The sequence below is a fragment of the Winogradskyella thalassocola genome (assembly GCF_900099995.1).
In the GTDB taxonomy this organism is placed as follows: Bacteria; Bacteroidota; Bacteroidia; order Flavobacteriales; family Flavobacteriaceae; genus Winogradskyella; species Winogradskyella thalassocola.
In genome coordinates this window covers 413202-470872 of record NZ_FNCZ01000003.1, presented here as the reverse complement: position 1 = coordinate 470872, position 57671 = coordinate 413202, and the positions used below count along the sequence as shown (strand labels likewise).

Genomic DNA, 57671 nt, shown 5'->3' with positions numbered 1-57671 from the left:
CCCATATATGAAAAACTAATTCCGAACAATATTTGAAAACTTAATAAACTAAACGAAAGTCCGTAAACTGCGCTGTAAGTTATCGCTGGAACATTCAGAAATATTACGGCTATATATTTCAGCCATTTTTTCTTTAGATTACTTTTCTTTATTTTTCTAATTATCCAAATATTAAAAATCGGAACGCATATTGCTAAAATTCCGAATAACCAAAACCAAATCATATTCGGGATTTTCTCTTTTATGTCGAGAGTTTTAATGTGTAATATTTTATTTGAATTATCGTCAAAAGTGATTTCAAATACTCCAAACTCGGTGTCGTTTGAAAATTCAATTTGTGCTAAAGTTGTATTTGGCGCAGTACTTTCTCCTTCTACTGTTGAAAAGGTTTTATTTGCAGTCATAAACTTATAGTCTAATTCTTTCCCAAAATTGTCAACAATTATTTTCCGAAAATTCCCTAAACCTAATTTCAGCGTATCAATGTTCGTGTTTTTATAAGCCTCGTTTTCGATTGCCATAAATGACACACTTTTTTCATAATCTTCTTCAATAAGCGACTCTACAAATCCTTGAGTTGTGTCTTTATAGGTTGATACATTTTTAATGAAATCACAACTTGTAAAAAGTGATATTGTGAATATTAGAAGCAAAGTTTGTTTTAGTCTATTCATTTTTTCAAATTGGTGGTAACGTTTACGTATATGGAAAGTTGCGTGTTTGTGTGCGAGGATTTTCCGAAGGAAAATCGGATGCAAGCAAACAAAGCAACTCACATTGGTTAAGCACTAAACTAGCAATTTTTTATATACATTGTTGTGTTTTCGTTGTTTTTTTTCTTACAATTTTAGGTCAGTCGTAAATCTTTTTTTTGCGTTTCGCTGATCAGTCCGACGCAACAGTTGCGCACTGCTTTGGTCAGTCGGATGTTTTTTGATTTTTTATTCCGCAAACAAGCTAAAAGTCAGATGCGTTTTTATTTTACATTTGAGTGAGAATCCAAAGTGATTTTTGAAATTCCGCAATATGATTTTTCGTTTTTTTCTTTCTTAAAATTCAAAAAAAATTTCGAAAATAAAACTGGGCTTTTTTTGGTTTCGAGTGCGTTCCGCCAATGAAACACAACTGGTTATATCAACACAATAATAGTGAATTATCATTAAAATTTGCGGGATAACAACGGTTTTTCGTGGTTATTATCCCTTTTTTTCATATTATCTACTGTAACGTCTAACGGACTTTTTATCTCCATTAAATTGTGCTGGGCAACGTGCGTATAAATCATTGTCGTTTCTGGCTTACTATGGCCTAAAAGCACCTGAATATACCGCAGATCCACACCGTTCTCTAGCATATGTGTGGCAAAACTATGCCTTAAAGTATGTGGTGATACACTTTTCTTAATATGAGCTAACTCACAAGATTTCTTTAAAAAACTACGTATAGAACTCGCACTGTAGGTATGTCCTTGCTGTCCTTCTACGAAATAGATTTTTGGCTGATAGGTATTGATATAATTAAAAAGTAGAGGTTTTAGTACCTGACTCAAAACAACGGTTCGGTCCTTACGACCCTTGCTTTGTTTTATATACAATTGGTTACGATCTAAATCGATATCTCTTAGTTGTAAATTCAATAATTCCCCAATTCTTAAGCCGCTCGAATAAATAAGACCAATTATAGCACGATGTTTTAAGTTTTTAGTCACTTGTAAAAGATCGATGACTTCTTCTTTAGATAAAACTACTGGTAAATATTTACTTTTCTTAGGTCGTTCTATATTTTGAGAATCAAAGTCTTCAACATTACAGAATGCCGTAAAATATTTTAGTGCACTGATGCATTGCCTATGACTGCTAATGCTGTAATTTTCATAGGCTATAACTTTCTCTAAAAACAATTCGAGGGTTCTTATATTCCATTCGGTTTTAGGAATATCTTTAGTAAAGTCAACAAAACGAAGTATAAAATGACCATATGTAGAAATGGTACTCTCGCTTAAACGTTTACTTTTTAGATAGCCAATACACTCCTTAATAAGCGTTCGTTTTTCTGAAGGTAAATTCTTAAAAAGTTCTAATTGAGAGCTTTTAATGATTTTCTTAGGTTGAATATTGGATTTAGTTACAGGCTGTTTTATGGCACTATAATCAATATAATGGCCTTTTTTTTTTAGAAAATTATAAATGCCTCGTCGATGAATCGCATTATCTGGCACATAAAAAGTACCAAGCGTCTTAGACCATTTAACAGCTTCGTATGTTTTTAATTGAGATTTAAACTCATAATTGAAAACAAATTTAATTCCAATTATATTAATGTTATTATGTTCTAAAGGTAGAAGTGTTATAGTCATAGTTAATTGCTATATCTAGTGCTAAAAAACAAACAACCCTTATAAACAAAAAAGATTGTTTGTTTTAGTACTCATTATTAAGCAATTAAGTTAAACTAAAAATATGAATATCTCAAAAAATGCTATTAATTGTAGCAAAATGGTTGTCACTTACAGAGACAAAATACACTTCAAATTACTCAGCACTTTCATCCATAGTATGATAAACGTTTTGTACATCATCATCTTCCTCTAATTTCTCTAAAAGCTTCTCAACATCTTCTACTTGTTCTGGTGTTAACTTTTTTGTCACTTGAGGAATGCGTTCAAATCCTGAAGAAATAATTTCTATATTATTTTCTTCTAAGTAAGCCTGAATTTTACCAAAGCTTTCAAAGGGTGCATAGACCATAACACTAGTATGTTCAACTCCGTTTTCGTCTTCGTCTGTGTCTTCAAAAATTTCGTCAACACCAGAGTCAATCAACTCTAATTCTAACTCTTCTAAGTCTAAATTATCTCCTTTAATTTTAAAATTACAAGTATGATCAAACATAAAAACGACAGAACCAGAAGTGCCTAAACTACCATCTGTTTTATTAAAACAAGACCGTACATTTGCTACCGTACGTGTATTATTATCGGTTGCAGTTTCAATAAGTACAGCAATGCCGTGTTGTGCATAACCTTCAAACAAAACTTCCTTATAATCACCTTGCGTTTTGTCACTCGCTTTTTTGATAGCACGTTCTACATTATCCTTCGGCATATTTACAGACTTAGCATTCTGTATTACAGCTCTTAGACGCGAGTTACTATCAGGATCAGGACCACCTTCCTTTACGGCCATTACAATATCTTTACCTATACGTGTAAAGGCTTTGCTCATGGCAGACCAACGTTTCATTTTCCTTGCTTTTCTAAATTCGAAAGCTCTTCCCATCTTAAATGTATTTTTAGTTCCTGTAAATCAGGAATCTGTTAACGATTCTATTTTAATGTAAGGTATATAATAACACTGAAATTATATGAAGTGACATTTTTACCATAGCAAATCTAAGAAAATATTGAAATTGTTTGAATAGGAATGAAGCTAAATGTAAAAAAATATAAAATTCGTCATCAAAACCGTCTAAAACAAAAGCTCTGACGTCCATTTATAAGGATGTCTATAAAAACTTCACGTTATATAATAAAGTTAGATTATAGTTGTTTAACCACTCCGATATTTTAAAATTTAACTATTAACCATCAACTATTCCTCAACTTCCACAATAGCCTCAATGGCTTCTGCTAATTTAAAATCTTTAAGCGTTACGCCATCCGCATCATGCGTAGACAATGTTATTTTTAGTACATTGTAAACATTACACCAATTGGGGTGATGGTTTTGCGCTTCGCACTCAAAAGCAATTCTGCTCATGGCACTAAAACAATCTTTAAAATTGTCGAATTCAAATTCAGAATGAATGGCATTTTCGTAATAATCCCAATCTGGAAACTGTAACAATTTCCGTTCTATAGTAGCGTCATCTAATTTCATAATGTGATTTTAATTGGTTTAAAATTGATAAAAATTATTATCCGTTTAAGGTAAATTTAGTTAGATTATTTAATTTACACACTGAACACTGAACACTGAACAATCACTTCCCAAGTTCTTCTAAAATTTCCTGACTCGTAATTTGAAGGTGTTTTGGTAGTTTATTAAACTTCGGAAGCACAGCTAAATACCGATCTTCATTTGTAGTATAAACTTGTTTTATGACTACTCTCTTTCTTGTAATATGTGTTAGTACTTCTTGTGTAAATTCATCATGATGCACTAAATCTGTACTTCCTAAGTGAAAAACACCGTACTTATTTCGATTAATAATATAATGAATTTGTTGTGTTAGCTTTTTATCGAGCATCACATTCATTATTAAATTCGGAAAAACTTCAACGGCATTCGTTTCAGAAATTGCGTCTTTCATTTCTAAAATTCTTGGCGAATTTGCACCAAAAACCATTGGAAGTCTTATAATAGCAACTTGTTTTTTAGATAAGCGTAAAAGTGAATTTTCAATTTTTATTTTAAAATGGCCATACACACTATGACTTAGGGTTTTATCTAACTCGTAACTTGGAAATTTACTATAAGCATCGAACACATTAGCCGAAGACAGAAAGAGTATTTTACAATTAGTTGCTACAACATATTCGATGATATGCTGGTGTGCAATAAACTGCGCGTTAAAATCACCTCGTAATGCAGAGATAATAATAGACGGTTTACAAGCCTCTAGGATCTCATAAACATCATCTTCTTCAACATTATATTGAAAGAATTGCTGATTGAGTTCGTATTCTTTTTTCGGAGTTCTATACGTTCCAAACGTTCTAAAATAAGGTCCTAATTCTTTATAAATAGCATTACCAATATAACCACTGGCACCAAGTATAAGTATGCGATGTTTTTGATTTTCAGTCTGTTTTTTCTTCATTCATCAAACTACATTCAAAAATTACCCTTTATAAAATGGCGGTTTCACAACCGTTGCAGGAATGGCTTTTTTACGCACCTGAATAAATATTTTACTATCCACTTTAGAAAATACTGTAGGTACATAACCCATACCAATACCAATGCCTAAACTAGGACTCATAGTACCAGAAGTAACAACACCAATCGTTTTTCCGCTGCTATCTACAATATCGTAACCATGACGCGGAATACCACGTTCATCGAGTTTAAAAGCGACTAATTTACGTTCTGGAGTGTGTTCTTTTTCGGCTTTTAAAGCTTCGCTATTAGTAAAGTCTTTGTTGAATTTACAAACCCAACCTAAACCAGCTTCAATTGGCGATGTGGTATCATCAATATCATTACCATATAAACAGTAACCCATTTCCAAACGCAACGTATCTCTTGCTGCTAAACCTATGGGTTTAATGCCGAAATCAGCTCCAGCTTCAAAAACTTTGTCCCAAACTTGTTTCACTTCGGTGTTTTTACAGTAAATCTCAAATCCGCCACTACCAGTATAACCTGTAGCCGAAATGATCACATTTTCAACACCTGCAAAATCACCAACTACAAAATTGTAGAATTTTATGGCAGATAAATCATGACTCGTTATAGACTGCATCGCTTCAACAGCCTTTGGACCTTGAATCGCTAATAACGAATAATCTTCGCTTAAATCGCGCATCTCAGCACCTACATCATTTTTAGACGATATCCAGTTCCAATCTTTTTCAATATTACTCGCATTAACGACTAATAAATACGTTTCTTCTTTTAATTTGTATATGATTAAATCATCTACAACACCACCATCATCATTTGGTAAACAGCTGTATTGTGCTTTTCCAATTTCTAATTTAGAAGCATCGTTACTCGATACTTTTTGAATCAATTCTAAAGCATGTGGACCTTCAATTAAAAATTCACCCATATGAGAGACATCAAAAACTCCAACCGAAGTCCTAACTGTTTCGTGTTCTATGTTTACACCTTCGTATTGAACCGGCATGTTATAGCCAGCAAAAGGAACCATTTTAGCACCAAGTGCTTCGTGAGTAGAGGATAAAGCAGTATCTTTCATTGTGAATTGTTTTAATTTTAGATGTGCAAAACTACATAAATTTTACGAAGAATTTCATAATTTGATGCTAAGGAAATTGAGGATTTTTCAAAGAAATCAGTCTCAAGTTTTAAGTCTGTAATTATATTGTAAATTCTAAAAATCCATAATCCAATCGTCAATGGCTTTGTCATCAGTACCGTGTAACACCGAAATATCACCAGTAGATTCAAAAACAACAGCCTTAACTTCTGATAGTTGAATTACATTCGCTTCACGTAATTTGGCCTTTACATCAGATTCAGTCACTTTACATTTCGTTAAATTATCTTTAAGTAGTTGACCGTTTTTCATCAATAAGGTCGGTTTATTGTCGACTAAATTTCTGATGGGTTTATAATGTCTTGCAGCAGCAACGATCATTTGTAAACTATAAATAAGCACTAAACCAATAATACCATATTGAAGCGAAACCGATTTAGAAACAATAACCGTTGCCAATATGGAACCAATAGAAACCGTCATGGCAAAATCGAAACTAGACATTTTAGAAAAACTGCGTTTGCCACTAATCCGTGTTAAAATCACTAAAGCGATGTAAATACCAATAGCGGTTAATACTATCGCAAAAAGTCCGTTTGAAGAAAATTTAAACCAGTCATTCATGTCCTTAATATTTTAGAATTTTATTAGCCTCAATATGCTATAAATTATAAAGATCTTTTAACTCAAACAATTATTAGATTACACTAATTGCATTTTCACTAAATGGGTTAATTCTTTTCCGAATCGCAATAATCGTTTTAGATGCAATATTGGATATTAGTGGAAATTAATTCTAAATACAATAATTATGAAAGCGACTTATAGAAATGCGATTGAAGCCTGTCAGAAATGTATAGTGGATTGTAGAATATGCCTAACCGAAATGGCAGGAAAAGAAAGTATGAACGATTGCCCAAAGTGTTGCATACAATGTGCAGATGCCTGTGATGCTTTACTTAAAATGATGACCTCAGATAGTGCATATGTTAAACAATACGCCTTGTTATGTGCCGAAATTTGTGAGTACTGTGCAGATCATTGCGAAGAACACAAACACGAACACTGCATAGAATGTGCTAAATCGTGTAGAGCATGTGCTGAAGCTTGTAGAAAAATTGCAGGATAATTATAGAATCAAAAATTGAAATTAAAAAATGGCCATACTAGGAAACATTATAAAAGGAGTGATTGAACTGAAGAATACGTTTACGTCTGAAGTGATTCATGAAGAAGCTCAAGAACAAGTGCTTAAAGAATTACTTGAAACAGCGAAAGCTACCCAATTCGGAAAGTTCTACGATTTTGAAAGTATTCTTGAAACTTCTAATTTACAACAAAGCTTTGCGAAGCATGTGCCATATTTTGATTACAAAAAAATAAACGAAAGATGGTGGCACAAGTATCACGAAGGCGAAAGTAACGTCACATGGCCAGGGAAGCCATCTTATTTTGCATTGAGTTCTGGTACCACAGGAAAAACAAGTAAACGCATTCCGGTAACAGATGCCATGATTGATGCCATAAGAAATGCAGGAATTAAACAGGTGTTTGCCTTAAAGAATTTTGATTTACCTGCAGATTTTTTCGAAAAGGAAATTATGATGCTCGGGAGTTCTACTGATTTGGAGGAAAATAACGATCACCTCGAAGGCGAAATTAGTGGTATTAGTGCGAGTAATATTCCGTCGTGGTTTAGAGGTTATTACAAACCAGGTGTAGAAATATCGCAAATTGAAGATTGGGACGAACGCGTGCAGCGTATTGCAGAACGTGCTAAAGATTGGGATATCGGTGCGTTAAGTGGTATTCCATCGTGGATAGAATTGATGCTTCAAAAAGTGATAGATTATCACAATCTTAATAATATTCATGAAATTTGGCCCAACCTACAAGTCTATACCTCTGGAGGAGTTGCTTTTGGTCCGTATAAGAAAAGTTTTAATGCCTTATTAGGAAAACCAATCACAGTTATCGATACCTATTTAGCGTCCGAAGGGTACATCGCAACCCAAGTACGACCAGAAACCGATGCTATGCAATTGAATACCGATAATGGCATTTATTTTGAATTTGTGCCATTTAAACCCGAATATATCAACGAAGATGGTTCGTTAACAGATGAAGCACCAGCTTTAACTTTAGATCAAGTAGAACTAAATCAAGATTACGTATTAATTATAAGTACCGTTAGTGGAGCGTGGAGATACCTTATTGGTGATACCATTGAATTTACCAATATTGAACGCGCCGAAATTAAAATTACAGGACGTACAAAATTCTTTTTAAACACTGTAGGTTCGCAATTATCCGTTAATAAAATGGATGCAGCCATGCGCGAATTAGAGGAGCAATTCGATACTACAATTCCTGAATACACCATCTGCGCTAAACGTGGAGACGATGATGAGTTCTATCACTATTGGTATTTAGGTTCGGACTTAGAAAGTGTTAATAATTCCACCATTGCAGAGGCTTTAGACAAAAGCTTAAAATCTGCCAATAAGAATTATAAAGTGGCTAGAAGTAAAGCTCTAAAAGGTGTGAAAGTAAAAGTGATTTCACCAAATCGTTTTTATGACTGGAACGAAAGAAACAAAAAGAAAGGTGGCCAAGTAAAAATGGAACGTGTTATGGGAGAAGAAAAGTTTAAAGACTGGGAAGCGTTTATTAAAGAGTCTTAGAAGATTTCAACTGAATTAAACATACAAAAAAGCTATTATTTTAATAATAGCTTTTTTGTATTTACCATTTTAAATTGCTGTGATTAATTATTAATCAATGTCTTTTTCTGCATCTCTATGCTCTACCAATTCCATAATCTCTTCAGGTGATAAATAATACTTCTTAATCCGATCTTTATACGATTGGGTGATATCCGCATTATTCAAAATAAAATCTTTGGTTTTTAAAATGTAATCTTCCATACCATGTGCAACAGCAAATGAATCTGCGGCACGCTCGGCTTCAACAATATGATTCTGTGAAAACAAATATTTTAGTCCAAACCAAATGAGATTGAGCTTGCTTCGATTTTGATAATCCATAATATGACCTAATTCATGACCAATCCAGCCGATAAAAATAGCATCTGGAATATGTCGCGTTAAAAATTCCTTATCCGCAATTTTAAATTTTTCACTAATCAGAATCACATAATTTCGATTTTTCCTGCTTTTAAAGAAACTTCCAAATGTAGGTCTAGCTTGCATGGTCGATTTCTTAATATTTTTCTTAAACCGAAATTCTATTTTGGTGTCCTTCAACTGCGGATAATACGCTAAAGCTTTAGTTACATTTATTTTTATATCGGCTGGTATCTTGTGCTGTGCACTCATAGTGTTGTTTAGGCTTAAAATAATGATGATTATGAAATGTTTCATATGCTAGAAAATTAAGGCTTAAATCCGACGCTGTTTAAATGATATCATCAAAATATTAACCCATTTGAATTCCTAATAATTAACATTTTGAAATAAGCATTAGTTTTTGGGTTACTACAAATGGAAGCAATCACAAGCTACTATATGTAGTATTTTTGTGGTTAAGATTTTAACTTAAGATTTAGGAGGAAAATATTTGTCTTTTCAACGTACCCAAGAAAAATTAAAAATACTAGCAGATGCTGCAAAGTATGACGTATCGTGTTCGTCTAGCGGAAGTAAACGCGCTAACACCAATAAAGGATTAGGAGATGCTACAGGCATGGGAATTTGTCATTCCTATACCGAAGATGGTCGCTGTGTATCTTTATTAAAAATTCTATTAACTAACCATTGCATTTTTGATTGTGCCTATTGTGTCACTAGAAAAAGTAATGATGTAAAACGTGCCGCTTTTAAAGTGCAAGAAGTGGTGGATTTAACCATTAATTTTTACCGCAGAAATTATATTGAAGGGCTTTTTCTAAGTTCTGGTATTTTTAAAAGTGCCGATTATACTATGGAACGTTTGGTTGCTGTAGCGAAGAAATTACGATTGGAAGAAAACTTTAACGGCTATATTCATCTAAAATCTATTCCTGGAGCGTCTGATGAATTGATGCGTGAAGCCGGACTCTACGCAGATCGGTTAAGTGTGAATATTGAAATTCCGACCGAAGCCGGACTAAAAAAATTAGCACCAGATAAGAAGCGTGAAGATTTTATAAAGCCGATGGTGAAGGTGAAAAATGAAATTATTCAATATAATGCCGAAAAGAAAATCATTAAAAGCACACCAAAATTTGCGCCTGCTGGTCAGAGTACACAAATGATTATTGGGGCGAGTGGTGAGAATGATTTTCAGATTATGCAAACCTCAAATCACTTTTACAAAAGCTATAATTTAAAACGTGTGTATTATTCAGGTTATGTACCTATTAGCTATGATGATCGTTTACCACAAATTGGCAGTGCTGTACCTATGCTTCGTGAAAATAGATTGTATCAAACTGATTGGCTCATGCGTTTTTACGGTTTTGATGTCAGTGAAATTTTAAACGAACAACATCAAAATTTAGATTTAGATGTAGATCCCAAATTGAGTTGGGCATTACGAAACCTTCATGAATTCCCTGTTGATGTAAATACAGCTGACCAGCGCATGTTAGCCAGAATTCCTGGTTTAGGAATGAAATCGGTGTTTAAAATTATAAATGCCAGACGCTTTAGAAAATTGAATTGGGAACATCTTAAAAAAATAGGAGTTGCGTTAAATAGAGCACAATACTTTATGGTGTGTGATAGCAATCAATTTGAAAAACGGGATTTAACCTCAGAAAAGATTAAAGGCTTAATCCTTCAGAATTCAACGAGTAAGTATCAGAAAATGTTGAGTAATCAATTAAGCTTATTCGGATAGATGCAAGCCAAAAATCTCATATACGACGGCACTTTTGATGGTTTTCTATCAACCATTTTTTATGTTTTTGAACATAAATTAAAAACGGTAACCATTCAAAATGAGTTTACCGTACAGCAAGGTTTGTTTTCAGAAAATGAATCAATTCCTACTGATGAAGTTAAGGCGAATCGTGTGTGGAAAGGTATCAAATCGAAGTTGTCATCTCACGGAAGTTACCAATTGTATTATGCTTTTTTAAGTGAAGACATAGGAGTAGAGGACTTACTTTTAGATTATATACAGTATGCGTTTTCGCAACAAAAGAAAGTGGATAAAGATTATTCTCATCCTTCCATTTTAAAAATTGCACAAATAGCAAAATCTGTAGGACGAGAAAAGCATCGTATGGAAGCTTTTGTGCGCTTTCGGTTAACTAAAGATGACATCTATTTCGCTAGTATAGAACCCGATTTTAATGTGCTGCCTTTAATTGAAAAGCATTTTAAGAGACGTTATGCCGATCAAAAATGGGTGATTTATGATATAAAACGTGGTTATGGATTATTCTACGATTTGGAAACAGTTGAACTTATAAATATGGATTTTCCTGAGAATTTCAACGTTACTAAAACCGACGATACCTTTTTTGCGACTCAAGAATTCGAATTTCAAAAACTATGGCAAGATTATTTTAAAGCTACCAATATTGCCTCTCGAAAAAACATGAAACTTCATATTAGACATGTGCCAAAACGGTATTGGAAGTATTTAAGTGAAAAGCAACCTAATTAGCGTTTAGTCGCTTCACGTAAGCTTTTGCCCAATCTTCAATACGTGGTCCAAAACATTCTAAAATAGCATCCACACCAATCACGCTACCTTTGGCCAAACGACCTAAAACGGCAATAGGCACATCGTCTTTAGCTTCAGGTGTAATGACATAACCATCAGCAGTTGTTTCGATACCTAATTTTGAATGGATAGGTTGTATCAAATCATTTTGAAGTAAATCTTTAATTAAAGGCGTGTTGACTTCAAGTAACTTTGGAGCGTCCAAAACACTATTAATCATCACAGAACAGGTGATGGATTCATTATTAGAATTTTTTAAAGTCCAGCCTTCCGCTGTTAAGTCTATGTCAGGATCAGTGACAAAGTCTAGTGTCAATATATCTGCATCAACCAAAGCTAAAACTTGCTGCATACTTTCAATCGGTGGTCCGTAAGAATAACGTTTACTACGTTCGTCTAAGGCAATCACTTTATCTATAATGTCATTATTTACTTTAGCATGCGAAAAAGCTTTGTATAAGGTCGGCTGACAATGACGCCAAACTTGTCCGATGCAATAATCGAGAGAAACAGGAATGGTACCTAAAGCCATTTCAATATAATTCTGAATCAACTTATATGTTGAACTATTAGAATCTTGAATTAATGGATGGTTATAATGGTCATCATTTAACCAATTTAAGATTATGACCTCTAATTCAGAAGAACTTAAGGCATGTGCTAGGCCTTTATCTTCTAAGTCTAAATAAACACGCGATGTAATTTTAGCAATAGGATGCGTTAAAAAATCTATGGTATCTGTTTCAGTGGTTTGTTGTGAAACGGCTTCGATTTCAGATTTAAAACTATCTAATTCTTCTTTCGTAGGTTGGTACCACGAATCAATCCTTTCGTTTAGAGGCTTCGGAACTAATGGTAAACCGTCTAATGAAAACGGAATTAGTTTTAAATCTTGTGACTTGCTCTTATAATAAATGGTTTTAAAAGTATCTTTATTTATCACTTTAAAATTTCCAAAATCATTAATGGTAAGATAACGCATTACGTCAATCATAGCTAAGCCAAAACCTCTAATGGCAATATTGATATTTGTGTTATTTTTTATAGTCTTTAATTGTGTAATCGGGTAAGTATTTTCAAAAAGCGTTAAAGAATTATGAGAAACCACATGCGATTGCCATTTTTGTAATTGGTCAGAAAGTGTTGTGGGTTGGTGACCTATAGTTAGTAGTAAATCATCATATTCCCTAGCATTGTCTTTAGTTGAAATTTCGAGTTTTTTATTTTTTAAATTGATGTTTCTAACTTCCGCTTTAATAAATTTAAAAGTATCTAATTTCTCTAAGATATTTTCAATGGATTTATAACGGGCATTAAGATAATTTCCGAGTTTATTTCGCGCCGGAAAAGTATCAGGGTCATCACTGTTTTGAGAAAATTGACACCACTCATGATAAGACGGGAATTCATCAATGGTAACATTACTGTAGTCAATTTGAGGTCGCTTTTCTATTCCTGTTAATGCACGTTCTGTTATATTAATCCAATTGGAATCTGGTTGCGATTTATCCCAAACATTTCCGGTGCCAGGACTGCTAGTCGCATCAAAAACATGAATGCCAATAAGTACATCAGCTTTACTAAGTTCAATGAGAAGGTTCTCTAAAGCGTATAGACCTCTTGGCCCCATTCCTATGATTGCAAGTTGTTTCATATGAATTAAAAATAATAAAAAAACCACCTCGTTAAAGGTGGTTTTAGATATATAATTTTAAAAAGTTTAAAATTGGTATCTAATACCTAAAGCGATATCAAAATCAAGATCATCATTAAAATCACCAAAACCAAGTTCTGGTCTAAAGTCTAAAGATAATAATAAAGGAAAATCAAAACTGTATTCTATACCAACATCACCAGCGATAAATGCAAAAGTTTCGTTATAATCTTTTTCATCATTATAGTTGTCAAAACTATAAGAACCAAGTCCACCACCAGCACCAGCATACCAGTTGAATCCTCCTTCTATATTCCAAACCCATTGGTAAATACCTGCTAATTTAAAACCATCATAGTTTTTACTATTTCTCCAACCTAAATCTACTTCTAATCTGTTGTTACCACCAAGTGCACGTTGATATGAAACCTCTGTTCCAAAGCCATCGCTATCACCTAATCGTAGTCCAATTGCATTTTCTGCAATGTCTTGTGCGTTAGATAAACTTGCAAATCCTATGGCGAATACACCTAATAAAAATAATTTCTTCATAATAATATTGAGTTTTAAATTCTTAGTTTTAGCAATTAGTTATGTGCTAATTTTCTATAACGTCAAAATTAGAACTTAATTGGATGATTTGCTTTGTTTTTAAGATAAAATTATAACTCATTACAATAGATTGTTAACCCTTATGCAAAACGAAATAGTTGAGGAATTAAAAGCCTTAAGAATAACATTAGAAGGTGATTTGCACAATGATAACTTAATGCAAAAACTTTACGCTACTGATGCATCCGTTTATAGAAAATTACCTTTAGCTGTAGCGTTGCCAAAAAGTAATCAAGATATTAAGCACCTTATACATTTTGCAAAAACACACAATACGTCGTTAATTCCAAGAACTGCAGGAACATCGTTAGCCGGACAATGCGTAGGCGAAGGTATTGTGGTAGATGTTTCTAAATATTTCACTCGAATTTTAAATATTAATGAATCTGAAAAAACGGTAACTGTTCAACCAGGAGTAGTACGTGATGAACTGAATAATTACTTAAAACCCTTTGGTTTATTTTTTGGACCAAATACATCAACATCTAATCGTTGTATGATAGGCGGTATGGTTGGAAACAACTCATCAGGAACCACGTCGATTCAATATGGGGTAACGCGTGATAAGGTTTTAAAGATGAAAACCATTTTAAGCGATGGCAGTGAGGCTGAATTTTCAAGTATTAATTCAGATGAATTTCAACAAAAATTAAAACTAAATTCGCTTGAAGGCTCTATTTACAACAGTATTTATAAGGAATTAAAACCTGAGTCGATTCAGAAACAAATTCAAGATCATTTTCCAAAACCTGAAATACACAGAAGAAACACAGGTTATGCGATTGATGAATTAATTAAATCTGATGTTTTTTCCACTTTGGATATTGATACTAACCGAAGTGTAAACTTGGTCGCTGAGCGTAGTCGAAGTGCCAATTTTAATATGTGCCAATTGTTAGCAGGAAGTGAAGGCACCTTAGCATTTACAACAGAAATCACCTTACAGTTAGATGTTTTACCACCCAATGAAAGTGCCATTATCGCTTTACATTTTGAAAGTGTTGCCAAATGCTTAAACGCTGTTGAAACAGTGATGCAGCACAATTTGCATACCTGTGAAATGATGGATGATACCATTTTAAATCTCACAAAATATAATAAAACCCAACAAGATAATAGACAGTTTATAGAAGGGAATCCTGCAGCTATTTTAATGTGTGAATTAAAAGCAGAAACTCCAGAGCTATTACAACTCGCTATTGACAGATTCATTACTGCAGTAAATACACTCAATTTATCGTATGCAGCTCCGATTTTAAGAGCTGAAGATATTGATAAAGCTGTAGAATTACGAAAAGCAGGTTTAGGTTTGTTAGGTAATATAATTGGCGATAAAAAAGCAGTTGCTTGTATTGAAGATACCGCTGTAGCCTTAGAGGATTTAGATGCTTATATTTCAGAGTTCACTACGTTAATGACATCGTATAATCAAAATGCGGTGTATTACGCACACGCTGGGGCAGGTGAATTGCACTTGCGTCCAATACTAGATTTAAAGCAATCTGAAGATGTGGTCTTATTTAGGAAAATTACCACTGATGTTGCTAAGCTAGTAAAGAAATACAACGGCTCAATGTCTGGTGAACACGGTGATGGTATTGTGCGTGCAGAATTTATTCCTATGATGATTGGCGAAGCGAATTATCAAATTATAAAACGAATTAAGTCGGCTTTTGATCCTCAAAATATTTTTAATCCAGGAAAGATTGTTGACGCTTATCCTATGGATAAAAGTTTTAGATATGAAGTTGATAGATCAGAACCTCAAATTGAAACCTTACTCGATTTTTCTGCGTCTGAAGGTATTTTACGTGAAGCTGAAAAATGTAATGGTTCTGGTGATTGTAGAAAATTACCCGAATTTGGCGGCACCATGTGTCCGAGTTATAGAGCCACTAGAAACGAAAAAGATACTACGAGAGGACGTGCAAATACACTTCGGGAATTTTTAACAAATTCTGAAAAAGCAAATCGATTTGATCATAAAGAATTGAAAGAGGTTTTTGATTTATGTCTAAGTTGTAAAGCATGTGCCAGTGAGTGTCCGAGTAGTGTTGATGTAGCGAGTTTAAAAGCTGAATTTCAGTACCAATATCAGAAGGTCAATGGTGTACCTTTTAGAACGAAACTATTCGCTTATAATAATAAAATAAATGGCTTTGCAAGTCATGTTCCGAAGCTAACCAATTTTATATTTTCGAATAGATTTACAAGTTCAATTATAAAATCGGTAGGAGGCATTGCAAAAGAACGCAGCTTACCTAAGGTGTCAAGTAAGAGTTTATATAAAGAGTTTCAAAATTATAAAAACAAGATAGTTAGAGATAATTATATTAAAGAAGTGATTTTGTTTAATGATGAATTTACAAATCATTTAGATACCGAAATAGGTGTCGATGCCATTGAGTTGTTGAGTCGTTTAAATTATAAAGTGACTATCATTTCGCATTCAGAATCAGGACGCTCAATGCTTTCAAAAGGGTTACTTGAAGACGCGAAAAAAGTAGCGAATGAAAACGTATCTAAATTCAAAAATATAATATCAAAAACTACACCATTAGTTGGTATAGAGCCGTCTGCAATTTTAACTTTTAAAGATGAATATATCCGATTAGCAGATGATAAAGACGGAGCAAAATCTATTGCTCAACACACGTTTTTAATTGAAGAATTTATTCAACAAGAAGCTAAACTAGGACATATAAATTCAGAACAATTTACAAAAGAAGTGAAAACCATAAAGTTTCATGGGCATTGTCATCAAAAGGCATTATCGAATCAGAAATCGAGTTTTGATGTTTTAAATTTACCAGAGAATTACAGTGTCACCATTATTCCGAGTGGTTGTTGTGGAATGGCTGGTAGCTTTGGATATGAAAAGGAACATTATGAGGTCAGTATGACAATTGGTGAACAAACCTTATTTCCTTCGGTTAGAAAAGCTTCGGACGACACTCTAATTTCAGCAAACGGAACAAGTTGTAGACATCAAATTAAAGATGGTACAGGACGCGTGGCAAGGCATCCGATAAGCATCTTAAAAGAAGCGTTGCTCTAGTCTTTATCTTTGCTTTTTTTCTTTTTCTTAGATGTAGGTTGCTCTACAATGGTTATCGCTGCTATTAAATCTTTAAGCTCCATATCCTTAATGTCTTCATCAGCATAAAACGCAGACAATTTATCTTCGTTGTAATTGTAAATTTTCCAACGTTTAAATTGATATTCTAGTGCTGTGAAATTTTCAACCCAATCACCAGAATTTAAATAGGTTGTTTTGCCATGTTTGTTCTTCTTAATTAGCATTTTTGGCTGATGAATGTGACCACAAATTACGTAATCATAGCCATTTTCTATTGCTAGATCAGTTGCGACTTGTTCAAAATCATTGATATATTTTACAGCTCCTTTGACGCTGTTTTTTATCTTTTTAGATAATGAATAACGTTCTTTACCCATCTTATCCGAAAACCAATTGGTGAATTGATTAACGAGAATAAGGAAATCATAACCCCAACCCCCAAGTTTAGCAAGCCATTTAGCATTTTGAATTGAAATATCAAAAACATCACCATGGAAAAACCAAGCTCGTTTCCCATCTAATTCTAAAACGAGTTTGTTTACAATTGAAATATTTCCAATTTCAGTATCTGTAAACTTTCGCAGCATTTCGTCATGATTCCCAGTAATATAAATGACTTCTGTTCCGTTGGCAGCGAAATCCATTATTTTTTTAATAACGCTAAGGTGAGATTTCGGAAAGTATCGTTTTTTAAATTGCCATATATCAACGATATCTCCATTTAAAATTAATTTTTTAGGGTCAATGCTATTCAAATAGGTTAATAACTGCTTAGCATGGCAACCATAAGTACCAAGATGTACATCCGAAATGACCGCTATTTCTACTTTTCGTCTTATTTTCACAATGTTAAAAATCTATATAGCAAAGAACTTCAATATATTTAAGAATTGGGTTAACCTATAATTAACTAAGTATGAGGAAAATGTTATTAATACATTACCTAAATATTACTAAACATTAAGAGTAAGTATTTGATTGATAATAGGTGAAATACGCCATGGCATTTTCGTTTTTATAATATAACAATTACATTAGCGTAAAATAAATTGCAATGGCAGGAAATTCCTTCGGAAAATTATTCAAACTTACAACATACGGTGAATCTCACGGTAAAGCAATTGGAGGCATTATAGATGGCTGTCCGTCAGGTATAAAACTCGATCTTGAAGCGATTCAAGAAGAGTTAAATCGTAGAAAACCAGGACAATCTAAAATAGTTACACAACGTAAAGAACCAGATACGGTTGAATTTTATTCCGGTATTTTTGAGGGCTTTACAACTGGAACACCAATTGGATTTGTAATTCATAACACCAATCAGAAATCTAAAGATTACACGCATATAAAAGATGTGTATCGTCCTAGCCATGCCGATTACACGTACGACAAAAAATACGGAGTAAGAGATTATAGAGGCGGAGGACGAAGTTCTGCACGCGAAACTGCTTCTAGAGTGGTTGCTGGAGCGATTGCAAAACAAATGCTTAGCACTATTAAAATAAACGCGTTTACTTCTTCGGTAGGTGAAATATTTATAGATAAACCTTATCAAGATTTAGATTTTAGTAAAATTGAATCTAATGTTATTCGTTGTCCAGATGAAGCCACAGCAGAAAAAATGATTTCTAAAATTGAAGAGATTAAAAAACAAGGAGATACCATTGGTGGCACCATAACTTGTGTCATTCAAAATGTGCCCGTTGGTTTAGGAGAGCCTGTTTTTGACAAATTGCATGCGGAATTAGGAAAAGCCATGCTGTCCATAAATGCCGTAAAAGGTTTTGAGTACGGTAGTGGATTTTGTGGAGCTAAAATGAAAGGAAGTGAACACAACGATTTGTTTAATATAAACGGAACGACAAAAACTAATTTATCTGGAGGTATACAAGGTGGAATTTCTAACGGTATGGACATTTATTTTAGAGTTGCTTTTAAACCTGTTGCCACAGTGATACAAAAACAAGATGCTTTAAACAGTGCTGGCGAAATTGTAGAAATGCAAGGAAAAGGCAGACACGATCCTTGTGTAGTACCTAGAGCTGTGCCTATTGTTGAGGCCATGGCAGCTTTAGTAATTGCAGACAACATGCTTTTACGCAGGCAAGAATCTAGAGAATGGTAATCATTTAGTGATTATGAATAAAAAATATTAACCAACAGACTCCTGCTTTTATAGGACTATAGCATATGAAAAAACTAGCACTACATTGGAAAATTATAATAGGAATGGTTCTGGGTATCATTTGGGCTTTACTATCAAGCACAATGGGTTGGAGTCAATTTACTATAGATTGGATAGATCCTTTCGGAACTATTTTTATCAATTTATTAAAGCTAATTGCTGTTCCTCTAGTGTTGTTTTCTATTATAAGCGGTGTTGCTAATATTGGTGACCCAAAGAGTTTAGGTAGAATGGGAGGTAAGACCTTAGGGATTTACTTACTCACAACAATAATGGCAATTTCATTAGGATTAGTATTAGTCAATGTCATTAAACCAGGAGAGCTTATTGATGAACAAAGCCGAATTGATAACCGTATCAGTTATGAAATTTGGGCAGCAAGTGAAGGTCATGTCATTAAAGATGGTATCAACTATCTTCAAGATCCAGAATTTTTTGAACGTGCTCAGGAGATTTCAGAATTATCTAAGAGTGAATTAAAAGAAGCAGCTGTTGCTGATAAAATGGAAACAGTTAAAAGCCGCAAAGAAACCACCCCTTTACAGCCACTAGTAGATATTGTTCCTAGTAATTTTTTCCATTCACTATCTAATAATGGACTAATGCTTCAGATTATATTCTTTGCTATTTTCTTTGGTGTTTGTTTATTATTTGTACCAACTGATAAGTCACAACCCGTACTAAATTTAGTAAATGGAGTTAATGAAGTTTTTTTAAAAATGGTTGATATTGTTATGCAAGGCGCTCCATTTTTTGTATTTGCGTTGTTAGCAGGAGTCGTGAGTAAAATGGCAGGTGATGATATTGGTAAAGTCGTGGAGATTTTTAAAGGATTAAGCTGGTACTCGATTACTGTTTTAGCAGGCTTGCTTCTAATGATATTTGTAATTTATCCTTTGATTTTGAAGCTTTTTGTAAAACAAATACCTTATAAAGGCTTTTTTAAAGCGATGAGTCCTGCGCAGACTTTGGCATTCTCAACATCGAGTAGTGCGGCTACACTTCCAGTAACAATGGAATGTGTGGAAGAAAACTTAGGTGTAGATAAAAAAATAAGCAGTTTTGTACTTCCTATCGGTGCAACCGTTAATATGGATGGTACAAGTATGTATCAAGCTGTAGCGGTTATATTTCTAGCACAAATGCATATGATAGATTTAACAATAGGGCAACAAATAACTGTAGTATTAACTGCAACTTTGGCATCTATTGGTTCAGCAGCTGTACCAAGTGCTGGTTTAGTAATGTTGATTATCGTATTAAGTTCTGTAGGATTAAACCCTGCGTGGATTGCTATTATTTTCCCGGTAGATAGAATATTAGATATGTTTAGAACAGTGGTTAATGTTACAGGTGATGCAACGGTATGTTCGATTATTGCAGATGGTGAGAACATGCTTGATTATAAAGAACATGAAAATCCAAGTGAAACTTTCGATTTAGATTCTTAAATTTCAGTATATTGAAATATGATAAATTATTTTTAACTTTATACAATTCAAATTAACAAAGAAAAAATGAAATGCAATTTAGCATGTCGTGTTCAAATCCATAGATTAAATATATAATCAGTTGGAAATAAAAGATTTAAATTCAGATTTAGTTTCCGTTGAATGGCTTCATAAAAACAGTGATGCCATTAATTTAATAGTGCTAGATGCCACAATTAATAAGGTGATCAGTCCTGTTTCAACGCGAATACCCAACGCTAGATTTTTCGATATTAAACAAAAATTTAGTGATATATCAGCCCCTTTCCCAAGTACCTTACCTTCAAAAGAACAATTTCAAACAGAAGCGCAATTATTAGGAATCAATAATGATTCTGTAATTGTGGTTTATGATGATAAAGGCATTTATTCAAGTGCAAGAGTATGGTGGTTATTTAAAGTTTTTGGTTTTAAAAATGTCGCAGTTTTAGATGGCGGCTTACCACAATGGCAACAAGATGGTTTTCCTATTGAAAACTATATAGATACAGTGTATGCTTTGGGTGATTTTGTAGCAGAATTCCATGCCCGTTTAATGACGGACTTCAATGGTGTTAATGAATTCCGCAATGATAAGGACACTTTAGTTGTTGATGCGCGTTCTGAAGATCGTTTTTTGTGTAAGGTAGACGAACCCAAAGAAGGGTTGCGACGTGGCACCATTCCGAATTCGAAAAATTTACCATATACCGTGTTATTTGATGGTTATACAATGAAGTCTAAAGACGCACTTCAAACAATCTTTGATGATTTAATAGAACATGAAACACAAATGGTATTTAGTTGTGGCTCTGGCATTACAGCTTGTATTTTAGCCTTAGGAGCAACACTTTGTAATTATAATAATTTAATTGTCTATGATGGTTCATGGACAGAATATGGAAGCCTAACACCTTAATTCAATGAACACAATCGACTGGACGCGAGATGAACTCGTAGCCTACATTTTACTTTTTGCTGCAAATTCTGATTTTAAAGAAAAAACCGAGGAAAGAAACATGATTCTTTCTAAAGTAGATCAGCAAACCTTTAAAGATATCCATGATGAGTTTAATCGCGATAACGATTATCAAGGTATCAAGAAAATAACGACGAGTTTAGAACAGCATAATTATACAAAAGACGATATCGATATTCTACTCGAAGATATAAAAGTTCTATTTCTATCAGATGATGATTTTGATATTACAGAACAAAATATGTATCGTTTTTTAGAGCGCCTATTCAAGTTGTAAAAAAAGCCTCAAAACGAAAATAGTAGTTCTATCAAAATTTTTGACACTTATGGAAAGTTAGACAAGCTTTCGATAAGAATTAAACTCGTTCCTAACTAACAGAAGTTAGGGTTTAATTGAAACTATTTTGTTTTGAGGCTATGTTAAGTTATAAGTTAACGCGTTTCCCCTTTGGAAATTTTACGCTATAGGAATGTTTAACATTTTCTGTGGCACTAGACTTTAAATTTAGTGTCCATTTTAAAATTCCTTTGTCTTCATCGTAGTTAGAATTTCCTGTTTCTATGTCATCGATTTTTATGGTTTTATCTTGACTTTTAGGAATGCGATCTAACAATGTTAACTGAATATCAGAGGTTTTGTTGTTTTTAATTTCAATTTCAAAAGCTTTTTGAATCACTCTGTTGTTACCAATAAATGTGGTTTTCTTAAAATCATTTCGCTGTTTGCGTTTTACAATAATGTTTGGATCCACACCAAGTGAAATTGTTAAACTATCTGTGGTTGCACTCGGATTAATATTGGTTTTACCTGAATAACTGCCTTCAAAATAAACATTAGCTTCTGCAGGTAATAAATTGTACTGTTCCCAATTTCCGATTTTAGCAGTTAAGAATACATTTTCATTTAAAACAGGTGCGGCAAAATAATTGTAAGTCGCAGGTACACTAAATTGATCTATTTCTATAACTGAAATATCACCATCTGAAGGAATACTGTGTTTTTTATTAATTTCGAATCTTGTATTGGTGATACCTGTTTCTACCGTAATTCCTAAATCGTTTACTTTTCTATCAGATTCCTTTTTTAAAGTAATTAATACTACACCATTGGCGCCATGACTTCCGTACATACTTGTTGCGGCTGCATCCTTAAGAATATCTGTAGATATTATATCACTAGGATCAATATTACTTAAATCTGTATTAGAGTAAGGTACTCCATCAACAACATACAAAGGTTTATTATTACCATGAATTGAACCATAGCCTCTTATTCTAATCTTTGCGTTCGTGCCAGGCGATCCATTTCCATTGATTATATTAACACCAGCAACCTCACCTACAAATGCACGAGATATTTCTTCAGTTTTAATTGAGGAAACAGATCCGGTATATGCTTTGCTTGTTGTGCCATATCCGGCCACAACAACTTCATCTAAAGTCACGTCGTCATCTAAGGTCACATTCATAATACTTGAATGAATCGGTAACTCTTCTGTTTTCATGCCGACATAAGAATAACGAAGTGCATTTCCAGATGTTGTTTTTAAAGCATACCGACCATCAAAATCGGTCTGAACCCCATAAGTTGTTCCTTTTTCAATAACACTAACTCCAGGTAATGGTAGACCGTCAGAAGATGATGTTACGACTCCGGATACATTTTTAACCAATGGATTATACTTGTAATTATAACTTCTGGTGGCGCGTTGCGATTGGTAATTACTGTATGCACTGATAAAATTTAAATATTTCGGATTTACTATCGGTTTTTCGTTATTGGTGTTTGGATCACTTGTTGAGAGCACCAAATTAACATCTGTCCAATCACAACCAGAATTTTGGAACACGTGTGCTTTGTATTCCAAAGTTATAGGACTATTGATTTTTTCGGCTTTTAAATCGTAAACCGGAAACCAACCTGCATTTTTTATGTTGTATTTCAGTTTTAAATCTAAAGATGTTGCGATGTCGCTATTTAGCTTTAATTTAATCTCGCCTGTTTGTACTTTTTCATCAACGTTTAGTTCTGCAAGTTGCTGGTTTATGTCTACCTGGAGATCGGTATGTACTTCTATTGCTTTGTGGGATTTGTTTGTAGCAATTTTTAACTCTGTAATTCGAGTTCTGTAATAGGTCGCAAAGGTTTTTAGTTTTTCTAAACTTACAACTTCAGTTTCATTTCCTAATTTTTTATTGCTCTGAATAAGACTTAATTCTTCATTATAACCAGCAATTAAATCATACTGATTCTGAATTTTATCATCTAATGTTTTTAATTCATTTTGTAATGCAGAAATAGAATCACTTTGCTTTTGCTTAGATAAATAGTTAATGCCATAATTAATGGATAGGATGGAAACGTCTTTTAACCCTGAAATTTGAATACTGCTTTCTTCTATATGTGGAGACAAACCGTTAAATGTAATTTCGGATTTTCCAGAGTTGATTTTTATTGAAGATTCACGGTTAATTTCGGCTCCATCTAAATAGACAGTAACCATTTTAATTTTACTAGGTTGCTGAAAGGCATTGGTTAATTGTGTTCCTAGTAGAAATAGAAAAATAAGAAGTGTTTTTAAGGGTTTTGGTTGGGTTGTCATAATGTTAGAGTATTAATGTTTATCCAAAATTATGACACTATTAGCCATGTTATAATCCAAAATGAGTAACCCATATGGTATAGGAAGTAAACGCGTCTTATCAATTAGTAAGAGAAGTATTACTAAAATGTCATTGGTGGATATAATTGACACTTTTAAGACCAAAATCAATTATATATAGTCTTATATCGAGTTTTTTATGTGTAAACTAGAGATTGTACATACATTTGCAGTAACAAAATAATGTGCTATTAATCAACCTATTATTACCCTCAATATCGAGTTGAGATAAGTTTTTGTTTACATTAGTTTTAAGTAAGTTGTTAATTTAAAAAAGCCTTTTCATTGGTTGTGAAAAGGCTTTTTTTATGCTATAAATTTAGATTTTAACTCCGGAGTCGGAATCATACAAGATTCTTTTTTTCCATACCATTTATAACGATTCTTAGCGATATAATTGTAAACCCAATTTCTAATAAAGGTAGGTACAGTTAAGAATACAGACAATATACATGTTGGAAAACCTAAGTCTTTAGCCACCAATAATGCTGCTGTAGATTTATACGTTAAACGATCCTTTTTAGGATTATACAGTAAAATAGAATCGGTGTTGACTGTATTTATATTGAATTTTTTAATGATTTCTTCTCCGACGTCACTTTGCAATGGGGCAAATACGAATTTATCTTTTTTATCCCGTTTAATAACATACAAAACACTAGAGTTGCACAGATTGCATACTCCATCAAAGAGAATTAATTGTTTGTTATTTGGAATGTCTATCATTTTTTTACGGCTTCAACGAGTTCCAATTGATCTAAACTCACGTTAGTTGTAAACATGCCATAATTTACGATGGCTTTGTTTTTTTCAATGGTATCAATACTACCAACAGCTCTACCATCTTGCATGCGTACTCTGTCACCAATTCTTAAAATAGCCTTTGGTTTTTCTATTGGTTTGGCTTTCTTTTTAGCTTCTTTTTTCTTTTTGCGGATGACTTCAACTTTCTTTTCTGCCTCTTGTTTTACTTGAGTTTCTTTATGCTTTTCCGCACGTTTTTGTTTCGCAGACACTTTTTTTCGTTTAGAGTTTTCAATCTGAACTAACCTAAATAATTCAGCCATCAACTCTCGTTTTTTCTGATCTTCAAAGTACTTTTCAGAAATGTCATTAACTTTCTGTCCTAAGTAAATTAAGCGTTGGTTAGAATCATACAATTCTTGAAAGCTCTCTAATTTCTTCTGAACTTTTGCGTTTACTTCTTCTAATTTATCAGCTTCAGAAATCTTCTTTTTTTCGTTTTCTTTTAATGAGCGTTCGGTCCGTTCTAATTTGCTTCGTTCTTTTTGAAGCTTTGCAATTGTCGCATCAAAGCGAACTTTCCCGCGTTCAATTTTCTTTTTCGATTTGTTTATTAGACTGTAAGGAATACCATTTTTCTGTGCCACCTCAAACGTAAATGAGCTTCCGGCTTGCCCTACAACTAGCTTATACATTGGTTCTAGAGTTTTTTCATTAAAAAGCATATTGGCATTTTTAATGTGTGGTAACTCGTTGGCTAATAATTTTAAATTGGAATAATGTGTCGTTATAATTCCGAAAGCTTCACGTTCATAAAAGACTTCTAAAAATGTTTCTGCCAAAGCTCCACCTAATTCTGGATCACTTCCTGTTCCAAATTCATCAATTAAGAAAAGCGTTTTATTATTACACTTCTTCAGAAAATAATTCATCTGTTTTAGGCGATAACTATAAGTACTCAGATGATTTTCTATAGATTGATTATCTCCAATATCACTAAGAATGCGATCAAACAAACACACATGACTACGCTCGTGCACAGGAATCAACATACCACTTTGAAGCATAACTTGAAGCAAGCCCACTGTTTTTAAAGTGATACTTTTTCCACCTGCATTTGGACCAGAAATGACAATAATTCGACTGTCTTTTTCTAAACCAATAGATTGCGGAAACGTTTTCTCTCCTTTTTCTTTATTATTTAAATAGAGTAGAGGGTGATAGGCATCTCGCAAGTTCATACTACGCTCTTCAGAAAATTCTGGAAGAATCGCATTCATGCTCTGTGCATATTTTGCTTTTGCCGAAATCATATCAAGACTGATCAGAAATTCTTGATAATCTTTTAGAAGCGGTAAAAACACACGAATAAAATCCGTTAGTTCTTTAAGGATTTTAATAACCTCTTCTTTCTCCTCATATTCTAAATTGTTGAGCTCTCTGGTGTATTGTAATGTGGTTTCGGGTTCAATGTAAACAATACTTCCGGTTTTACTACCTCCCATTATCGCCCCTTTCACTTTTCTGCGATACATGGCTTTTACAGCAAGTACACGCTTATTATCTACAACAGACTCTCTTATATCATCTAAATAATCTAGATTGTGATAGGTGTGTAGTGCTGAAGAAAAACTACTATTAATTTTACCTTTAAGCAGATTAATAGATTTTCGTAAGTTGGAAAGTAGAGGTGAAGCATCATCTTTTATATCACCAAAACGATCCACAACTGCATCAATTTGCTCGATAATAGTTGTATTTACCTCAATATGTTGACCAAATTGTTGAAGTTTGGGATAATACTCTTTAAATTTTTCTAAAAACTTTAAAATAGAATTAACGGTCAACGACATGCTCACTATTTTCTGCAAGCCAGCCACTTCGAGATAGGTGTTTTCTATCTTAAGTAATTTCAATTCTTTGGCAATGGTGTCGAATCCGTGGTTTGGTATTCTGTTGTCATTTTCAAAGGATGATAAATATTCATTAACGTAAACAAGTTCGGTCATCAACACGTCTTTATTCTCAAAAGGAAGGATGGCCAAAACCGCTTCTTTACCCAAAGCTGTCAATGTATGTGCGCTAATTTGATTTAAAACCGTAAAGAACTCAAGGTCGTTTAAGGTTTTTTCATGAATGTTTATCATGTAGTATTGTACGTTTTTTAGAATTGCAAATTTAGGATATTATGTAATACTATAAGTATGAAGATGCCGCTAATACGATTAAGGTGACAATTATTAATACTATAAACAAGGGCATTATAAATTTTAGCCATTTACTAAAGTTGATTTTGGCAACGGCTAAGGATGCTAAAATTAATCCTGTAGGATTAACAAGATAAAATAAACCTAAACCGTATTGGTATGTATTAACCACAACTTCACGACCTACACCAACAGTATCAGCTAAAGGAGCCATAATTGGCATGGTTAAAACGGCCATTCCTGAAGAACTTGGAATAAAAAATGATAATCCAGAATAAATGATGGTCATAACACTCGCAAAAACACCTTTATTCATTCCGGTGGTAATATCGCTAGCGTAATACAATAACGTATCGCTTATTAATCCGTCTGTCATTAACACAGTAACACCTCTTGCAATTCCGATAATAAGTGCAACGCCTAAAAGATCACCAGCTCCTTTTACAAAGGTGTCTATAAAATCTGTTTCACTGATTTGAATAATAAATCCGATAATTATAGCGCTAATTAAGAATACAGTCGTCATTTCTACAAACCACCAATCTAAAATTGAAACACCGATAATCATCAGAATGAAACTACTCGTAAAAACAAACAAAGCCAATTTTAATCTCCAATTAAAATTAACATGAGATACATCTTTTAAAGTAAACAATTGTGCAATTTGCTCTCTTTGGTCGTAAATAAGCGATTTACTTGGGTCGTTTTTAATACGCTTAGCGTACCGCATTATATAAGCAATGGTAATCGTTAAGCATAAAAAGAGCATGAAGATACGACCATATAAACCGGTGGTCCAGTTAATACCAGCGGCATCACTAGCTATAATTGTAGAAAAAGGATTGATCGTAGAGCACATGGTGCCAATTGCAGAACCCAAAAAAATACTAGCGACACCAACAAGAGCATCATATTTTGCCGCTAAAAAAACGGGAATTAAAATAGGGAAGAAGGCAATGGTTTCTTCCGCAAAACCAAAAGTGGTTCCTCCTAAAGCGACTAGAGAAGTGACTAGTATAATTAATAAAGGTTCTCTATCTTTTAAGACAATGGCTAATTGTGCAATAGCAGCATCAAAAGCTCCTGATTTGTTTAAAACACCTATTAAACCGCCAATAATTAATACAAGGAAAATAATATCTGATGCTTCAATAATCCCTTTAATTGGAGAGGTTACAAAATCAAAAAAACTTTGTGGTTTAGGCTCTAGTTTGTTGTAAGTCCCAGGAATATTGATAGGTTTATAAATGTCGCCGTTAGTAAACTTTTCAACAGGAATTTTAATATTCAAATCATCTAATGATGCTTGGGTTGCTGTTAAGCTTATTTCCTTATCTAGACTTAAACGTGTAAATTTGTTTGTTGACTCATTATAACTTAAAGTATCATATTTTCCCGCAGGAACAAACCACGTTAAAAGTGTTACTAATCCCGCAATTATAAATAATATGGTCTGTGCAGAAGGGAATTTTAGATTTTTCATTCTGAGTTATTTAGTAGTGAATTTAGATCTTAATAGGATATAATCTGTTTTAATATATGAATGTAAATATAGACCAAAGCTGGAAAACTCATCTTAATCCAGAATTTGAAAAACCTTATTTTAAAGATTTAATGGACTTTATAGAGCACGAATATAAGACGCATACTTGTTTTCCAAAAGCATCTGATGTTTTTAATGCTTTTAACCATTGTACTTTTAATGATGTGAAAGTCGTGATTATTGGTCAAGATCCATATCATGATGTTGGTCAAGCAAATGGCTTGTCTTTTTCTGTTAATAACGGTATAAAACATCCGCCATCATTAGTTAATATATTTAAAGAGCTAGAACAAGATCTTGGAATTTCATATCCAACAAGTGGTAATTTAATGTCTTGGGCAGATCAAGGAGTCCTACTTTTAAATGCAACGTTAACGGTTAGAGCACATGAAGCAGGAAGTCATCAAAAGAAAGGTTGGGAGCAATTTACAGATGCAGTAATAAAAACAATTAGTGCAGAAAAAACAAATGTTGTGTTTCTGCTTTGGGGAGGATTTGCTAAAAAGAAAAAGAAACTAATCGACACCTCTAAACATATTGTTTTAGAAAGTGGGCATCCATCGCCGTTAAGCGCTAATAGAGGATATTGGTTTGGCAATAGGCATTTTAGCAAAACTAACTCCCAGTTGGTGCAAGTTGGCGAGTCTGTAATTGACTGGAGATTAAAGTAGTAGATTTTTCTGGTTTAATAGGTTGATGTAGTCTATCATTAACTTTAATAGGTTCAGCGATCTTAATATCAACTTTTTTTGTTGTTTTATTACAACTAAAGATTAATAAGAAAAAATTAAGAGCAACTAAGCAAGATAAAATTAGAACTATGTTTACAATCATATTTATCTATTTGGGTTATCAATAATATTGATGTAGAGGAAAACAAATGTAATTAATTTTTTGAAATATTGAAAATTATAAATAGAAACACTTTAACTTTAATTAATTATCTGTCTAAATACTACGGTTTTAAAACATCCTAAATGTTAAAAACCTATTTCATTTCTCACAATTAAAATTAAGGATACTATTGCGTTTTATGAATCAATTTTGAATACGCTACTTTCTCAGATATGATTTTTAAATCATAAAGCTGCTCTTGCACATTATCTAAAGTATTTTTATCCATAACGCTTTGTGACCATTCGGTTAACGACAGCCATTCTTGTACGTCTTCTAATTCTTGTTCGTAACGATTTGCTATGGTTTTATCGATACTTGGGATGGATTTAAACTCAGAAGTTGTCTCATTTATAATATCTAAAATGATTTTTAAATCGTCTTCATTATTATCGATAAATTCTTGTCTAACTGCAATTACAAAACATGGCCATGGAGAACGGCAATTATCTATTCTTCTAAAGACTCCTTCATCGACAATAGGTTTCGTCGTGAATTTCTCCCACATAAAATAATCAGCTTCACCTTCTGTTAAGCCTTTAATAGCTCCTTCCAAATTTTTAATGACCTCAAAATTTAAGTCATTTTCCAAGTCCCAATTATTATTTTTAGCATTTATGTAGGCCATAAGATGTGAACCAGAACCATATCTACTTATTGCGGCTCTGCTTCCTTTAATATCATCAATGGTTTTAAACTTAGAATCAGCAGCCACATGAATTCCCCATATTAAAGGGGTTTCAACAAAGGTTTGAACAATTTTAGAAGGATTTCCTTCAATAATATCTTTAACTATACCTTCGGTTAATATAACAGCCATATCAATTTCTCCAGAACGTAATGCTTTAGTCATAGCACCGGTTCCACCATAATAATCATGCCATCTGAGATTGATATCCTTATCTTTATATTCACCGTTTTTAAGTGTTAGATACCACGCTAAATTAAAGTGTTCTGGTACACCACCGATATTTACTTTTTTCATTTTATGCTTTACTAGATTTGGTAATTACTCCTAAATTAAGGAATGATATATTCGTCTTATTAAATATTAACAATACGCTCTAAAGCATATAAAATTAATTTATCGACCACTTTTTTAGGATCTTTGCTAAAATCCCCATTTGCTCTATTTGCAATAATGGCATTAAGCGATAATGCTTCATGTCCTAATAATTTTGAAAGCCCATAAATAACTGAAGTTTCCATTTCAAAATTTGTAATTCTATAATCCTTGTAACTAAAGTTATCTAATTTAGTGTTAAGATCTGGATCTTGCAATGGCAAACGCAATACACGGCCTTGAGGCCCATAGAAGCCCCCAGCTGTTCCTGTCATGCCTTTGTGAATCTCGTCTCCTTCAAAATATTTTTCTAAATACTTACTATTATTAATAATTATTGGTCTTGCTTTATTCTTATCCCAATCCGTATGTTTAATAAATTCATCTTCTATTTCAGGGTTACTAATCCCTTCAATTTGATAAAAATGTAACATACCATTAATGTCTAAGGCATGTGTGCTTATTAAAAATGCATCTACAGGAATATCATTCTGTAAAGAGCCAGAAGTCCCAATTCTAATAATATTTAGACTTGTAAGTTCTGTTTTTAATTCTCTAGTTTCTAAATTGATATTAACTAAAGCATCTAATTCGTTCAAAACAATATCAATGTTATCTGGACCAATTCCTGTTGATATAACGGTTAGTCTTTTATCTTGATAATAACCCGTTTGCGTTTTAAATTCGCGCTTTTGAGTGCTAAATTCTATGCTGTCAAAATGCGCTGTAATTTTTTCTACACGATCTTGGTCACCAACAAAAATAATAGTGTCCGAAATATTTTCGGGTTTTAAATTTAGATGGTAAACACTACCATCAGGATTTAGTATAAGTTCTGAGTCTTTAATTGCCATTAAATATGGTTTTTATGAGTTTATTCTGTTTAATATTGAATTGAAAGCTTAAGCGATTTACACCACCATAAACCATGTCATTATTTATTTCTTTTGCAAAATTATGTTGTTTTAATAAGGCTTCATGGCCTTTTCTGTTGAGGATAATACCATTTTCATCTGTCGTAAAAAATAGATCTAATTTATCTATGATTCGCGCAAGCTGTATATCACCAAACCCATAGTAACCTTGATAATTAAGACTATAACCTAAAAGATGATTTTTTGATTTTATAAAATTATCCTTTACAATATTGAGAATATTAGCTTCTATAACACTAAGTCCACTTTTTTGAAAAGGAAAACGTTCTAAATGCGCCTTTAGGCAATTGCTCAAGTATTTAAAACTCGAATTTTTAACAATATAAGGTTTTAGTATGTTATGATCCTTACCACAATACGTTCTCCATAAGGCAATAGCTAATTCAATATCTTCTTTTGTTAGTAGAATCCTTTCTTTATAATGTTGCTTTAGTTGCTCTGGTGTAAGTTCACTCAACCCTTTTAAGCGTTTTTCACCTTCTACACGTCCACTACAAATTAAATAAAGAGGTTTATTGATTTCTTTTTGGTGCAATAGATTAATAACACCGATTAAATTGATGTGACAGAATAAATCGTATTCAAACCAAAGATTTATTTCGGTGTACTTTTCAGAGTCATCCAGTCTAGATAATTCCGAGAGAATTTCTCTAGTATTAACTTCAATCTCGTAAAAGTCTTTAAGAAATTCAACACGAAGTTTTAAAAAAGCTCTAGAATTTATAGCGGGAATAGTTGGTCCTTCACAAAGCATCTCTTGCCAAGTTAAAATATCTTCTTTAAAATCTAGATCTCTTAAATAATCTGTGAGGTTATTACCATTAGTAATATGTAAACAATTTTTAGCCATACGAATTAACCACCTACACGTTTTACATTAAATCCTTTTTCTTTCAATATCGTCATAATTTTATCTCTGTAATCTCCTTGAATAATTATTCTGTCATCCTTAAAACTTCCACCAACACTAAGTTTTGTTTTTAGCTCTTTAGCTAATTTTTTAAAATCTTCAGTGGCTCCTGTATAGCCTTCGAGAATGGTGATAGGTTTCCCTTTTCGCTTTTCATATTTACAAATTATGGGGTCGTCTTGAAGCCATAAATTTTCCTTTACCGAATCAGAATCATCTGTATGTTCTGGTTCATGGTCTGGGAAGAGATTTTTTAATTGGTCTTGTAAATCCATTTGTTCAGTGTTCAGTCTTAAGTTTTTAGTGTTCAGTTCTCAGTAGTTACCTGTAAACTGAAGACTGCATACTACTTTTTAATAAGTCCAAGCTCAATTAAACGTTCGTTTAAAAATTCGCCAGCCGTAATATCCTCAAATTGTTTTGGATTATCTTCATCAATACAACTCTCTAAAACATCTAATTTCATTTCGCTTACAGGATGCATAAAAAATGGCATCGAGTAGCGCGATGTTCCCCAAAGTTCTCTTGGCGGATTTATAACACGGTGAATTGTTGATTTTAATTTATTATTAGAATGTCGAGATAACATATCACCAACATTTATCATTAATTCGTCTGGCTCTGCAATAGCATCAATCCATTCTCCATCATTGCGTTGCACTTGTAAGCCTCTACCTTGTGCTCCCATTAACAACGTAATAAGATTAATATCGCCATGAGCCGCTGCTCTTACCGCATTCTTAGGTTCTTCGGTAATTGGAGGATAATGAATTGGTCTTAAAATAGAATTTCCGTTATGGATATATTTATCAAAATAGGTTTCTTCTAAATCTAAATAAAGCGCCAAAGCACGTAACACATACTTCGCTGTTTTTTCGAGCATTTGATAGGTTTGCTTTCCTACTTTATTAAAATCTTCTAACTCTTTTACTTCAACGTTTTCTGGATATTCTTTTCTGCGTTCTTCATCATCTTCTACATATTGTCCAAAATGCCAAAATTCTTTTAAATCACCTTCCTTTTTACCTTTGGCACTTTCTTTACCAAAAGATACATAACCACGTTGACCACCAATACCAGGAATCTCGTAGCTCTCTTTTACCTCAATAGGTAAATTAAAAAAGTTCTTTACCTCTCCATATAAGCTATCAACTAAAGCATCATCTAAAAAATGGCCTTTTAAAGCTACAAAACCTATGTCTTCATAAGCTCTTCCTATATCATTTATAAATTTTTGTTTTCGTTTAGGATCTTCAGAAATGAAATCCTTTAAATCTACACTAGGTATTCTATCCATGGGATTTGTGTTTAAATTTTTGTCAATATACAAATGTAACGATAATAGTGCTAAAAATTGAGTCGGAATTATTGACAATTTGAAGTGTTTAATGGTTTATTGAAGCAATTTTATTTACATTTGAAACATAAGAGAAATAACATTTATGCCAACAATTACAAAAAGTAACATAGCTTACGACAAACGAAGTTTAAATGACCAAACGTTATTAAAACTTTATTATAATATGTTGAAACCACGACTAATAGAAGAGAAGATGCTTATTCTTTTACGTCAAGGTAAAATATCAAAATGGTTTTCGGGAATTGGACAAGAAGCCATTTCCGTTGGTGTAACCATGGCTTTAAAACCAAGCGAATATATTCTCCCAATGCATAGAAACCTTGGAGTGTTTACAACACGAGAGATTCCGTTGCATCGTTTATTCTGTCAATGGCAAGGGAAAGCTAGTGGATTTACAAAAGGTAGAGATCGCTCATTTCATTTTGGGACACAAGAGTATAATATTGTAGGTATGATATCGCACTTAGGGCCTCAATTAGGAGTTGCAGATGGTATTGCCTTAGCTAATCTTTTGAAGAATAATGGTAACATAACAGCTGTTTTTTCAGGTGAAGGCGGCACTAGTGAGGGTGATTTTCACGAAGCGTTAAATGTTGCTTCTGTTTGGAGTTTACCCGTAATTTTTTGCATTGAAAATAATGGTTACGGTCTTTCTACTCCTACAAACGAGCAATATAACTGTAAGCATTTAGCCGATAGAGGTAAAGGTTACGGTATTGAATCTTTTATTTTAGATGGCAATAATATTATTGAAACCTATACGAAAGTTCAAAAATTAGCAGAAAGTATTAGAAAACGACCACGTCCGATTTTAATAGAGTTCAAAACCTTTAGACGTCGTGGACATGAAGAAGCTAGTGGGACAAAATATGTTCCAAAAGAATTGATGGACGAATGGGAAGCAAAAGATCCAATAGAAAATTTTAGAAGCTTTTTATTTAGTAAAAAGATTCTTACCCAACAGATGGATGAAGCTTATATAGCCGACATTAAAGCTGAAATTGATACAGCATTAGACACAGCTTATGCTGAACCAGAAATTATACCAAGTGAAAGTACTGAATTAAGAGATGTATACAAATCATTTGATTATAAAGACCATACACCAAACAAAGACACAAAAGAATTACGATTTATTGATGCGATTTCAGAAAGTTTAAAACAATCCATGCGAAAGCATAAAGATCTTGTTATTATGGGACAGGATATTGCAGAATATGGTGGTGTTTTTAAAATTACAGAAGGCTTTGTTGAAGAGTTTGGAAAAGACCGTGTTAGAAATACACCTATTTGTGAATCGGCAATTGTTGAAACAGCCATGGGATTATCTATCTCAGGTATAAAATCGGTTGTAGAAATGCAATTTGCAGATTTCGTGACTTCTGGCTTTAATCCTGTAGTAAATTATTTGGCAAAATCGCATTATAGATGGGAACAAGAAGCCGATATTGTCGTTAGAATGCCTTGTGGTGGAGGTGTAGCAGCAGGTCCATTTCATTCACAAACCAACGAAGCATGGTTTACTAAAACACCTGGATTAAAAGTCGTATATCCTGCATTTCCTTATGATGCTAAAGGGTTGTTGGCAACAGCTATTAATGATCCTAATCCTGTGTTATTCTTTGAACATAAAGCGTTGTATAGAAGTATTCGTCAAGATGTACCAACGGATTATTTTACCATTCCATTTGGAAAAGCTGCCGTTTTAAAAGAAGGTGACGCTGTAACCATTATTACTTATGGTGCAGGAGTGCATTGGGCTCTAGAAACTTTAGAGAATAACCCTTATATTTCGGCCGATTTAATTGATTTAAGAACCTTACAGCCGTTAGATAAGGAAGCTATTATTAAATCAGTTAAAAAGACAGGACGTGCTATTATCCTTCAAGAAGATTCTTTGTTTGGTGGTATTGCAAGTGATCTTTCTGCCATGCTTATGGAAGAATGTTTTGAATATTTAGATGCGCCTGTAAAACGTGTAGCAAGTATGGAAACTCCGATTCCTTTTATTGGTCAGTTAGAGGAGCAATATATGGCTAAAGGAAAGTTTGAGGAAGGATTGTTAAAGTTGTTAGACTATTAAGAATTCATTTATTCTTAAAGAAAATGAGATTAAAATAAAAAAGAAAAGCCAGCAATTAGCTGGCTTTTCTTTATAAAACATTTAAATTGGAATTAGCTTTCTGATTGAATATCTTTCGCCACAGCCTCAACTTCATCTAAAACTCTTAATAAGTTTCCACTCCAAAGTTGTTCTATTTGGTTTTCTGTGTAACCGCGTTTTACTAACTCTAAAGTCACGTTAAATGTTTCAGATGCATCAGACCAACCTTCAATACCGCCACCACCATCAAAATCACTACTAATACCAACATGGTCGATGCCTATTTTTTCAACCAAATAATCGATGTGGTTAACGAAGTCTGTTACATCTACAGCAGGAGGTAAGTCTTTGATAGACTTAGCTTTTTCTTTAACAATTGTTCTCATGTTAATAAACGTCTGAATGTAAGCATCTTTATCATCTCCATTAGGTAACTTCCCAATATCATGCATAGGCATCCATTCTGCTCCTAAAGAATCCATTACTCTTTTCTCAATTTCATTTAATGCTTTATCTCTAGCATCTACTTTTTCTGTATTCAAATAAGACGTAAATGCAACGGTTTGCACAACACCGCCATTTTCTTTTAGCCAACCTAATTGTTCATCATCTAAATTTCTACTGTGATTACAAAGTGCTCTCGCAGAAGAATGAGAAGCAATAATTGGAGCCTTACTCAATTCAATCATTTGTTTCATGGATTCTTTAGACGGATGAGACACATCGATCATCATTCCTAAACGGTTCATTTCTGAAACCACTTGTTTTCCTAAATCACTTAAACCATTATTAAGCCAAACATCATCTGCTTCACCGGTATTACTGTCACAAAGTTGACTATGCCCATTGTGTGATAAAGACATATATCGTGCCCCAAGGTTATAGAATTTTTCAACATTGCTAATATCTAATCCAATAGGATAGCCGTTTTCTATTCCTATCATGGCTATTTTTTTTCCTTTAGCATTAATACGTCTTACATCATCAGAAGTCACAGCTAACTCTATATCGTTAGGAGCAATATCTTCAACTAATTTATGAATGGCTTTAAATTTAGACATCGCGTTATCATAAGCCTTTTTATAGCCTGCGTCATTTAATGAATCTTGCCCCGTATATACAATAAACCAAGCCACATCTAATCCTCCTGCTTTCATTTTGGGCAACGTAATTTGCGTATCCAACTCTTGAGTATAGTTAAGTGAATCTGTAAAATTTTTAACGTTGATATCACAATGCGTGTCTAAAGTAATCACACGTTTATGTATGGCTTTAGCTTTAGCAATAAGATTATCTTCTTTAGTAGGTTCTGGTTTGCAACTCGTTGTAATCATAAGAATTAAACTGAAATAGAGAATAGATTTTTTGTACATGGTTGGTTTTATTTTTCTAAAAATAGCTAGAAATATAACTAAAAACAAACAGCTTATCATTTAATAGTTGAGCAGATATTTTCTTTTTTATCTCTAAAAATTCAAAAACAGCATAAAAAAGTTATTAAATCCTTATTTTTATGACTCAAAAAAAACACATTTATGAAATTAAAATTACTTTTTGTATTCTTATTTGCTTGCTCATTTTCTTTCGCCCAGCAAATACCCGAAAACATTAAACCACCAAGTTGGAGTCAAAATAACATATCTGATTTGATGCCTTTTAAGCTTCCATCTTTCGATTTAAAAAAATTACAAGATGAAGATGTAATCAATGACCAAAACAAATCTAAACCATGGAGATTTGGCCATGATATTTATGTAGACCATAATTTTAATGACGTAGGAGAGTGGACGACTTTAGAAAATGGTGATCGTATCTGGAGAATGGCTTATACATCTGACGGTGCTTATTCCTTAAACTTTATGTTTGACGTGTTCAAAATTCCTGAAGGAGCACAACTTTATGTCTATAATAAGGAAAAGACTGATTTATTGAGACCGTTTACTTATCATAATAATAATGAAGAAGAAGTTTTAGGAACGTGGTTAGTAGAAGGAAATACTGCTTATATAGAATATTATCAGCCAGTAAATGTTCTTGGTGAAGCTAAAATCACGGTAGGTTCAGTTGTACATGGTTATCGTACTGCAGAAACATATCAAAAAGCATTAAATGATTCAGGTTCTTGTAATTTCGATGTGGATTGTGATATTACGCCGACAACAGATCCTTATGGTTTAAATACTGTAAAAGAAAATATAAAAACTTCAGGCGCATTAATTTTAAGAGCTGGTACAGATTGGTGTTCTGGTACATTAATCAATAATACAAATAATGATGGAACTCCATATTTATTAACAGCCAATCACTGTGGCGGAGGAGAAAGTACTTGGTCGTTTAGATTTAATTGGAGAAGTCCAAACCCGTCTTGTGGCACATCGATAAATAGTACTAATGGTACATATAACCAAACTGTTAGTGGTGCTACAGTTAGAGCAAGTAGTTCTAAATCTGATATGGAATTGGTTGAAATTACAGATCCTAGTTTCTTTGAAAACAATAATGATTTGGTTTGGGCTGGTTGGAACAGATCTATAACACAAGTACCAGCGGTAAGTTTTGGATTTCATCACCCAAGTGGAGATATTCAGAAAGTTTCTAGAAATGATGAAGGAGGATATCGATTTACAACCACTTTTAACGGAAATTCTAGTGCTCAAATGTGGAGAATAGATGATTGGGAATTAGGAGTCACTGAAGGTGGGTCATCGGGATCTGGTTTATTTAATGAAACAGGTCATTTAATTGGTATGCTTTCTGGTGGTAGTGCAGCATGTAGTGGTACTAATGATAATGGTGGATTTGATATTTATGGCCGTTTTGGAGTCGCATGGGATTTTGGCGGTTCTGCGTCATCGCAACTTAAAGACTGGTTAGATCCTTCTGATTCTGGTATTGAGATATTAGATCAGTATCCACCGTTGCAAACTTATGACAATGACGCAAAAGTTTCTGCAGGTACTAATAGTTCAGATTTATGTGGAGCCGATTTTGCACCAGAGGTTACACTTATTAATTCTGGCAATTTACAACTTACGTCGGCTAATATATCTTATTATATAGATTCTGAAACACCTACAACAATTGCATGGACCGGAAGTTTAGCTAATGGAGCTAGTGCCGTTTTAGAAACACCAAACTATAGTAATTTAATTACCGGTGATCATACGTTCACTATTAACGTTACAAATCCAAATGGAACAACGGATGAGAATATGTCTAATGATAGTTATGTATTTAATTTTACAGTTATACCAAGTTATGTAACGTCTGAAGTTGTTTTTAATATTACCACAGATGAATATGGTTACGAAACGTCCTGGGAGCTTACCAATAGTTCTGGAACTCTTATAAATAGTGGGCCTTTGTTTGATTTTCAAAGTGAAACAGACATTCAAGTGATAATTCCAATTCCTGCTTATGATGGCTGTTATACCTTTACAATCTTTGATTCTGCAGATGATGGCATTTGCTGTGGTTATGGTAATGGGAGTTATACTTTAGAGGATGAAAATGGTAATGAAATAATATCTGGAGCAAATTTTGAGGCTTCAGAATCAGTCACCTTTAACCCACAAAATCCACTAAGCGTAAATGAGTTTAGTATAGAACAACTCATCCGTTTTTATCCTAATCCTGTTAACGATAATCTAAATATTGATTTAAGCAATCTAAATGAAGGTGTGAATTTTGAGATATTTAATACGTTGGGTAAACAGATTAACAAAGGAAACTTGAAAAGTAATGAAACTCACATTTTGAATATATCGCAATATCAAAGTGGAATCTATTTTGTAAAATTATCTACAAGCACTAGTTCAATAACCAAAAAGATTATTAAAAAATAAGTTCAAAATTATTAATCATAAAAAAAGTCAGTTCCTTTAATAGGAAACTGACTTTTTTATTAGACTAAAATTGAAGTAATTCAATGTTAAAGTCTAATGGTATTTAAGTCATCATCTAAACTATTTGATGTGTTGACGATTTTTGATAAAACTCTCATAATTGATTGATTGATTGATTGATTGATTTGATGAAATTGTTCCCTATTATCTATAGCGTCTTTTTTGATTCCAAGTAAAGCTTTTTGTTTCAGTTGACGTACTAGATAATTGATTGTTGTTTAAAGTTCTCATAATTTATGTTTTTTAATTGGTTATACTTAATAGACGATGAAACTTTACTTTTGTTACAGTACTATGCATAACATAATACAATTTTAACAAATTTTAACGAAATTCAGTGTACCTTTATAAGTATGAAAATAAGTCACTATATTATAGCGCTGTGCTGTCTTAGCTTGTATAATTGCAATACTAATACAGAAAACAATTGTATGAAAAATACTTTTAAAGTAACAGCCACAGCTTATAACTCCTTAGCCTCTCAGACTAATTCTAATCCAAATATCACAGCCTTTGGTGATAGTTTAAAACCAGGCTTACGATACATTGCGGTATCTCGCGATTTAATAGATTCTGGTCTAGTTCATAATACAAAAGTAAAACTTCAAGGTTTTGACAGTTTATATATTGTGAAAGACAAGATGAATCGTCGCTATAGAAAGCGTATCGATATTTATATGGGTACTGATGTAAAAAAAGCTAAAAAATGGGGCAAAAAGAAACTAAAAATTGAATATTGTATTCAACCGAACAACTCTATAACTAATTAGAACGTTTTACCATAATTTCCGAAACTATAAATGGATAGGCTTTCTGTACCGCTATTAATTCAACTTTCGTTAATTGATCTGGTGTTTTGTTATACATCTGTTTTGCATAACGCGTTCTTAAATCATAATAGGCTTTTGTAATTTCGTCTTGTACAGAAATAAAGAGATTATATTTCGTTAAAGCATCATGACTTAACGAAATCACAGCATTTTTTGGGTGATCAGACGATTCTATAGATTGTGTTCCCTCGCAAAAATCACAATTATTACTACCGTTATTATCAATAAAGGCTTCCACAATGTCTTTAACCTCATCTAAATTTACAATGTTTTCTTCAATCATAATATGTTGCTTATCGTTCATTGCAATTTGCAATAAATTGCGATCAGGAATATCTGCTGTACAATCAGCGGTATCGCAAATAGGGGGGAGTTTTCTTAAAATTCCTTTGTCTGCAGAAATAGTCGTTGTCACTAAAAAGAAAATGAGTAACAAAAAGGCAATGTCTGCCATGGATCCTGCATTGACCGATACAGAATGTCTTCTAAATGATTTCATAATAATATATATTTAAATGTTAATAATATCTTAAATACAACAACAGTACCAATCTTGTTAAATATTGTTAACAATTCATTCCATAAACCTTTACAATGTCCTACTTTTGCGAAATTAATCAAGAGCTAAATTTTATTTATGTCGTCAGAAACCGAAACCATTCAACAAAATGCAACTGAGAAAAGTCTCTATGATTATCAAATCAAAGACCTTAATCGCATTTTTGATGTGATGGAAAAGGAGGCTGATGATTTTAACCTCTTATATCAGCTACCAACAGGAGGTGGTAAAACCGTTATTTTTTCTGAAATTGTGAGACGCTACGCTGAACAACATCAGAAAAAAGTAGTAATTCTTACTCACCGAATAGAACTTTGTAAACAAACCTCTAATGTGTTATCTGGCTTTAACGTTAAGAATAAAGTCATTAATAGTAAGGTAAAAACGCTTCCGGATCAAGACGATTTTCAATGTTTTGTGGCAATGGTTGAAACCTTAAATAACCGCTTGTCTGATAATGATTTTGAATTAAAAAATATTGGTCTTGTTATTATTGATGAAGCCCATTACAATTCATTTAGAAAACTATTTAAGTTTTTCGAAAATTGTTTTATTCTAGGAGTCACAGCAACACCATTGAGTAGTAATATTAAACTACCAATGAAAGACAATTACAACAAGTTAATTGTTGGTGATGATATATCAACCTTAATAAAAAATGGGTTTCTAGCAAAAGCAGAAGTTTCTAATTATGATGTTGGATTAACCTCTTTAAAGATTGGTATTAACGGTGATTACACGGTTAAATCTTCAGAAGCACTATATACCAATAGCTTAATGCAATCCAAGCTTTTAATGGCTTATGAGGAAATGGCAAAAGGTAAAAAAACCTTAATTTTTAATAATGGAATTTATACATCTAAAGAAGTTTACCATACCTTTAAAAAAGCAGGGTACAACGTAAGGCATTTAGATAATACCGCGAATAAACAAGATCGTAAAGAAATTTTAAAATGGTTTAAAAAGACACCAGATGCCGTTTTATCATCTGTAAGTATATTAACTACTGGTTTTGATGAACCGTCTGTAGAATCTATAATTCTGAATAGAGCCACTAGATCATTAACATTGTATTTTCAAATGATTGGTCGTGGTAGTCGAATTTACAAAGATCGAAACACGTTTCAAGTTATAGATTTAGGAAATAATGAAGCGCGTTTTGGCCCATGGGATCAACCAGTAGATTGGCAACATATTTTTAAACATCCAGATTATTATTTAGAGAATATTGTAGGTGACGATTTACTAGAGCGCGATTTTGTATATACGATGCCAGATTGGTTAAAGGTGAAATTTAAAAAGTCTTATACATTAAATTTTGATGTGAAGGCAGAATATAAAAACGTCATTAGCGAAGGCAAAAAATCATTTACTGTAATTGAACGTTCTATCGCACAACATTCGCAAATTTGCATTGATAATAGTGAAGACGTTTATGAGGCTAGAGAATTAATCAAAGAACTTCAAGATGAGATTGCCTTTAGAATAAAACAGTACTGTTATTGCATAATGAATAGTACGCAAAACTACAAAGACTGGCTGTTTGAAGAGTATAACAGAAAGTTAAGAATTAGCTTCAATGGGAAGTTTTAACTTTTTTTTGTAATGATTTCTATTTTTATACCTTTAATTTGAAATAGGTACGGTTTTTGTAACTTATACAACAACTACTTAGAACCAATACTATAAAAGTGAAAACGAGTTATATCATAGCATTTATATTCTGCATATTTTGCAGCACAACGGTTTTTGCCCAGGTTATTAAGGACAAAGAGACGAAATCTATTCGTATTCCTGCGGTAGAATCTAAAACGAAAAAAGATTCCGCTTTAGTCAAAGTTAAGGTCGCACCAATTCTCAAAAAAGAAGATGAAAAATCGAGTGGTAACTCTAAGAACAATGAAGAAAAATTTGTAATTAGAGAAACTGAGAAGCCATTTTCTATGACCGAAAATGATGGTTTAAAAAGTCCTGGTGAAATTTATGAAAAGCGTTGGAATAAAGAAGCTGTAAAAGGTGGTATTGTTAGAACTATGTCTGATCAGTTTTTAGGTGAATTTAAGATTGATGCTGAATTCGTGAACATTATTTGTCGTGATTTTGGTGCTGAGGATGGTGATAAAGTCAGTATTTTCCTAAATGGGGATTTGATGTATGACAATTTATTATTAACCAATAATTATAGACGAGTTAATATAGATTTAGTTGATGGAAAAAACACAATTGAAATTAAGGCGTTAAATGAAGGAGAAGTTGCACCGAACACTGGAGAATTTTTAATCCATGATGATTCTGGGAATCTTGTATCTTCTAAACAGTGGAATTTGTATAAAGGTGTAAAAGCAATTATTATATTTTATAATCAAAAAATAGTAATTAAACCAAAGGATGTAATTGAGGTTGAAGAAAAAGATGAAAAAACAACATCTAATAATTAATTGGTAAAACCTCAGCAGGTTGCATGGCTTCCAATTTATAATTCCCAATTCTAACTCTTACTAATCTCAATGTTGGCAAACCTACCTTAGCTGTCATTTTTCGAACTTGTCTAAATTTACCTTCGGTTATAGTAATTGAGAGCCATGATGTAACACCATGACGCTCATCGCGTACATAACGTTCAAAGATATGAGATGTATCTGTTATAATTTTTGCCTCACATGGTTTTGTTATATACGCTTTTCCTTCAACAGAAATTTCGATACCATTTTTTAGCTCAGTAATAATTTCTGGAGTAATAATACCATCAACCATAACGTGGTATTCCTTTTCAATCGCAGAACTTGTAATGTAATTACTAAACTTACCATCTGTAGTTAACAATAATAAGCCCTCAGACTTTTCATCTAAGCGACCCACAGCCATAGTTTCGCTTGAAATATCGAATAATTCGCCTAATAGTTTTTTAGATCTGCGTTTATTCTGATGATTTACAAATTGACTTAAGTAGCCATATGGCTTGTATATTTTAAAATAATGATGCTCTTTCATTATTACCAAAAGGTTATAAAACATTTTACAAATTTGGTCTCGCTGTATTTTAACCAAACTAATGGTGAACGCCTTTCTTCAATATTGTCTAGAATTTTGATTTTCGTAGTTTCATAATCTTGCCAAAGGACATTATTATGTGGTAAGACCAGCCAGTCTAATTTCTGAGGCATATAAAATTTCAATGTTTTAAAAATGCTCATAGTATGAAATGAAATGTAAATACCAGAAACACAATTCTCGTTCAGTATCTCAAAATTAATTTTGGAATCATTATATGGTAAAAACAGTTGCGCTTTAAAACAGAGTTTTTGTAAAACATCTGCTGTATCAATATTATATTTATTAAGCTCTTTGCTAGTTTCATTTTGAAAAAGTAGCGGATACTGTTTGTTTTTAAGCTTATCTAATTTGTAACAAAGTGAATCTTTCCGATTAGGCCCAATCCAATAGGAGAGTGGCTCCTCATACGATTTTAGGGTATCATAGAGATAAAACTTATAAACCACCTCGAGGTGTATAGGTTTATCATTCAAAAAATAGAGCGCATCTAACTCTCCAATGGTTTTACGTTCTTTTTGAATTTGTAAATTCTCAACAATCCATTTAACGTTAGGTTGTTGTTTGAGTTGGTAAAAAACAAATTCCTCTACAAGTTTACCCAATCGCTGATTTTTAAATTTAACATCCTCGCGTATCGCCTCAAATTCTGAACTGAGTTCAATTTGATTAATTTCGGGTAAACCATTTGTTCTAAAAAGAGAAGGTGTTTTAACGTATCCTCTATAGCGTAAAATTGTGCTTCTATCCATCGCGGAATAAAAGTATAACTATTTTAGATAAAGTTATCCTTGTCGTTAGATTTATTAATATCTATATTTTCTTCGTGGGTTTTACGTTTAATGTTAGCGCTATCTGCATCAAAATAATTTAGAACTTCTGTTACCGTTGTAATATGTTCTGTCTTGTTACCATTAATGATAATGGCTCCTAGAAATGCTTTTGGGTTATTCTCTAAAATAGTGAGGTAGTCGTTAGCATCGAACTGAGAATTAATATTCATATTCTCAATTTTTGAAAAGTCTAGGAAATTTTCAATTTCAGTATTAAGATCAACTGCCAATTCTTGCCATTGGGTTGGAGTTGGCATTGTTTCATTAATGTTAATCATTAAAAGGGCTTTTCCTGAGGCCTTTAAATAGCCTTCAAGTTGTTTTCCAAAATCTGACTCGTTACCATAAATACAGTTAATTTGGTTTTTGTCTCTACTAATTACTCCCATTGTATTTGCCATTTATTAGTATGTTTTCATTTTATCTTTGCGTCTTTCCAATTGAGTTGATAATTCATTAACCGTTTTGGAAACCGCATCATAAAAATTGTCAAACGAAGATTCCGCAAATAATCGTGGTCCTGGAGCGCTTAATCTTATGCTACATATTTTTCCTGTTTGATCACTAGTTGTATTTTCTGTTTTAAAAAACACATCAGCCCTAATCACAAAATCGTATCGTGTTAATAGTGTTTCTAATTTTTCTTTCGTATGTGCTTCTAATCTATCGCTTGTAGCGACATCGTGATATTTAAATATTATTTCCATATTGTTGTTTTATAAAGTTTAGGACAATGTATATATTGTTTTTCTATAGATTTAACTTAAAAACAATATTCCTTAACGTAATCCATTTTTATGTAAACAAGTAATTGTTTTACTCTATTTCTATTTATGCTGTAACTTTTAGTTATTATGATAAATTGACACTTTATAAAACAAAAAAACGCAAAACCCATACTGGATTTTGCGTTTTCTATACGATAGTTTGCTATTATCTAATTATTAATTTCTGTATACGTCTATTCCCAAAAACAGTTTCTAATTCTACAATGTAGATACCTGTACTTAGGTGACTAACATCTACAGATTGCTTTACAGATCTTACGTCGAGATCATTTTTCAAAATACAATGACCATGAATATCATATAGGCCAAATGATGTTTGTGTTTCTAATTGTCCTATAACCTCAATGGTACGTTCAACTTGATTTGTTGAAATTTTCAAGGCATCAAACGTAGCATTATTGATGTTAAGTACATCATTTTCGAACCTAATATAAAAACGGCCAACACCAGTTAAATCATCTATTGCAGTAAAAGTATAGTCATTAGTATTTAATAGGGTAGAAGTATTGTTAGAAGTATCCTCTAAATACACATTAACCGTATCTGGCATATCCGTTTCTTCAATACTAATAGTTACTTCTTGACCCAGAACAGCATGAACACCTAATGTTATTGTGACATCATTTAATGCTGCTTCACCTAAGGTTTGAATCATAAACGGAATTCCTGTGCTATCTTCTACCAAATAAGAATAAATGGCGAACGCTGGCACATTACTATTATAGAGTGCGGCATCATAACCTGGATCTAAGCCAGAAGTCGCATTAGTATTAAAGTAAAAATCAGTGGTATATTCAGAATCTAAAGCACTTGACTTAAGTTTTAAATATCCAATATGAGCTGAAGATGTTGTACCTCTTCCTAAAATAAAATCATCGCTAGATCCACCTATACGCATTTCTGGTGTAAACTCTATTGAACCACCTCCTGGCTTATTCTTTACAAAGAATCCTTGTCCTGGTGCGATTAATTTGCCGTCAGTTAAGTTTAAATTATTTAAAATGGTCCATCCGTTTGCTGCGTTTCCATCGTAGCCATAAACAGCTTGAGGTGCGCTTCCAGTTAATAATAAAGACGCAAAAACAATTATTGTAGATCTAATTTTAAATGATTTGGACTTAATACATAAAGAAATATGTCCAATCCATTTCTTGGGGAAATAATTTTTCATTGTTTGAGTATATAATTAATAGCACTATAAACGTACTGATAATTTAATCAAACACTTAAAAATTCCGATGTAAGGATTATTAAACCGTTAAAACCTAAATATAACGTTATGAGAATGTTATGCTTGTTTGCAATAAGAAATATTCAAATATAACGCATATAATTAGCGCTATGTTTTAGTCATTGAGACTTATTATTTCTCAATTTTTATGTCTTCAATTCTATGTTTTATATATAACAGAAATCTACCTATAATAACTCTGACTAGTTCCCTTTGTACAAGCACAATTACTAGCACCTTGTAAAAAGTCTAAACCAATTGTTATCATATGTGTCCCTGAGTTAAAACCAGATAAATCATTAATTGTTAATTGATATGAATATGCAAAAAAGAACTGGTTGAAAGTAATACCTGCCATTGGACCAATATTTAAAGGCTTAAAGAATTGATCATTCAAAAAGCGGTAAGAACCTCCTACAAAATAATAATCTCCTTTTCTATTAAATTTTCTGTATTTAAAATTTACATCTGTACTAGAACGTCTATCACTATCAAACATTTGTACAAACACAGATGGCTCAAATTCTACATCTTTATTGTTTGGATGTTTTATGACTAAACCCGTATAGAATTGATAATTCAATAACTTACTTGGTTCAACACCTAAATATTGGTCGATATCTTTTTTTAAAAAATTATTAGCATTAAAGCTTAAATAAAAGGCTTTCCAACGGTATAAAATTCCTGCATCAAAGTTATTGTTAGACACTCCTCTATCATCCGTAATAGCTGGGTCTATAATAGGAATGTCATAGGTGGTATTAAAATTCTCTATTTCTACTCTAAAACTATTAATATTATAAGATAAACCAAAGGATAAAAACTGCTTAGACTTATAATCTAAAGTCAAATGATGCGCAAAAGAAAACTTTACTCCTTTTTGACGTGTGTTACCATTCTTATCATTATATGCAGATATTCCAATTCCTGAGCGATCTGCTATTCTAAAATCAGCATACACAGATTGATTATCTGGTGCATTTTTTATACCAACCCACTGCGTTAATCCATTGGCTCTAATTTTTAAATTATCGCCAATTCCTGCATACGTTGGAGAAATTACAAAATCGTTATCGGCCAAATATTGTGTCCAAACAGGTAAGTTTAATTCTTGGCCATAACTCTGAGCAAAGACCAAAAAAAGAATATAAAGGGGAAATTTTTTCATGATGTTATCTTTTAAAGTTCTTAGCAATTATCTATATAGTGTAAAATGTCCAACAAATTCTTTATCATTAATGGAGTCATTCGTTTTAACAACAAACCAATAATCACCAGTAGGCAATTCATTACCCATGTATTTACCATCCCAAGATTCACCAACACGATAGGTTGCTATTTTTCGACCATAGCGATCAAATATATCAAAGGTTAGATTTGGATAATTTTCGGTACATCCTGGTGCCCAAGTATCAAATTTATTATCATTATTTGGTGTAAACCAATTAGGAATACAAATGTCTTGAAACTCCAATTCTACTTGTATGGTTGCAAAACAGCCACTACTATCCGTTACCGTAATAGTATATAATCCGGACTCATAAATGATAAATGAGTTTTCATAGCCATAATCCTCATCGTTAATGGTAAATTGATAATCACCTGTACCACCTGCGGCATTGACTATGTATTCATTTAAATCACCTTCTGCAAGATCTAAAGTTACAGGATCAGCCATTTCGATATCAAAAAACTCAGTTCTTTGAATACATCCATTAGTATGTCTAACATCTATAAAATGATTTGTTCCTACAGGTACATTTATAAATTTGTTATCCGATTGGTATGGTCCGCCATTTAATGAATAATCAAGTTGAGTTAAATCTTCAATTGATGCATCTACTGTAACGGTTACTATATTTCCTTGTGTGTTGTTATCACAAACCGATTCAATTAAAATTTCTGGCTGTATGCTCACGGATTCTGGGAATGTGATATTCCATTCCGATTCACATCCTTCGGCATCTCTAACAAACACCGTATGATCACCACCTACTAAATTTGTAAAATCAAATTCGGATTGTAAAGCGCTTCCAGTAGTATAAACACCATCATAATCATCTAAACTCACACTGTAAGGAAGTGTTCCTCCCGAAATAGCAATACTAAATTCGCCATCAACATCTCCCGAACAAACTTCTGGGAAGAATGAATCTGCAACAATGCTTAATATTACAGGAGTTGGTTCTGTTATAGTAAAATTAAAAGTTAAATAACAACCCAATTCATCTTGTACTATGATATTGTAATCACCAGGTTCTAAATCCTCAAATGTATTGGTTTCAAAAAACTGATTAAGTTGTGGTGAAATTGCATATTTAATAATTCCAGTGCCTCCAGTCGCCGTAATTTCAACCGATCCATTATTGTTTCCGGCACAACTTACATTGTTCACTACTATTGAAGCATCAAGTGGATTATCTGGTTCTGTAATACTGATTGGTGCAGAAGTGGCAATACAATCACCACTCTCTACTAAAACAACATAGTCTCCTGCATAAAGTTCTGTAAAAAAGCCAGGACTATTTTCAGTAGCAATTACTGCATTACCTAAATTATCTTGTAAAGTGTAAGTGTAATTTCCTAATCCACCTATAGCAGTTGCTAAAATAGATCCGTTATTATCACCAGCACAATTAATTGTTGGGTTAGTAGATTCTAACGTAACTTCTAAAGTTAGTAAAGGATCTACTGTGATTTCGTTCGATACATTAGTAACACATCCATTAGCATCTCTTACATAATAAGAATACGTTCCATCTGAAACACTAAATGTTGTAGATGTTGCAAACGTTCCAATAATTGGAGTAAATGAAGCATTTTCACTGTAAGAATATAATCCTGTTCCACCGGTGGCACTTAATGTTAATGTAGATTCTGTTAAACACGTTTGAGTCGTTGTTCTTACCAAACTCGCTTCAATTGGTGCAGGTTCTGTTATCACCATATTTATAGATGAAAACTGGCAACCATAGCCATCTGTAATTCTCACAAAATAAGTTCCAGGACCTAAATTTTCAAACACATTAGATGTTTGCGGACCAGAAACACTTGGAGTTGGTGAAACCGTATTTAGAGTATATGTGTAATTTGAACCCTGACCGCCAGTAACATTAGTAATAGTTATACTAGCATCCTGATCTCCGAAACAAGATAAAACAGTTGTACTTGGAGTGAATATCGCCGCTATTGGATTAGGAGTCTCTAATATAATAGTTTCAGATACTATACAACCTCCTGCATCTCTAACATTTATCGTATACGTTCCTGCAGACAATCCTGTAAAAGAGCCATTAGAAGAATAAGCTACTGTTGCAGCACCTGTTAATTCATATTCATAATCTCCCCAACCACCTGTTGCGATAGCTGTAATTGTACCTTCGCTATCCGTACATGTTACATTTGACGTTTCTGAAACGCTAAGCATCATTGCTTCTAATGGAGATGTAATAATTACATTTGATGATGCAGAACAGAACGGAATATCCGTTTCAGTAATGACTACTGAAAATGTTCCAGCTTCCATTCCTGTTACTAGTTCAGGATTTGTTGCTGTATTTGCATTTACTATTCCTGTTACAGAAGTTCCTAAACTATCAAATACTTCATACGTATAAGCTCCAGAATAGTTTGCAATATTTATCTCAAATGATCCAGAGTTATCACCAAAACAAGTAATGGTATTTGGAGTTAACATAAACGTTGGAAGTATGGCTTGAGAAACTGAAACAGATACTTCTTCAGTACATAAGGTCACTGTATCTGTAATCGTAATTGTATAGGTTCCTGAAGGCACTCCAGAAAATACATTTCCTGTTAGACTTATTGAAGCCGGATTTGGCAAAATACTATAAGCATATAATCCAGATCCACCAGAACCCGTAACTGTAATTTCACCATCGTCATCATTACAAGTCGGTAAAGTTGTTACTTCTGGTGTTATTAAGATAGGTGCAACAACATCTATTGAAACGGTGTTCCCACAACCATTAACATCTTGAATTTCTATAGTATGTGTTCCTGAATATAAATTTGAAAGTGTAAATGGAAAAGAGCGGGTTTGAAATGCACCACCATTAATACTCACACTATAAGGTGAAATACCCGGTGTGTCTAATGTTACATCGATTTCATATTCACCTTCTGCAACAGTACATTGATTAGTTAAAGTCGCTGAAATTACTGGAGTCGGATCTGCATCTAAAACCTGAATTGAACTCGTAACAATACAACCATAAGCATCAATAACATGAACATAATAACTACCAGCGTCCATATTAAATGTACTAGATGAATCCCATCCTGTATCAGTTGCTAATGGAGTAGTAGGTGTAGTTGTTATTTGATATTGATAAGGTGCTGTTCCGTTTGAACCGATAGCACTGATAATTCCTGAATTAGGACTACAATTTGCATTCTGATCAATAGAAACTGCTAACTCTAAAAGAAATGCAGATTCCGTAATATTAAAAGGTACAGTTACAACACCACAACCCGCATTTGATCCTGACGTTTCACTAATTGAAACGAAATAGTTTCCAAATGGTAAGGGTCCTAATTCTATAACGTTTAAAGAACCGTTTGCAGGAACAGATCCTGATCCTGAAATACCAGTTGAGCTTAAAGACAATGAGTCAAAAATTTCATAATTGACGGAAACAGCACTTCCATAAACGCTATTAACAGTGAATGATACGTTTCCATCAGCACTACCTGTACATGTAATATTATTAGCACTAACAGCTGTTGCAGTTAATGTTGAATTTGTTGGGATAGGAACCGTTGCTGGCTCATAGTAGCTACAATTTGTAGATTGGTCATATACAATAAATGTATATAATACACCAGGCAATAATCCTGTAAATGTTGCAGATTCACTACCAGGAGCATCTTCTGCTAGCCACGTTCCTGTTGGATATGCAAAACCAGGACCTTCATATATACTAAAGAAGAATGGTCCGGCACTTGTAAGCGTTGAACCGATGCTTACTTCAGCTTCACCACCTGTAGAACAATTAACAGTGGCTGTAACATCAATATCTAAATCTGTTGGAGGCGACGCCACCAATACATCTTGAACTAAAATAGAACAACCATTAGCATCAACAACATTAATTTGATATAATCCAAAATCAACAACATCAAAACTTACCGATGTTGAACCTATATTATTAAGCTCTGAGTTTGAATAACCATTGGTTCCTGTTACAAAATAATTATATGGTGGTGTACCACCTGTCACTGAATTTACAATTACTGAACCTTGAGACACTCCACCTGCACCACATGTGATATCAATAGCATCATAATCTGCGAGTATAGCATCTGGTTGGTCAATAGTTACTGTATCAGTTGCTGTACACATTTTAGAATCTGTAATAGTTACCGTATATGTTCCTGCTGGTAAGCTAGAGGTTTGTGTTCCGTAGTTTGTTCCTGTTGTATCATTATTCACATTAATAGTGAATGGCGGAGTACCAACTGATGTATCTATAGTAACATCGATCGCTCCATTAGTATCTCCATTACAAAGAATAGCTTGTGTTTGAACAACTAAACTTAAAGCTGGTAATGATAATGGATTCACCGTTAGAACTGATGATTGTGCAGAACAACCGTTAGCGTCTATAATTTCAAATTGATACGTTCCCGCATTTGCTGTTGTATAAGTAAAAGGTGTTCCCGTTGCACCTAAAGATGTGTAAGCAGCACCATTTATTGATACTGAATAGGTGTAAGGTGCAGGTCCAGAAATAGTTCCTGTTATTAATGCATCTGGCGAAGCAGTACAATCTAAATCTTCGGTTAAAACAACAGATAACGTTGGGGTAGGGATAGGACTTACAGTATAAGATTCACTGTATACACAATCATTTTCATCTTTAACTTGAAATGTATAAGTTCCAGGTTCTAAACCTGAAAAATCTGTTGACGATTGATAAGCTGTTGCTGCCGAAGCAGGTGCTATAATTTGATATTCTAATATTCCTGTACCACCTGTTGTTCCTGTTATTGAAATTGTTGACGTATTAGTAGGACAAGTCACAGGTGAATTATCAAAAGTTAAATCCGTTGGAGGATTTAAAGCTTCAACTGTAATTTGATTCATTGCAGAAGAACAACCACTTGCATCTTTTACAATTACCGTATAGGTTCCTGCAGATAAATTATTAAAACTATTACCACTCTGAAATGTTACACCATCAATACTATACGTATAAGGTGCGCTTCCGCCAGTAACTCCCGTTACTGTAATAGTTCCATCTGATATACATGTAAAAGGTGCTGTTAATTCTGCAGTACCAGTAATAGCAGTTGCCGAATTAATTGCTACAGTCTGTGGACTCGTTTCACAAACATCAGAGCCAGATGTATATTCTAAAACAACATCATAATTTCCAACCGCTAATCCTGTAAATACATTTGAGTTTCCAAAAGTAGTACCTCCATCAATACTATATTTAATACTGCTGCCATTTGCGTTAGTTATATTGATTGTTAAAACCCCAGAGTCACTAGAGTCTGCACAAGCAATATCTGTGACATCCACATTAAAATCAGGACCAGAAATAGCATCCACTGAAATCGTGACATCTGCACTACAGTTGTTAGAATCGGTAACTGTAACATTATAAACTCCGGCTGAAGTCACAACGATCTCTGGTACAGACTGAAAATCTACAGATCCATTTACAAAGTAAAAATAAGGAGGTGTTCCACCCACAGGATAAATTGTAATTTCACCATCAGTACAGTTTAATGGGCTTGTTAAAGCTGCTGTAACTGTTAGAAGTGGTGGCTCTGTAATGGTAATATCTTCAGAAAATGTACAACCATTTTCTGAAGTTATAGTTGCTGTATACGTTCCTGGGTTTAGGTTTTGAAATGTATGTGTGTTTTCAACTTTAGGACCTACACTGTTTACTAAATTTCCACCTTGAGTAAGTGAAAATGAATATTGTGGATCCACATCATTTGCCGCTAAATAAATCGTTCCTTTATCTCCATGACAAAAGGGTTGCGTTACAATCGTTGACCCTGTAAATTCTCTATCTCTAATTTGAACATCAGGAACCGTAAATACACAAGGGTTTGTAGCAACTCCAACCTGTCTGATATAAGCGGTATAAATACCTGAAGTAGTTACAGTAAATACATTACTATCTTGAAATGTAATACCGTCTAAGCTATATTCATATCCAGAAGGCACACCGTTTACCGTAATACTTCCATCTGTAGTACAGATTATATCCGTAGCATTTACGGTAGCATTTAAAACGTTTTCATAAATATTGAAATAAAACTGAACAAAACAGCCTCCAGGATAATTAATTGTTAATCTGTATTGACCTGAGGTATCAGCTAAAAAGTTTGGACCTGTTCCAACCTCGTCCCAAGTACAAGAAGCATCTTCATTTGCACAATCCGAATCAGAAACAGCAGAACAGCTTGCTTCATTTAATTTTTCCCATATAACAGAAGTAGAATTTGCGATATTAGTTTCAATTAACCTTGAATCTTCAGCACCACATAAAAAGATATTTGGTAATAATTTTCCATTATTAGGACATGTCACTACTTCATCTGCATAAGGTATTACCGGATTTGTAGTATTCTCACCAAAAATTTCAATATGAAACTCTTGAATAATAGATTGACATGGCGCAACAGCCGTATTAAAAGAATAATAAGAACCTGTTACAGAAGCTGTAATAGTTTGTGTGGTTCCAATAACAGGTGTTCCTGTAGGACTTGTAGACCAAGCATAAGAATCATAACCATTGGCAGCCGTTAGATCTACACTTTCGCCACATAACACAATATCTTGAGAGAATGTACAGTTTAGATCTGCCAAAAAGTTGGTTGCTCGAGGTGATAATAAACACCCTGTATTACTACTTAAACTTGGATCATCTGTAATATTAAAATTAGGATTAAAAAATCCATTATAACTTGCATATGCTTGATTACTTATAATATTAGTACAGGCATCAATAAGTAAATTACAAGATTCCACAACTTGCACTTCAATACGGATTTCGTAAACTGGATCATTTTCTTCAACTAAAGAATTGTCAATTGCAAAAATAATTTCTCTTGTTGCTGCATTGTAACTTACAACAGAAACACCAGGAGGTAATACCAAATCATCTGGGTAATTAAAGATCACATTTACAGGAAGAATATCTCTAATCTGAAAATTTGTCGCATTATCATTTCCTGTATTTTGAAAACCAATAACATAATTTAGTGAAGTACCGAGACCTACATATTGGTCACCTATATTAGTTCCTAAATCATCTTCTACAATTTTAGTAAGTACAATATTAGGTTCTATAATTTCTACAGCAAAAGCAAAGAAATAAGGGAAATAGGTATCACCACTTGTTTCTAATCGAATGGTACCAGCCGTTGCATCATTAGCAATAACTGTGTTTCCTGGGTTTGGTATGGCAATCACACCAGTATCAAACCCTAAGGTATTTGTACTGTTTGGTACTCTATCATTAACAGGTGTTGCATTTAATTGTGTAACCGAACTATTAAAAAAGTTTGCAACCGGACGATCTGCTGTAGATAAACTAACTCCATTTAATCGTAATCGATCACCTAAAATAGGACTATCACCTTCTAATGTTGCAAAAGCAAAGTTAGCTCTTACCGGAGCAGGAGCAGGAACAGTTCTAAATCCATCTACAGGAATGTCTAGTGCCGGATTACCACCAGCTACACTAATAGCACTAAAACCATCAAAACTAGTAATAGATTTACCAGGTAATGTAGGATCTTCATAAACCACAAACAATGACCAACCAGCTGATTGACCAGTTCCGTTATATGGACTCCAGGATGCTGTTCTACCTTCGTCCGAAGAAACATTACCAACTGTATATGTTCCTAAATCAACACCAGAACCAAAACTAGTTACTATAGAAGTAACATCTGCAAAACAAGCATAAGAAAAACTATCGCCACCATCTACCGTAGTACCACCAGCATCATAAATAACGGTACCTTGTATATCATTATACCCACCTACAGGTCCTTTAAATTTTACATCAGTTATTGGAGCATCTCCTGGGTTAACGGCTCCCCAATATAAACCTGCATATATAATTCTATAACAATTAGGATTTGGAATCGTTAAATCAGCACTAGAAGAACTGAACGTAGAACCATCTCCATCGATATCAATATAGGTCATGTCCACCTGATGATTATATACCGAATTGTTGTTAAAAGCATTATTATCTGGCCCAAGAATATTGTTTCCAATAAGGACTATATCTCCTTTAAGATCCTCATTAAATCGAGGCACAAAAGGCTCATAGTTTTGAGCAAATGTTAGTTGTCCCAAAATAAGGGTTAGGGCAATTATGGCTATTCTAGAAAAAGTAGGTTTTTTCATGATAATTTATTTTATTTTATCACTTTGTTTCTTGGGGCAAAGAAGAAAGTGAAAGGTGGCTTAACTATTATTGATTTTCTATTTTTACGATTGACATTTTTCCATTATACGGTCTATTTCCTTTAGCTTCTAAAGCTTTATTGGCACTTGAGATATTATCAACTTTATCATAATAAATGTAATATTTACTAGTATTTACATCATGGAAGAAATCGACATTAGTTCTTCCAGAAGCAATTACTTTAGTTATAAATTCATCTCTACTTTTCACATCTCCGTGAACGGCAATTATAAGATAGAAACCACTTTCAATATGGTTGATATTCTTTAATATTTTGATACTATTACCTTGTGCTTCTCCAAAATCAAAATCTTCAGATTTGAAAGGTGTTTCAGCTAATTTAGTTGTCTCTCTTAAGTTTTTTAACTTCGCTCTATCTTGGCTATATCTATCATCTTCACTAGTAAAAGCAGCACGCTTAATTCGTCTTCTTTTCTCAAACTCTGTAGCAACTTGAATTGCTTCTAATTTTATATCTAATTGAGATTTTGCTTCGTTTGCTTTCAATTGTTCCGACTGCAATCTTTTAATTTCTTTTTTGTAGAATAACGTAACTTCATCTAATGCTAAAGAACCAATAGCTACACGTTCTTCATAAAGTTTATTTAATTCATCAATCTTTTCACTACGTGCTTTTATAACATTGTCTAAATCTGCCTTAATTGCTCTTAGTGCGTTGTTTTCTGCAGTTACACTTTTAAATGGTTTTGGCTGCACAGTAATCCCTTGATCGCTTAAATCATTTTCTTCTTTCATATCCCTAAGATCTTGATCTTTAATAGCAACAATATCATCGAATTGTTTTAATAATTCATTTTGAACTGTTTTAGACGCTTCCGTTGATTTGGATATCGTTTGCATTGACACAGCAAGAGCATCCGTTGGATTTGAAATCGCATTTTCTTTGGCATCAGCTTCTTCTTTAGCTTCCTGTTCTGCTAATAATGTAGCTTGAGCATCAGCTTCTTCTTTAGCTTTCTG

The 57671-nt window shown here is 33.2% G+C and carries 44 protein-coding genes and 1 pseudogene (1 of these 45 only partly in view); 15 read left to right on the top strand and 30 right to left on the bottom strand.

Annotation, left to right across the window (positions count from 1 at the left end; genetic code table 11):
- The 7 genes from BLT80_RS11220 to BLT80_RS11190 form a co-directional block, all read right to left on the bottom strand.
- A protein-coding gene (locus BLT80_RS11220) for a hypothetical protein (protein WP_092467958.1) crosses the window boundary here: on the bottom strand, positions 1 to 674 show its 5' portion. 115 nt of this gene lie to the left of the window's left edge; the window shows 674 of its 789 coding nt (coding positions 1–674); the start codon lies at positions 672 to 674; its stop codon lies beyond the left edge, outside the window.
- A gap of 485 nt (positions 675 to 1159) precedes the next feature.
- The gene (locus BLT80_RS11215) at positions 1160 to 2356 is read right to left on the bottom strand and encodes a tyrosine-type recombinase/integrase (RefSeq protein ID WP_092467955.1); all 1197 of its coding nucleotides are present in this window, start codon (positions 2354 to 2356) and stop codon (positions 1160 to 1162) included.
- A 175-nt stretch (positions 2357 to 2531) separates the two neighbouring features.
- Positions 2532 to 3278 carry a YebC/PmpR family DNA-binding transcriptional regulator gene (locus tag BLT80_RS11210; protein ID WP_092467952.1) on the bottom strand — a complete coding sequence of 249 codons (747 nt, stop codon included), beginning with the start codon at positions 3276 to 3278 and terminating at the stop codon, positions 2532 to 2534.
- A 312-nt stretch (positions 3279 to 3590) separates the two neighbouring features.
- Positions 3591 to 3878 (bottom strand): 4a-hydroxytetrahydrobiopterin dehydratase, encoded by a 288-nt coding sequence (locus BLT80_RS11205; RefSeq protein WP_175455592.1) that lies wholly within the window; start codon positions 3876 to 3878, stop codon positions 3591 to 3593.
- 103 nt (positions 3879 to 3981) lie between these two features.
- The gene (locus BLT80_RS11200) at positions 3982 to 4821 is read right to left on the bottom strand and encodes a sugar nucleotide-binding protein (RefSeq protein WP_092467948.1); all 840 of its coding nucleotides are present in this window, start codon (positions 4819 to 4821) and stop codon (positions 3982 to 3984) included.
- Between the two features lie 21 nt (positions 4822 to 4842).
- On the bottom strand, positions 4843 to 5925 hold the full coding sequence (gcvT, locus tag BLT80_RS11195) for a glycine cleavage system aminomethyltransferase GcvT (protein WP_092467946.1): 1083 nt from the start codon (positions 5923 to 5925) through the stop codon (positions 4843 to 4845).
- Between the two features lie 135 nt (positions 5926 to 6060).
- A complete protein-coding gene (locus BLT80_RS11190) occupies positions 6061 to 6570 on the bottom strand; it encodes a DUF421 domain-containing protein (protein WP_092467944.1) in 510 nt (169 codons plus the stop codon).
- A 187-nt stretch (positions 6571 to 6757) separates the two neighbouring features.
- Between BLT80_RS11190 and BLT80_RS11185 the strand changes: the two genes are divergently transcribed.
- Complete coding sequence (locus BLT80_RS11185; RefSeq protein ID WP_092467942.1) at positions 6758 to 7075, top strand: four-helix bundle copper-binding protein; 318 nt, start codon at positions 6758 to 6760, stop codon at positions 7073 to 7075.
- Between the two features lie 28 nt (positions 7076 to 7103).
- Positions 7104 to 8630, top strand: a complete 1527-nt coding sequence (locus BLT80_RS11180) for a GH3 family acyl-acid amido synthetase (protein ID WP_092467940.1) — start codon at positions 7104 to 7106, stop codon at positions 8628 to 8630.
- 90 nt (positions 8631 to 8720) lie between these two features.
- Here the strand turns inward: BLT80_RS11180 and BLT80_RS11175 are convergent, their stop codons facing one another.
- Positions 8721 to 9329 (bottom strand): hypothetical protein, encoded by a 609-nt coding sequence (locus BLT80_RS11175; RefSeq protein ID WP_394331389.1) that lies wholly within the window; start codon positions 9327 to 9329, stop codon positions 8721 to 8723.
- Between the two features lie 196 nt (positions 9330 to 9525).
- On the opposite strand from BLT80_RS11175, the gene BLT80_RS11170 reads away from it, so the two are divergent.
- Together BLT80_RS11170 and BLT80_RS11165 are read left to right on the top strand one after the other, a co-directional pair.
- The gene (locus BLT80_RS11170) at positions 9526 to 10788 is read left to right on the top strand and encodes a putative DNA modification/repair radical SAM protein (RefSeq protein WP_092467936.1); all 1263 of its coding nucleotides are present in this window, start codon (positions 9526 to 9528) and stop codon (positions 10786 to 10788) included.
- Positions 10789 to 11562: a TIGR03915 family putative DNA repair protein gene (locus tag BLT80_RS11165; RefSeq protein WP_092467934.1), complete on the top strand. Its 774-nt coding sequence runs from the start codon at positions 10789 to 10791 to the stop codon at positions 11560 to 11562. It begins immediately after the preceding gene.
- Here the strand turns inward: BLT80_RS11165 and BLT80_RS11160 are convergent.
- Both BLT80_RS11160 and BLT80_RS11155 read right to left on the bottom strand, forming a co-directional pair.
- Positions 11555 to 13276 (bottom strand): FAD/NAD(P)-binding protein, encoded by a 1722-nt coding sequence (locus BLT80_RS11160; protein WP_092467932.1) that lies wholly within the window; start codon positions 13274 to 13276, stop codon positions 11555 to 11557. The genes BLT80_RS11165 and BLT80_RS11160 overlap by 8 nt on opposite strands.
- 66 nt (positions 13277 to 13342) lie before the next feature.
- Entirely contained in the window at positions 13343 to 13828 is a 486-nt protein-coding gene (locus BLT80_RS11155) for a hypothetical protein (RefSeq protein ID WP_092467930.1), read from the bottom strand.
- A gap of 142 nt (positions 13829 to 13970) precedes the next feature.
- On the opposite strand from BLT80_RS11155, the gene BLT80_RS11150 reads away from it, so the two are divergent.
- Positions 13971 to 16946 carry an FAD-binding and (Fe-S)-binding domain-containing protein gene (locus BLT80_RS11150; RefSeq protein WP_092467928.1) on the top strand — a complete coding sequence of 992 codons (2976 nt, stop codon included), beginning with the start codon at positions 13971 to 13973 and terminating at the stop codon, positions 16944 to 16946.
- On the opposite strand, the gene BLT80_RS11145 is transcribed toward BLT80_RS11150, so the two are convergent.
- Positions 16943 to 17812 (bottom strand): UDP-2,3-diacylglucosamine diphosphatase, encoded by an 870-nt coding sequence (locus BLT80_RS11145; protein WP_092467926.1) that lies wholly within the window; start codon positions 17810 to 17812, stop codon positions 16943 to 16945. The two genes, BLT80_RS11150 and BLT80_RS11145, sit on opposite strands and share 4 nt — an antisense overlap.
- A gap of 209 nt (positions 17813 to 18021) precedes the next feature.
- Between BLT80_RS11145 and aroC the strand changes: the two genes are divergently transcribed.
- From aroC to BLT80_RS11125, 4 genes are all read left to right on the top strand, one after another.
- Entirely contained in the window at positions 18022 to 19092 is a 1071-nt protein-coding gene (gene aroC, locus BLT80_RS11140; RefSeq protein WP_092467925.1) for a chorismate synthase, read from the top strand.
- 65 nt (positions 19093 to 19157) lie between these two features.
- A complete protein-coding gene (locus BLT80_RS11135) occupies positions 19158 to 20603 on the top strand; it encodes a dicarboxylate/amino acid:cation symporter (RefSeq protein ID WP_092467923.1) in 1446 nt (481 codons plus the stop codon).
- A gap of 121 nt (positions 20604 to 20724) precedes the next feature.
- The gene (locus BLT80_RS11130) at positions 20725 to 21540 is read left to right on the top strand and encodes a sulfurtransferase (protein ID WP_092467922.1); all 816 of its coding nucleotides are present in this window, start codon (positions 20725 to 20727) and stop codon (positions 21538 to 21540) included.
- 4 nt (positions 21541 to 21544) lie between these two features.
- Positions 21545 to 21877, top strand: coding sequence for a hypothetical protein (locus tag BLT80_RS11125; RefSeq protein WP_092467920.1), 333 nt, complete (start codon positions 21545 to 21547; stop codon positions 21875 to 21877).
- A gap of 148 nt (positions 21878 to 22025) precedes the next feature.
- Here BLT80_RS11125 and BLT80_RS11120 read toward each other — a convergent pair whose 3' ends face one another.
- The 4 genes from BLT80_RS11120 to BLT80_RS11105 all read right to left on the bottom strand — a co-directional run bounded on the left by BLT80_RS11120 (position 22026) and on the right by BLT80_RS11105 (position 28697).
- Positions 22026 to 24203: a DUF4139 domain-containing protein gene (locus tag BLT80_RS11120; protein ID WP_092467918.1), complete on the bottom strand. Its 2178-nt coding sequence runs from the start codon at positions 24201 to 24203 to the stop codon at positions 22026 to 22028.
- Between the two features lie 366 nt (positions 24204 to 24569).
- On the bottom strand, positions 24570 to 24989 hold the full coding sequence (locus BLT80_RS11115; protein WP_092467916.1) for a thiol-disulfide oxidoreductase DCC family protein: 420 nt from the start codon (positions 24987 to 24989) through the stop codon (positions 24570 to 24572).
- The gene (locus BLT80_RS11110) at positions 24986 to 27154 is read right to left on the bottom strand and encodes an endonuclease MutS2 (RefSeq protein WP_092467913.1); all 2169 of its coding nucleotides are present in this window, start codon (positions 27152 to 27154) and stop codon (positions 24986 to 24988) included. Before BLT80_RS11110 ends, BLT80_RS11115 begins: the two co-directional genes overlap by 4 nt.
- Positions 27155 to 27203: 49 nt before the next feature.
- A complete protein-coding gene (locus BLT80_RS11105; RefSeq protein WP_092467911.1) occupies positions 27204 to 28697 on the bottom strand; it encodes a YfcC family protein in 1494 nt (497 codons plus the stop codon).
- A 56-nt stretch (positions 28698 to 28753) separates the two neighbouring features.
- On the opposite strand from BLT80_RS11105, the gene BLT80_RS11100 reads away from it, so the two are divergent.
- Positions 28754 to 29428, top strand: a complete 675-nt coding sequence (locus tag BLT80_RS11100; protein ID WP_092467909.1) for a uracil-DNA glycosylase — start codon at positions 28754 to 28756, stop codon at positions 29426 to 29428.
- A gap of 350 nt (positions 29429 to 29778) precedes the next feature.
- Here BLT80_RS11100 and BLT80_RS11095 read toward each other — a convergent pair whose 3' ends face one another.
- The 5 genes from BLT80_RS11095 to BLT80_RS11075 form a co-directional block, all read right to left on the bottom strand.
- On the bottom strand, positions 29779 to 30636 hold the full coding sequence (locus BLT80_RS11095) for a substrate-binding domain-containing protein (RefSeq protein ID WP_092467908.1): 858 nt from the start codon (positions 30634 to 30636) through the stop codon (positions 29779 to 29781).
- 59 nt (positions 30637 to 30695) lie between these two features.
- Positions 30696 to 31568 carry a nucleoside phosphorylase gene (locus BLT80_RS11090; protein WP_092467906.1) on the bottom strand — a complete coding sequence of 291 codons (873 nt, stop codon included), beginning with the start codon at positions 31566 to 31568 and terminating at the stop codon, positions 30696 to 30698.
- Complete coding sequence (locus tag BLT80_RS11085) at positions 31558 to 32499, bottom strand: DUF1835 domain-containing protein (protein WP_092467904.1); 942 nt, start codon at positions 32497 to 32499, stop codon at positions 31558 to 31560. The genes BLT80_RS11090 and BLT80_RS11085 overlap by 11 nt, the downstream gene beginning before the upstream one ends.
- 5 nt (positions 32500 to 32504) lie before the next feature.
- Positions 32505 to 32834 carry a translation initiation factor gene (locus tag BLT80_RS11080; RefSeq protein ID WP_092467902.1) on the bottom strand — a complete coding sequence of 110 codons (330 nt, stop codon included), beginning with the start codon at positions 32832 to 32834 and terminating at the stop codon, positions 32505 to 32507.
- A gap of 71 nt (positions 32835 to 32905) precedes the next feature.
- Positions 32906 to 33856: an isopenicillin N synthase family dioxygenase gene (locus BLT80_RS11075; protein ID WP_092467900.1), complete on the bottom strand. Its 951-nt coding sequence runs from the start codon at positions 33854 to 33856 to the stop codon at positions 32906 to 32908.
- Positions 33857 to 34001: 145 nt separating this feature from the next.
- Between BLT80_RS11075 and BLT80_RS11070 the strand changes: the two genes are divergently transcribed.
- Complete coding sequence (locus tag BLT80_RS11070) at positions 34002 to 36002, top strand: alpha-ketoacid dehydrogenase subunit alpha/beta (protein ID WP_092467898.1); 2001 nt, start codon at positions 34002 to 34004, stop codon at positions 36000 to 36002.
- A gap of 92 nt (positions 36003 to 36094) precedes the next feature.
- Here the strand turns inward: BLT80_RS11070 and BLT80_RS11065 are convergent, their stop codons facing one another.
- Entirely contained in the window at positions 36095 to 37396 is a 1302-nt protein-coding gene (locus tag BLT80_RS11065) for a dipeptidase (RefSeq protein WP_092467896.1), read from the bottom strand.
- Positions 37397 to 37558: 162 nt separating this feature from the next.
- On the opposite strand from BLT80_RS11065, the gene BLT80_RS11060 reads away from it, so the two are divergent.
- Positions 37559 to 39868, top strand: coding sequence for a T9SS type A sorting domain-containing protein (locus BLT80_RS11060; protein WP_092467894.1), 2310 nt, complete (start codon positions 37559 to 37561; stop codon positions 39866 to 39868).
- Positions 39869 to 40359: 491 nt separating this feature from the next.
- Entirely contained in the window at positions 40360 to 40698 is a 339-nt protein-coding gene (locus BLT80_RS11055) for a 3D domain-containing protein (RefSeq protein WP_245710228.1), read from the top strand.
- Here the strand turns inward: BLT80_RS11055 and BLT80_RS11050 are convergent.
- On the bottom strand, positions 40691 to 41257 hold the full coding sequence (locus BLT80_RS11050; RefSeq protein WP_092467890.1) for an ExbD/TolR family protein: 567 nt from the start codon (positions 41255 to 41257) through the stop codon (positions 40691 to 40693). The genes BLT80_RS11055 and BLT80_RS11050 overlap by 8 nt on opposite strands.
- 138 nt (positions 41258 to 41395) lie before the next feature.
- On the opposite strand from BLT80_RS11050, the gene BLT80_RS11045 reads away from it, so the two are divergent.
- Both BLT80_RS11045 and BLT80_RS11040 read left to right on the top strand, forming a co-directional pair.
- Positions 41396 to 42910 (top strand): DEAD/DEAH box helicase, encoded by a 1515-nt coding sequence (locus BLT80_RS11045; RefSeq protein ID WP_092467888.1) that lies wholly within the window; start codon positions 41396 to 41398, stop codon positions 42908 to 42910.
- A gap of 98 nt (positions 42911 to 43008) precedes the next feature.
- On the top strand, positions 43009 to 43755 hold the full coding sequence (locus BLT80_RS11040; RefSeq protein ID WP_092467886.1) for a hypothetical protein: 747 nt from the start codon (positions 43009 to 43011) through the stop codon (positions 43753 to 43755).
- Here BLT80_RS11040 and BLT80_RS11035 read toward each other — a convergent pair.
- The 8 genes and pseudogenes from BLT80_RS11035 to BLT80_RS11000 all read right to left on the bottom strand — a co-directional run.
- Complete coding sequence (locus BLT80_RS11035) at positions 43745 to 44308, bottom strand: pseudouridine synthase (protein WP_092467997.1); 564 nt, start codon at positions 44306 to 44308, stop codon at positions 43745 to 43747. The two genes, BLT80_RS11040 and BLT80_RS11035, sit on opposite strands and share 11 nt — an antisense overlap.
- A gap of 2 nt (positions 44309 to 44310) precedes the next feature.
- On the bottom strand, positions 44311 to 45120 hold the full coding sequence (locus tag BLT80_RS11030) for a DUF1853 family protein (RefSeq protein ID WP_092467884.1): 810 nt from the start codon (positions 45118 to 45120) through the stop codon (positions 44311 to 44313).
- A 23-nt stretch (positions 45121 to 45143) separates the two neighbouring features.
- Positions 45144 to 45602 (bottom strand): hypothetical protein, encoded by a 459-nt coding sequence (locus BLT80_RS11025; RefSeq protein WP_092467882.1) that lies wholly within the window; start codon positions 45600 to 45602, stop codon positions 45144 to 45146.
- A gap of 3 nt (positions 45603 to 45605) precedes the next feature.
- Positions 45606 to 45908, bottom strand: coding sequence for a ribosome hibernation-promoting factor, HPF/YfiA family (gene hpf, locus BLT80_RS11020; protein WP_092467880.1), 303 nt, complete (start codon positions 45906 to 45908; stop codon positions 45606 to 45608).
- Between the two features lie 226 nt (positions 45909 to 46134).
- Positions 46135 to 47160, bottom strand: coding sequence for a T9SS type A sorting domain-containing protein (locus BLT80_RS11015; protein WP_092467877.1), 1026 nt, complete (start codon positions 47158 to 47160; stop codon positions 46135 to 46137).
- Between the two features lie 244 nt (positions 47161 to 47404).
- Positions 47405 to 48388 carry a PorP/SprF family type IX secretion system membrane protein gene (locus BLT80_RS11010; RefSeq protein ID WP_092467995.1) on the bottom strand — a complete coding sequence of 328 codons (984 nt, stop codon included), beginning with the start codon at positions 48386 to 48388 and terminating at the stop codon, positions 47405 to 47407.
- A 27-nt stretch (positions 48389 to 48415) separates the two neighbouring features.
- Positions 48416 to 56629 carry a T9SS type B sorting domain-containing protein gene (locus BLT80_RS11005; RefSeq protein WP_092467875.1) on the bottom strand — a complete coding sequence of 2738 codons (8214 nt, stop codon included), beginning with the start codon at positions 56627 to 56629 and terminating at the stop codon, positions 48416 to 48418.
- 67 nt (positions 56630 to 56696) lie between these two features.
- Positions 56697 to 57671, bottom strand: a pseudogene (locus tag BLT80_RS11000) (PorP/SprF family type IX secretion system membrane protein); the annotation flags it as partial.

Bases quoted from the DNA above. Each gene is read 5' to 3' on its own strand.
- BLT80_RS11085 (WP_092467904.1), bottom strand. From the start codon at position 32,499: ATGGCTAAAAATTGTTTACATATTACTAATGGTAATAACCTCACAGAT.
- BLT80_RS11120 (WP_092467918.1), bottom strand. From the start codon at position 24,203: ATGACAACCCAACCAAAACCCTTAAAAACACTTCTTATTTTTCTATTT.
- BLT80_RS11165 (WP_092467934.1), top strand. From the start codon at position 10,789: ATGCAAGCCAAAAATCTCATATACGACGGCACTTTTGATGGTTTTCTA.
- BLT80_RS11205 (WP_175455592.1), bottom strand. From the start codon at position 3,878: ATGAAATTAGATGACGCTACTATAGAACGGAAATTGTTACAGTTTCCA.
- BLT80_RS11015 (WP_092467877.1), bottom strand. From the start codon at position 47,160: ATGAAAAATTATTTCCCCAAGAAATGGATTGGACATATTTCTTTATGT.
- BLT80_RS11035 (WP_092467997.1), bottom strand. From the start codon at position 44,308: ATGAAAGAGCATCATTATTTTAAAATATACAAGCCATATGGCTACTTA.
- BLT80_RS11090 (WP_092467906.1), bottom strand. From the start codon at position 31,568: ATGGCAATTAAAGACTCAGAACTTATACTAAATCCTGATGGTAGTGTT.
- BLT80_RS11185 (WP_092467942.1), top strand. From the start codon at position 6,758: ATGAAAGCGACTTATAGAAATGCGATTGAAGCCTGTCAGAAATGTATA.
- BLT80_RS11125 (WP_092467920.1), top strand. From the start codon at position 21,545: ATGAACACAATCGACTGGACGCGAGATGAACTCGTAGCCTACATTTTA.
- BLT80_RS11110 (WP_092467913.1), bottom strand. From the start codon at position 27,154: ATGATAAACATTCATGAAAAAACCTTAAACGACCTTGAGTTCTTTACG.
- BLT80_RS11080 (WP_092467902.1), bottom strand. From the start codon at position 32,834: ATGGATTTACAAGACCAATTAAAAAATCTCTTCCCAGACCATGAACCA.
- BLT80_RS11100 (WP_092467909.1), top strand. From the start codon at position 28,754: ATGAATGTAAATATAGACCAAAGCTGGAAAACTCATCTTAATCCAGAA.
- BLT80_RS11095 (WP_092467908.1), bottom strand. From the start codon at position 30,636: ATGAAAAAAGTAAATATCGGTGGTGTACCAGAACACTTTAATTTAGCG.
- BLT80_RS11200 (WP_092467948.1), bottom strand. From the start codon at position 4,821: ATGAAGAAAAAACAGACTGAAAATCAAAAACATCGCATACTTATACTT.
- BLT80_RS11210 (WP_092467952.1), bottom strand. From the start codon at position 3,278: ATGGGAAGAGCTTTCGAATTTAGAAAAGCAAGGAAAATGAAACGTTGG.
- BLT80_RS11160 (WP_092467932.1), bottom strand. From the start codon at position 13,276: ATGAAACAACTTGCAATCATAGGAATGGGGCCAAGAGGTCTATACGCT.
- BLT80_RS11055 (WP_245710228.1), top strand. From the start codon at position 40,360: ATGAAAAATACTTTTAAAGTAACAGCCACAGCTTATAACTCCTTAGCC.
- BLT80_RS11175 (WP_394331389.1), bottom strand. From the start codon at position 9,329: ATGAAACATTTCATAATCATCATTATTTTAAGCCTAAACAACACTATG.
- BLT80_RS11190 (WP_092467944.1), bottom strand. From the start codon at position 6,570: ATGAATGACTGGTTTAAATTTTCTTCAAACGGACTTTTTGCGATAGTA.
- hpf (WP_092467880.1), bottom strand. From the start codon at position 45,908: ATGGAAATAATATTTAAATATCACGATGTCGCTACAAGCGATAGATTA.
- BLT80_RS11150 (WP_092467928.1), top strand. From the start codon at position 13,971: ATGCAAAACGAAATAGTTGAGGAATTAAAAGCCTTAAGAATAACATTA.
- BLT80_RS11070 (WP_092467898.1), top strand. From the start codon at position 34,002: ATGCCAACAATTACAAAAAGTAACATAGCTTACGACAAACGAAGTTTA.
- BLT80_RS11065 (WP_092467896.1), bottom strand. From the start codon at position 37,396: ATGTACAAAAAATCTATTCTCTATTTCAGTTTAATTCTTATGATTACA.
- aroC (WP_092467925.1), top strand. From the start codon at position 18,022: ATGGCAGGAAATTCCTTCGGAAAATTATTCAAACTTACAACATACGGT.
- BLT80_RS11025 (WP_092467882.1), bottom strand. From the start codon at position 45,602: ATGGCAAATACAATGGGAGTAATTAGTAGAGACAAAAACCAAATTAAC.
- BLT80_RS11155 (WP_092467930.1), bottom strand. From the start codon at position 13,828: ATGAAGAAATTATTTTTATTAGGTGTATTCGCCATAGGATTTGCAAGT.
- BLT80_RS11050 (WP_092467890.1), bottom strand. From the start codon at position 41,257: ATGAAATCATTTAGAAGACATTCTGTATCGGTCAATGCAGGATCCATG.
- BLT80_RS11215 (WP_092467955.1), bottom strand. From the start codon at position 2,356: ATGACTATAACACTTCTACCTTTAGAACATAATAACATTAATATAATT.
- BLT80_RS11030 (WP_092467884.1), bottom strand. From the start codon at position 45,120: ATGGATAGAAGCACAATTTTACGCTATAGAGGATACGTTAAAACACCT.
- BLT80_RS11010 (WP_092467995.1), bottom strand. From the start codon at position 48,388: ATGAAAAAATTTCCCCTTTATATTCTTTTTTTGGTCTTTGCTCAGAGT.
- BLT80_RS11045 (WP_092467888.1), top strand. From the start codon at position 41,396: ATGTCGTCAGAAACCGAAACCATTCAACAAAATGCAACTGAGAAAAGT.
- BLT80_RS11115 (WP_092467916.1), bottom strand. From the start codon at position 24,989: ATGATAGACATTCCAAATAACAAACAATTAATTCTCTTTGATGGAGTA.
- BLT80_RS11105 (WP_092467911.1), bottom strand. From the start codon at position 28,697: ATGAAAAATCTAAAATTCCCTTCTGCACAGACCATATTATTTATAATT.
- gcvT (WP_092467946.1), bottom strand. From the start codon at position 5,925: ATGAAAGATACTGCTTTATCCTCTACTCACGAAGCACTTGGTGCTAAA.
- BLT80_RS11005 (WP_092467875.1), bottom strand. From the start codon at position 56,629: ATGAAAAAACCTACTTTTTCTAGAATAGCCATAATTGCCCTAACCCTT.
- BLT80_RS11060 (WP_092467894.1), top strand. From the start codon at position 37,559: ATGAAATTAAAATTACTTTTTGTATTCTTATTTGCTTGCTCATTTTCT.
- BLT80_RS11180 (WP_092467940.1), top strand. From the start codon at position 7,104: ATGGCCATACTAGGAAACATTATAAAAGGAGTGATTGAACTGAAGAAT.
- BLT80_RS11135 (WP_092467923.1), top strand. From the start codon at position 19,158: ATGAAAAAACTAGCACTACATTGGAAAATTATAATAGGAATGGTTCTG.
- BLT80_RS11075 (WP_092467900.1), bottom strand. From the start codon at position 33,856: ATGGATAGAATACCTAGTGTAGATTTAAAGGATTTCATTTCTGAAGAT.